The 57671-nt window shown below is 30.4% G+C and carries 45 protein-coding genes and 1 pseudogene; 8 read left to right on the top strand and 38 right to left on the bottom strand.

From position 1 onward, the window contains the following. Positions 1 to 225: 225 nt before the first annotated feature. The 24 genes and pseudogenes from ABF633_RS00230 to pgmB all read right to left on the bottom strand — a co-directional run bounded on the left by ABF633_RS00230 (position 226) and on the right by pgmB (position 31298). The gene (locus ABF633_RS00230; protein WP_415520851.1) at positions 226 to 1275 is read right to left on the bottom strand and encodes an NAD(P)-dependent alcohol dehydrogenase; all 1050 of its coding nucleotides are present in this window, start codon (positions 1273 to 1275) and stop codon (positions 226 to 228) included. Positions 1276 to 1334: 59 nt separating this feature from the next. Next, positions 1335 to 2351 carry a zinc-dependent alcohol dehydrogenase family protein gene (locus ABF633_RS00225; protein ID WP_415520849.1) on the bottom strand — a complete coding sequence of 339 codons (1017 nt, stop codon included), beginning with the start codon at positions 2349 to 2351 and terminating at the stop codon, positions 1335 to 1337. A gap of 150 nt (positions 2352 to 2501) precedes the next feature. Beyond that, positions 2502 to 3023 carry a PTS sugar transporter subunit IIA gene (locus ABF633_RS00220; RefSeq protein WP_415520848.1) on the bottom strand — a complete coding sequence of 174 codons (522 nt, stop codon included), beginning with the start codon at positions 3021 to 3023 and terminating at the stop codon, positions 2502 to 2504. Positions 3024 to 3261: 238 nt separating this feature from the next. Beyond that, positions 3262 to 4023 (bottom strand): MurR/RpiR family transcriptional regulator, encoded by a 762-nt coding sequence (locus tag ABF633_RS00215; RefSeq protein WP_415520846.1) that lies wholly within the window; start codon positions 4021 to 4023, stop codon positions 3262 to 3264. Between the two features lie 217 nt (positions 4024 to 4240). Further along, positions 4241 to 5566, bottom strand: a complete 1326-nt coding sequence (locus ABF633_RS00210) for a 6-phospho-alpha-glucosidase (protein WP_415520844.1) — start codon at positions 5564 to 5566, stop codon at positions 4241 to 4243. Positions 5567 to 5629: 63 nt separating this feature from the next. After that, a complete protein-coding gene (locus ABF633_RS00205) occupies positions 5630 to 7204 on the bottom strand; it encodes a PTS transporter subunit EIIC (protein WP_415520842.1) in 1575 nt (524 codons plus the stop codon). Between the two features lie 408 nt (positions 7205 to 7612). Then, a pseudogene (locus ABF633_RS00200) lies at positions 7613 to 7711 on the bottom strand (ATP-dependent 6-phosphofructokinase); the annotation flags it as partial. Between the two features lie 36 nt (positions 7712 to 7747). Then, positions 7748 to 8698: an ROK family protein gene (locus ABF633_RS00195; protein ID WP_415520840.1), complete on the bottom strand. Its 951-nt coding sequence runs from the start codon at positions 8696 to 8698 to the stop codon at positions 7748 to 7750. 96 nt (positions 8699 to 8794) lie between these two features. Further along, positions 8795 to 11488 (bottom strand): sigma 54-interacting transcriptional regulator, encoded by a 2694-nt coding sequence (locus tag ABF633_RS00190; protein WP_415520838.1) that lies wholly within the window; start codon positions 11486 to 11488, stop codon positions 8795 to 8797. A 169-nt stretch (positions 11489 to 11657) separates the two neighbouring features. Next, positions 11658 to 13337: a glycoside hydrolase family 13 protein gene (locus ABF633_RS00185; RefSeq protein ID WP_415520837.1), complete on the bottom strand. Its 1680-nt coding sequence runs from the start codon at positions 13335 to 13337 to the stop codon at positions 11658 to 11660. Positions 13338 to 13364: 27 nt separating this feature from the next. Further along, on the bottom strand, positions 13365 to 14195 hold the full coding sequence (locus tag ABF633_RS00180) for a PTS system mannose/fructose/sorbose family transporter subunit IID (protein ID WP_415520836.1): 831 nt from the start codon (positions 14193 to 14195) through the stop codon (positions 13365 to 13367). After that, positions 14188 to 14994, bottom strand: a complete 807-nt coding sequence (locus tag ABF633_RS00175) for a PTS mannose/fructose/sorbose/N-acetylgalactosamine transporter subunit IIC (protein ID WP_415520834.1) — start codon at positions 14992 to 14994, stop codon at positions 14188 to 14190. Before ABF633_RS00175 ends, ABF633_RS00180 begins: the two co-directional genes overlap by 8 nt. Positions 14995 to 15019: 25 nt before the next feature. Continuing rightward, positions 15020 to 15520, bottom strand: a complete 501-nt coding sequence (locus tag ABF633_RS00170) for a PTS sugar transporter subunit IIB (protein ID WP_415520832.1) — start codon at positions 15518 to 15520, stop codon at positions 15020 to 15022. A 19-nt stretch (positions 15521 to 15539) separates the two neighbouring features. Beyond that, entirely contained in the window at positions 15540 to 15959 is a 420-nt protein-coding gene (locus ABF633_RS00165; protein ID WP_415520830.1) for a PTS sugar transporter subunit IIA, read from the bottom strand. A gap of 519 nt (positions 15960 to 16478) precedes the next feature. Then, the gene (locus ABF633_RS00160) at positions 16479 to 18164 is read right to left on the bottom strand and encodes a glycoside hydrolase family 13 protein (protein ID WP_415520828.1); all 1686 of its coding nucleotides are present in this window, start codon (positions 18162 to 18164) and stop codon (positions 16479 to 16481) included. A gap of 396 nt (positions 18165 to 18560) precedes the next feature. Then, positions 18561 to 19511, bottom strand: coding sequence for an ROK family protein (locus ABF633_RS00155; RefSeq protein ID WP_415520826.1), 951 nt, complete (start codon positions 19509 to 19511; stop codon positions 18561 to 18563). Between the two features lie 304 nt (positions 19512 to 19815). Beyond that, positions 19816 to 21513, bottom strand: a complete 1698-nt coding sequence (locus ABF633_RS00150; protein ID WP_415520824.1) for a glycoside hydrolase family 13 protein — start codon at positions 21511 to 21513, stop codon at positions 19816 to 19818. Positions 21514 to 21665: 152 nt separating this feature from the next. After that, positions 21666 to 22490 (bottom strand): carbohydrate ABC transporter permease, encoded by an 825-nt coding sequence (locus ABF633_RS00145; RefSeq protein ID WP_415520822.1) that lies wholly within the window; start codon positions 22488 to 22490, stop codon positions 21666 to 21668. Then, positions 22487 to 23350 carry a carbohydrate ABC transporter permease gene (locus ABF633_RS00140; protein WP_415520820.1) on the bottom strand — a complete coding sequence of 288 codons (864 nt, stop codon included), beginning with the start codon at positions 23348 to 23350 and terminating at the stop codon, positions 22487 to 22489. Before ABF633_RS00140 ends, ABF633_RS00145 begins: the two co-directional genes overlap by 4 nt. Positions 23351 to 23636: 286 nt before the next feature. After that, positions 23637 to 24881, bottom strand: a complete 1245-nt coding sequence (locus tag ABF633_RS00135) for an ABC transporter substrate-binding protein (RefSeq protein ID WP_415520818.1) — start codon at positions 24879 to 24881, stop codon at positions 23637 to 23639. A 343-nt stretch (positions 24882 to 25224) separates the two neighbouring features. Then, the gene (locus tag ABF633_RS00130; protein ID WP_415520816.1) at positions 25225 to 26232 is read right to left on the bottom strand and encodes a LacI family DNA-binding transcriptional regulator; all 1008 of its coding nucleotides are present in this window, start codon (positions 26230 to 26232) and stop codon (positions 25225 to 25227) included. A 239-nt stretch (positions 26233 to 26471) separates the two neighbouring features. Further along, the gene (locus ABF633_RS00125; protein ID WP_415520814.1) at positions 26472 to 28211 is read right to left on the bottom strand and encodes a glycoside hydrolase family 13 protein; all 1740 of its coding nucleotides are present in this window, start codon (positions 28209 to 28211) and stop codon (positions 26472 to 26474) included. 54 nt (positions 28212 to 28265) lie between these two features. Continuing rightward, a complete protein-coding gene (locus tag ABF633_RS00120) occupies positions 28266 to 30560 on the bottom strand; it encodes a glycoside hydrolase family 65 protein (RefSeq protein WP_415520812.1) in 2295 nt (764 codons plus the stop codon). 87 nt (positions 30561 to 30647) lie between these two features. Next, entirely contained in the window at positions 30648 to 31298 is a 651-nt protein-coding gene (pgmB, locus tag ABF633_RS00115; protein WP_415520810.1) for a beta-phosphoglucomutase, read from the bottom strand. A gap of 710 nt (positions 31299 to 32008) precedes the next feature. Here pgmB and ABF633_RS00110 point away from each other — a divergent pair. From ABF633_RS00110 to ABF633_RS00100, 3 genes are all read left to right on the top strand, one after another. Then, positions 32009 to 33322, top strand: coding sequence for an ABC transporter substrate-binding protein (locus ABF633_RS00110; RefSeq protein WP_415520808.1), 1314 nt, complete (start codon positions 32009 to 32011; stop codon positions 33320 to 33322). Between the two features lie 282 nt (positions 33323 to 33604). Continuing rightward, positions 33605 to 34468: a carbohydrate ABC transporter permease gene (locus ABF633_RS00105; protein WP_415520806.1), complete on the top strand. Its 864-nt coding sequence runs from the start codon at positions 33605 to 33607 to the stop codon at positions 34466 to 34468. After that, positions 34468 to 35298, top strand: a complete 831-nt coding sequence (locus ABF633_RS00100) for a carbohydrate ABC transporter permease (RefSeq protein WP_415520804.1) — start codon at positions 34468 to 34470, stop codon at positions 35296 to 35298. Before ABF633_RS00105 ends, ABF633_RS00100 begins: the two co-directional genes overlap by 1 nt. 163 nt (positions 35299 to 35461) lie before the next feature. On the opposite strand, the gene ABF633_RS00095 is transcribed toward ABF633_RS00100, so the two are convergent. The 5 genes from ABF633_RS00095 to ABF633_RS00075 all read right to left on the bottom strand — a co-directional run bounded on the left by ABF633_RS00095 (position 35462) and on the right by ABF633_RS00075 (position 42328). Further along, complete coding sequence (locus tag ABF633_RS00095) at positions 35462 to 36268, bottom strand: molecular chaperone DnaJ (RefSeq protein WP_415520802.1); 807 nt, start codon at positions 36266 to 36268, stop codon at positions 35462 to 35464. A 601-nt stretch (positions 36269 to 36869) separates the two neighbouring features. After that, positions 36870 to 38303: a sensor histidine kinase gene (locus ABF633_RS00090; RefSeq protein ID WP_415520800.1), complete on the bottom strand. Its 1434-nt coding sequence runs from the start codon at positions 38301 to 38303 to the stop codon at positions 36870 to 36872. Continuing rightward, the gene (locus ABF633_RS00085) at positions 38290 to 38985 is read right to left on the bottom strand and encodes a response regulator transcription factor (protein ID WP_415520798.1); all 696 of its coding nucleotides are present in this window, start codon (positions 38983 to 38985) and stop codon (positions 38290 to 38292) included. Before ABF633_RS00085 ends, ABF633_RS00090 begins: the two co-directional genes overlap by 14 nt. 211 nt (positions 38986 to 39196) lie before the next feature. Continuing rightward, positions 39197 to 39955 (bottom strand): ABC transporter ATP-binding protein, encoded by a 759-nt coding sequence (locus tag ABF633_RS00080; protein ID WP_415520796.1) that lies wholly within the window; start codon positions 39953 to 39955, stop codon positions 39197 to 39199. A 45-nt stretch (positions 39956 to 40000) separates the two neighbouring features. After that, complete coding sequence (locus ABF633_RS00075; protein ID WP_415520794.1) at positions 40001 to 42328, bottom strand: ABC transporter permease; 2328 nt, start codon at positions 42326 to 42328, stop codon at positions 40001 to 40003. A 399-nt stretch (positions 42329 to 42727) separates the two neighbouring features. On the opposite strand from ABF633_RS00075, the gene ABF633_RS00070 reads away from it, so the two are divergent. The 3 genes from ABF633_RS00070 (at position 42728) to hepT (ending at position 44001) form a co-directional block, all read left to right on the top strand. Then, complete coding sequence (locus ABF633_RS00070; RefSeq protein ID WP_415520793.1) at positions 42728 to 43123, top strand: hypothetical protein; 396 nt, start codon at positions 42728 to 42730, stop codon at positions 43121 to 43123. Between the two features lie 67 nt (positions 43124 to 43190). After that, positions 43191 to 43601, top strand: a complete 411-nt coding sequence (gene mntA, locus ABF633_RS00065; protein ID WP_415520791.1) for a type VII toxin-antitoxin system MntA family adenylyltransferase antitoxin — start codon at positions 43191 to 43193, stop codon at positions 43599 to 43601. Next, a complete protein-coding gene (gene hepT, locus ABF633_RS00060; RefSeq protein ID WP_415520789.1) occupies positions 43591 to 44001 on the top strand; it encodes a type VII toxin-antitoxin system HepT family RNase toxin in 411 nt (136 codons plus the stop codon). Before mntA ends, hepT begins: the two co-directional genes overlap by 11 nt. 224 nt (positions 44002 to 44225) lie before the next feature. Here hepT and ABF633_RS00055 read toward each other — a convergent pair whose 3' ends face one another. The 5 genes from ABF633_RS00055 to rpiB form a co-directional block, all read right to left on the bottom strand. Continuing rightward, positions 44226 to 45467, bottom strand: coding sequence for an ATP-binding protein (locus tag ABF633_RS00055; protein ID WP_415520787.1), 1242 nt, complete (start codon positions 45465 to 45467; stop codon positions 44226 to 44228). A gap of 6 nt (positions 45468 to 45473) precedes the next feature. Further along, complete coding sequence (locus ABF633_RS00050; protein WP_415520785.1) at positions 45474 to 46172, bottom strand: response regulator transcription factor; 699 nt, start codon at positions 46170 to 46172, stop codon at positions 45474 to 45476. A 475-nt stretch (positions 46173 to 46647) separates the two neighbouring features. Next, complete coding sequence (locus ABF633_RS00045; protein ID WP_415520783.1) at positions 46648 to 49203, bottom strand: ABC transporter permease; 2556 nt, start codon at positions 49201 to 49203, stop codon at positions 46648 to 46650. A gap of 18 nt (positions 49204 to 49221) precedes the next feature. Beyond that, complete coding sequence (locus tag ABF633_RS00040) at positions 49222 to 49908, bottom strand: ABC transporter ATP-binding protein (RefSeq protein WP_415520781.1); 687 nt, start codon at positions 49906 to 49908, stop codon at positions 49222 to 49224. A 481-nt stretch (positions 49909 to 50389) separates the two neighbouring features. After that, the gene (gene rpiB, locus ABF633_RS00035; RefSeq protein WP_415520779.1) at positions 50390 to 50860 is read right to left on the bottom strand and encodes a ribose 5-phosphate isomerase B; all 471 of its coding nucleotides are present in this window, start codon (positions 50858 to 50860) and stop codon (positions 50390 to 50392) included. A 371-nt stretch (positions 50861 to 51231) separates the two neighbouring features. Here rpiB and ABF633_RS00030 point away from each other — a divergent pair, with 371 nt between their 5' ends. Then, positions 51232 to 51516 carry a glutaredoxin family protein gene (locus tag ABF633_RS00030; protein WP_415520777.1) on the top strand — a complete coding sequence of 95 codons (285 nt, stop codon included), beginning with the start codon at positions 51232 to 51234 and terminating at the stop codon, positions 51514 to 51516. 114 nt (positions 51517 to 51630) lie between these two features. Here ABF633_RS00030 and mscL read toward each other — a convergent pair whose 3' ends face one another. After that, entirely contained in the window at positions 51631 to 52062 is a 432-nt protein-coding gene (mscL, locus tag ABF633_RS00025) for a large conductance mechanosensitive channel protein MscL (RefSeq protein WP_415520775.1), read from the bottom strand. 255 nt (positions 52063 to 52317) lie between these two features. Beyond that, the gene (locus ABF633_RS00020) at positions 52318 to 52872 is read right to left on the bottom strand and encodes a rubrerythrin family protein (RefSeq protein WP_415520773.1); all 555 of its coding nucleotides are present in this window, start codon (positions 52870 to 52872) and stop codon (positions 52318 to 52320) included. Between the two features lie 548 nt (positions 52873 to 53420). Here ABF633_RS00020 and ABF633_RS00015 point away from each other — a divergent pair. Then, positions 53421 to 55160: an ATP-dependent metallopeptidase FtsH/Yme1/Tma family protein gene (locus tag ABF633_RS00015; RefSeq protein WP_415520771.1), complete on the top strand. Its 1740-nt coding sequence runs from the start codon at positions 53421 to 53423 to the stop codon at positions 55158 to 55160. 118 nt (positions 55161 to 55278) lie between these two features. Here the strand turns inward: ABF633_RS00015 and ABF633_RS00010 are convergent, their stop codons facing one another. Then, positions 55279 to 56259, bottom strand: coding sequence for a rhomboid family intramembrane serine protease (locus ABF633_RS00010; RefSeq protein ID WP_415520769.1), 981 nt, complete (start codon positions 56257 to 56259; stop codon positions 55279 to 55281). 157 nt (positions 56260 to 56416) lie between these two features. Beyond that, the gene (locus ABF633_RS00005) at positions 56417 to 57478 is read right to left on the bottom strand and encodes an HD-GYP domain-containing protein (RefSeq protein WP_415520767.1); all 1062 of its coding nucleotides are present in this window, start codon (positions 57476 to 57478) and stop codon (positions 56417 to 56419) included. Positions 57479 to 57671: the final 193 nt, after the last annotated feature.

Genomic DNA, 57671 nt, shown 5'->3' with positions numbered 1-57671 from the left:
ACTACCATCCGTAATACTCCCAGCTTCTATGAAAGTGAGAGATAAGGTCTGCTAAGTCCTTGGATAACGACTTCTAAAGTATTGGTATCTCTTAAAACCGATAGCAAAATATGCACTGGAACCTCTTTAAAAAGTTCTAGTGCATATTAATATTCTTTAATAAATACAAATTTATCATTTTATAAATTTATTTCTATAACACCTTTTTCTTTATTTCATCAACATTTACTTGCTTATACGAACAACTGCTTTTACAATGTTTGACTTATCTTGAATGCTCTTATCCATGGCATTTTGAATATCATTAAAATCAAATACATCTGTTACAATGCCTTTTAGATTAACTTTACCACTTGCTACTGCTTCAATCGCCATAGGGTAAATATGCCGATAACGAAATACTGTTTTAAATGTTAACTCCTTATCAAGTGCTAAACTGATAGGTAAATTCATCATACCTGTTTTACTATATCCTACCAACACAATTGTAGCACCTTTCTTAGCAATTTGTATTGCCTGGTGTGTAGTAATTTCTGTTCCGGCTGTTTCTACTACAAGATCACAACCTCTTTTTTCAGTTAATTCTTCCAATACCTTCACTGCATCTTGCTCAGCTCCATTAATAACACCATCAGCACCTAATTCTATAGCTTTATCCAAACGTTTTTGCATAATATCAACCACGTAAACTTTAGATACACCTTCTGCTTTTAATGCCATCAGCGAAACAAGTCCTATACATCCAGCTCCCATTACTACTGCAGTTTGTCCTGCATGTGCACCTCCCTGATTAGCTGCATGAAAGCCAACAGCTAGAGGTTCAATTAATGCTCCTTCTAGTGTGCTAACATTTTCTGGTAATTTAAAACAAAGCTCTGCTTCGTGGGCAACATATTCCTGGAATACACCATCTACTGGAGGTGTTGCAAAAAAAACTACATCTGGGCATAAATTATACCTACCAGTTTTACAAAATTCACAGTATCCACAGGTTTTTCCTGGCTCCAGTGCAACACGATCACCCACTTTTAAATTAATAACATTATTACCAACTTTTACTACAATTCCGCCTGGCTCATGTCCAAGTACAAATGGTGGTTCTACTACATAATCTCCAATTCTGCCAGTTTCATAATAGTGCATATCACTTCCACAAATACCAACGTACTCTAATTTTACCAGCACTTCATTTTCTTCAGGATTGGGAATCTTTCGTTCCACAAATCCCATTTTTCCAATACCATTCATTACTGCAACCTTCATTGTATCTTTCATAAAATATACCTCCAAATTTTTCTTATATATTTCTGAAGTAAGTATAATTTTTAAAAGAATTAAGGTACAATTAATACCTTTACACTTTCAATGCTTTTTTGCATTTCTAGAGCTTCCTCCATCTTATCTAGTTCAAACTTATTAGTAATTATTGGTTTCACATTAATCTTCCCACTAGTTATTAAATTTAAAGCAGACAAATGAGTATCCGGATTTATTAAAGAACCTTTTATTATTAGTTCTTTTTTAAATATTTCAAATGGACTTATTTCCACTTTTACATCGGGACTACTTACTCCAAACAAAAGTATTTTAGTTCCTTTTTTTGCAATATGAAATGCACTTTCTATTACATATTTGTTTCCTGTGCATTCAATAATTACATCTGGACCTTCTCCAAGATATTTATTTAAATTATTTTTAAAATCTTCTTCCATTGGATTTAATATATAGTCAGCTCCTAGTTCTAAAGACGTATCTCTTCTCTTTTCTATTGGTTCACTTACTCCAACTATACTTGCTCCTGATATTTTTGCTAATTGAAGCATAATTAACCCTATAGCTCCAGCTCCTAATACTAATACTTTATCTCCAGGCTTTATTTCAATGTTATTTATTCCATGTAAACAACAAGCTGTTGGCTCTACCATAGCTGCTTCCTCAAAGCTTATATTATTAAATACATAGGCTTGCTCTTTAGGAACTACACAATATTCACTAAAACCTCCATCTATATTTACACCTAGAGCTGTTAAATTCTCACATAATTGCTTCTTGCCATTTCTACAATAATCACATTCACCACAATATATATTGGGATCAATAACTACTTTATTGCCTATTTTTATATCTTCAACCTTACTACCTACTTTAACAACTTCTCCTGAATACTCATGACCTAATATTATAGGTGGTGTTACTGGCGCTGAGCCTTCTTCACCATTAAAAATATGAATATCTGTACCACAAACTCCGCAAGCCTTGACTTTAACTAGTATTTCATTTTCCGTCATTTCCCTACATTCTCTATCTTCTACTTTTATATTATTTTTACCATAAAATACTGCAGCTTTCATACTCATATTCCTCCAAATTTTTAAAAGTTATTTATTTTTAAATATATTTACTGACATTTAATATCTTAAATTTAAAACTTTAAAACAACGATTAATAATCTCCTTAGCTTTGCCTAATACCTTATAAACACCACCTATATATTAATTCTACTAGTTTATTTGTATAACATCTTTATCCTTAGCCTTCACCTGTCTAGTTTCGAAAGTAAACGTTCTCTCATTTAATTCCAAAAAAATTACTGGAACAACTATAGAAGGAACCCTTTTCTTTACCTCCTCAATATTTACTTCTAAAAGTAAATCTCCTGCTTTAACAACTGCTCCCTCTTCAGTACAAAGATTAAAACCTTCACCTTTTAATTCAACAGTATCTAATCCAAAATGAATTAAAATTTCAATACCAGAATTACTTTTAATTGAGATAGCATGTTTTGTTGGGAATATAGAAGTAATGCTTCCATCTACTGGTGAAAACACTTCCCCATTTTCAGGTTCTATAGCAAACCCATCTCCCATCATCCTCTGAGAAAAAACTTCATCACTTACATCATCTAAATTTATAATCTTTCCTGAAACCGGAACTAAGAATTCATTATTAACTACAGTTTTAGTAACGTTTACACTTTTATCCTCTTTTTTAATTCCCAATTTTTCTTTAAATAAATTAAACATATTCATTTCCTCCACACATAAATTTATCTTTTAAATCCTTTAATAACTGCATTTATTAACTTTTAACATCTTATAACAATTATAATGTACAATTTATATTTAATATTTTAAACCTTTTCACAATTTCAAAAAACACGTAACAAATAAAATAACATATTTCCTTACGGTGACGTATATCATTGCCATAATTTTTATAAAATCTTTACTTGAAAATAAATTTTGTTTATATTTTTAATAGCTACTCTTTATTCTCCTTAATTCTTTGCAGATATTTATTAAGTAGAATCTCAAATAATATTATAACATTTCCATAAAATAAATTAGGTAATTTATTACGATCATCCATCGCATGCATATCATGTATTTTAAAATTAATATCAGATAGCTTTCCTATAGTACTTTCAATATTTCCAATAAATGAAATCATTTTAATATGATTTTTTTTTGCGTACTCAGAAACATCTACTAAGTATTTTGTTTCTCCTGATTTAGAAACATTTATGAACAATTTGGCTTTTAGTGTATTCACAGCATAAAGTTCATGACAGTCTGAAATAATGCAATTAAATCCCATAATAAGTAATTTTCTAGTAATATATTCTGCAATAAATAATGAAAGTCCAAAACCATAAGTGTATATAACTTCATTTTTATTTTCTATTAGCATATTTATAAATTTATCAATACTATCATCATCAATTGACAATATTTCATCTACATTAACACCATAATAGTCGTTAAAAACTTTTCTATCATAATAACTACTTTTATTTCTTAATTTAAAATGTAAATTATAATACATATCCAAAAAACCTGAATACCCTAATTTTTTAGATAAATTCATAATAGTTGTAGTACTGGTATAATGCTCTTTTGCAATTCCCCTTACGCCAATTTCCTTTACATTATCTATATTATTTATAATGTAAATAAGTATTTTTTCTTCAATCTTACTTAAATGATACTTATCAATTATCTTTGAAATATCTAATTCAAACATAAATCCACCTCAAATACAATATTATTGAATAACTTTACTTGTTACGATAATATTTAATTATATACCAACAATATAAAATATAAAGTTATAGATCAATAATTTAATAATTGTATAATAAGGTTATCATTAATATCTTATTAAATACTATCTATCTGCTACAACTTTAAAATCATAACAGATAGATAGCATATTTATAATATAATTTATATACAAAATATTATTTTAATTCAGGCCAATATTCTTTGTTCACTTCAATTAATTCATCCAATATCTTCTTAGCTACTGCTGCACTAGGTACAGTTTTAGAAAGGGTTATTGCCTGCCATAATTTTTGATAGGATTTTTCTATCCAAGCTTCTACCACCAATTTTTCTACTGAAACCTGCTGTTCCATTAATCCCTTTTGGAATTGAGGTATTTTACCTATTGTAAGTGGTTCTGGACCATTACTTCCTACAAGGCAAGGTATTTCTACCATAGCTGTAGGATCAAAGTTTTCTATAGCTCCATTGTTTGGAACAATCAATAACATTCTTTCCTGTGTATTGAAAGCTATAGCTGTAGCAAGGTCAACTATGAATGATGCATGTTCTTCTATATGAAGTTCACAATCTTCTGTAGATTTATTGGCAATAACTTTTCTGCATTCACCAAATACAAATTTTTCTCTACCATCCATTACTTCATTTGCTCTTGTATATTCCTTATTTGAATGTTTAACAGCATAATCTTGGAATAGGTAGTATTTTAGATAAGTATTAGGTAATGTTTCTGGATCCACAGCATACACATCTTTAGCTTTAGCAAAAGTATCAGCCCAACTTGCCTCAACATGTTGAGTGTCTCCTTTGTCAACTACATATCCATATTTGGAAACATGTTCTTTTAATTTAGGCATTAAATCATTTCCAGCTTTGTCACGAACATCTGTCCACCAACCAAAATGATTAAGTCCAAAATATCTAATATTCATGTCTTTTCTTGAATTTAATCCAGCTATTTCAGCCATACGTGCTTCTATACCTATTGGCATATCACATATATTTAAAATCTTTGAATTAGGTCTAAGTCTTCTAGTGGCTTCTGCAACTATTGCTGCAGGATTAGAGTAATTCAACATCCATGCATTAGGTGAATATTTTTCCATATAGTCAAGTATTTCAATAACTCCACCAATGGATCTCATACCATAAGCTATTCCTCCTGGTCCACAAGTTTCCTGACCTAATACATCATATTTCAGAGGAATTTTTTCATCTAGTTCACGCATTGCGTATTTACCTACTCTTATGTGAGCCATTACAAAATCTATATCTGTAAAGGCTTCTTCTGGATCTGTTGTTGCATGAAACTCTATATCAGGTGCTTTCTCTTTTAATATAATTTCACATGCTCCAGCAACTATAGCCTGTCTTTCTGCATCATTATCATAAAATTTTAACTTTCTTATAGGAAATCTTTCTAAATTGTCTAGTAACATTAATACTATTCCAGGAGTAAATGTACTTCCACCACCAGCTATAGTTATTGAAAATTTCTTCATAATAATATTCCCTCTTTCAATTTTTTATTTATATAAATTTTTAATATAAAAATTTAAGCAAGTTTAATTATTGGCAAGATATTTATCAACTTCATTTCTTATACCGTTTACTTTAGGTCCATATACAACTTGAACATTATTACCATTCTCAATTACTCCAGATGCTCCTGTAGTTTTTAATGTAGCTTCATCTAATTTATCTAAATCTGTAATTTTTACTCTTAATCGGGTAAAACAGTTGTCAACGGTTTCGATATTATCTTTACCTCCCAAGGCTTCCACAATTGTACATGCCAAACCAATTTCTTCATTTCCATTAATTTGTTTTCCATCCTTAGACTTCTTATCTTTATAATCCTTTTTAGTAAATAATTTAACTTCATTATCTTCTCTACCAGGAGTTTTAAGCTTTAATTTTTCAATTAAAGTTTTAAAAACAAGGTAATATGTCCCTAATTGAACTAATCCCACTCCTATATATATAGGCCATCTAGTTCTGGAAATTCCCGCTGGTAGATTATATACAATAAAATTTATAATTCCATCACATCCAAAAGTTCTAACTCCAAATAGTACTGCAATTGCTTCAAATACACCATCCATTACAGAATGAACTAACCATAAAAGTGGTGATACAAATAAGAATGTAAATTCCAAAGGCTCCGTAATACCAACTAAAACGGATGTTGCTACTGCTGGTATTAAAACAGCTTTTAATGTATTTCTATTTTCTGGTTTAGCTGTTTTATAAAACGCTAATGCTGCTCCTGCTAAACCAAACATTTTAACCATACCAAACTGTAAATATTTTGCTGATGGATCAAAAACTTTTATTGATGGATCTGTTAATTGTGCTAAAAAAATATTATAAGCTCCTAAATATGTTTTCCCATTAACCGTTAATGCTCCACCAATATCAGAATAAAGGAATGGTGTATATATCAAATGATGTAATCCAGTTGGAATTAAAAATCTATTTAAGAATCCGTATAAAGCTATGCCAAAAAAACCTGATGAGTTTATTAAAGTTGTTAAAGCTTTAATGCCTAAAGCAACAATCGGCCAAACATAACTTAGTACTATTGCCAATATTAGCAGGATCGGAATTAATATCATAAATACTAATTTAGTATTGCCATATATAGCAATGGCTTCTGGAAACTCTTTGTTACAAAATTTATTATGGACAAATGCTATTGTTACCCCTAGAATCATTCCTAGGAAAACTCCCATATCTATTACCTGAAAACCTAATAAAACTGTTTGTCCAGTACCAGCTAAATCAGAAGCAACTTTATATTTTATTAGCCTTCCTGTTAAATTAAGCCATGCATTGTTAGCTCCTAGGAAAAATAAAAATGAGAATACTGCTATAAGTGCAGCTTCTGCTTTCTTTTCTTTAGCCATTCCCATAGCTATTCCTACACAGAAAATGAGACTTAAATTTGTTAGGAAAGTCCAAAGTCCACCACCAACGAATCCACCTACATTGATCAATGGACTTCCTTTTCCTACAATACTTGGGTTACTTATAATACCAACAATAGCTAGTAGTATACCAACAATAGGTAAGAATAATATTGGAGCAACTATGGATCTTGCAAAAATTTGCATTCCATTTACTATTTTGTCTTTCATACATTGGTTCCCCCTTATTAACATTTTAATAAATTTCAGTTAATTACTTCTTATTAAAATGTTTACATTTTTAATATTAACAAATATACTAATCTAGTTAAATACATTTCATACATAAAGAAACATATTAAGTTAAACGATAACATGTTTTTTTATTCTTATCTTTCATGAGTACTCCCTCCTTGTTTTAGCTTACTGATAGAATTTATTATCTATTAAATTAAATAGTTATGTAAACATATGTATGTATTCGTTTACTGAAATTGTTTACATTTATAATTTAACAGATCCATTATTATAATTAAATAGTTTTGGGGCATTAAAAAACCTGTTAATCTCATTCATAACAGGTTTTTTAACAATGCATAAATATGTTCTATATTTTAATGAAAGCTATCTTGAAAGTATCTATGATATCTCATATAGCCTTTCATCAAATCTCCTTGGCATTGCCAATGCTTCATCTATATCATCATCGGTTATTTTATTGTCTCTTATTCCTATAACTATTGTACGGAATTCATTAAACACAATAGAAAATATTTATTTACTTTCAATTACAGCCAATGCCACTGCACCCATTACCCCTGCATCTGTTCCAAGTCCAGCTGGTACAATCTTGCAGGATTCAGCCATGGCCTTAAAGCATCTTGTATTCACCACTTCTTTAACTTTGTCAAATACAATATCTCCACCCTTTGAAACTCCTCCACCAATGACAACCATTTCAGGATCAAAGGTAACAATAAGGTTTGCCACACATATCCCTAAATAATTAAGACTTTTGTCCAGTATTTCAGAAGCAACCTTGTCTCCTTTTTTTGCCTCTAAGAAAACTTCATAGGAGGTTACATCATCATAATTCTTTAAGGAAGTAGGTTCTTCTCCTAAAACTGCCTCCTTTCCTCTTTTACCGATGGCAGTTCCTGATGCCAGTGCCTCTGCACAGCCATAATTACCACAATTACATCTAGGCCCATCCTTTTCCAAAGTCATATGCCCAATTTCAAGGGCATTGCTGGTATTGCCTCTGTAAATCTGTCCATTGAGAACAGCACCACCGCCAATTCCAGTACTTACTGTAACAAAGACCATATTTTTAGTACCTTGTCCCGCCCCGAATATAAATTCTCCAACAGCTGCAGCGTTTCCATCATTATCTAAATAAGTAGAAACTCCGAACTTATCCTTTATAGGGTCCACTAATTTGAAATTTTTAAAGGGTAGATTTGGTGTTGTTATTATTATTCCATTTTCAGCATCCAGCGGTCCTGGTGAACCAATTCCAATAGCTTTAATATCCTCTGCACTTTTATTCCCATCCTTTAAAACCTTGTCAATAACCTTGATTACTCTTTCCAGTACTGCAGCTTCACCTTCAAAAGCATTAGTTGGAATGGTATATTGACTTAATACGTTTCCATCCACATCTGACAAAGCTCCACTAATTTTAGTTCCTCCTAAATCAATTCCTATAACATATTCTTTTGCCATCCATCATTCCTCCATCTACAGATAAGTATTTTAAATATTACGTAATTCAATATATGGTATATATAATAATTTAGCTTAACTATATTTCAACAGCTTTTATAAAATTATATTTTTAAATATATCATATAATAATGATAACTCGTATTGACTCAATTTAATATGATATCGTTTTTCTATTTCTTCAAAGATATCCTTTGAAACATCATAAAATTCTTTCTCTTTATCTGTACATTCAATTTTATTCTCATTTTCATGGTATTCCGATGTCATTAATCGTTCAATCATAAAAGCAATATGCATATATAGATTAAGTTTAATATAGCCAACTAAATGCATATCATAATACTGTTCATATCTATAAATAACATTTTCCACCTCATTAATCACAATATTTGGATTTAAAAAAGTCAGCCTACTGGCAATACCTTCCATAGAAAAGAATTTTATAAATTCTCTTTTCAAATCTTCAAATTTCTGTTCGTTTATTTCAGATTTTAATGCTTCCCATAGGCACCTTTCACCTTTTCCATCTAAAATATCATAGACATTTACCCAGGGTATAGTTGTAATATTAGGTAAATTTGAGGTTGTAATTATTAGTTTTGTATGTTTGAAATTATCTTTATTGTTTTCTTCAATTAAATTTTTTAAATTCTTATAATCCATTGTAATAATATCCATGGTTTCATAATTAATGAATCTATCAATAATTTCTTTTATTTTATCGGAAATTCCAAGCCCAGACATACAGGAAATAATAATATTATCTCCCTGTGCAATCCCTTCAAAATATTGAACACCTATTGTATAAATACTCTTTGCCTGTTCCGCTATGTATTTAAAAGATACATTCTGAAGCATTTTCATGCCAACATCCAAAGCAATTGCAGTTGTCACATTGTTCATGATAAGTAAATCGCCCGACAAATGATTTTTAATAGAAGAATACATTTGATTTAAAGAGCCCATATCCACTAACAAAATAACACCTTTGCTAGTATTCACTTTTTCAAGGTAAGCATTAACTTTTTCAATAGTTTCTGCCAAAGAGATCTCCATAGGCATATCAATAGATTCAAATATAAATGTACCACAGTTTTGATTTGCCACACACTGAATACTACTTGCCGTGGCATTGCCATGGGCTACAATCAAACCTTGAAGTTCAATAGTTTCCACAATATATTCTTGAAAAAAAAGAGTATTAATAATTTCCAAGCATTTACATGTCCCAGTTATTATTGTGCCAAGTGCCTCTTCTAGTTTCATAGCAACATAGTTAGCTTTTGGAGACACAAGTTTTAAGAAATTTATGATTTTACGGAAATCAACTTTAAGTATCATGTCATCTTGAAACATTAAAAGTACACAATACATAGGCTTAAACGCATCCTTTGAGCAATGAATTCCATAACGTTCCATAATTATTTGGCACTTTTCCAGATAGCTTTCTCTGAGAAATAAATTCTGTTCCAAAAATAATAGATCCAAATACTTTTTAACAGAACGGGTTAACTTTTTAAAGGCAATTACAAGTTCTAATTTAGCCGTTTCCATACTTTCATAAGAAATCTGAGAAATTTCTTGAAAAAACACAAGAAATTTTTCTTTTATATTTAAAATATCATCATCTTCAACTTGAGGTAATTCCTTACTATACAATATTTTAAGAGGGCTTAGCTTTCTGCTGGCTGCACTACTAAACTGTATGTTTGAAATATCAGGCATACCCTCTAGAGTAATACTCAAAAATGGCTGGTTTATTTGCTTTGTAAAAGCATTAGCACAACTAATTTGAATAATATTTTGAAGAGTTCCAATATTCCCCTTAGGTTTTGAAAAACATAATGCCTCTATAACATGTGTATCCACTACGATATTCTTTTGTATTTTTTTTGCCTCTTTATAATAGAACAAATTAAGCATCTGTAATCTCTCTACAAAGGGACGGTTGATGATACTCTCAATGTGAATATGAACAGCAATTCTACGTCTAAAGGTTTCCAATAATACCTCTTCAGTACGCTCTGTGGTAGCAAAAATAAATCGTACATCAGATTTTTTCCATTCATTGTCTCCCAATTGACGGTATTTCCCTGTGTCCATAAATAAAAATAGCTTTTCCTGGTTGGCATAAGATAATCTGTGAATTTCATCCAAAAACAGATATCCACCATCAGCCTCATTTAAAAGCCCTTCCTTGTCGCTGTTTGCCCCAGTAAAACTTCCTTTTTTGTAACCAAGCAATGTAGCAGACAGAAGCTCTGGATTATTTGCATAATCTGCGCAGTTTAATACTACAAAGGGTGCTTTGAATTGAATTACTTTTTGTTCCAAAGCATATTGATAAATCAACTTGGCAAGAAAACTTTTTCCAACACCACTTTCACCTGTAATAAGTATAGGTAATCCGTTGGGAGGATAATTAACTGCGGCCTTGCACTGTTCAACAACATTTTTCTGACTACCATGACAACCGATTAGAGCACTAAATGCATTCATTTCCTGTTGTCCTTCAATTTTTGTAATATTATCTTTACAATTGCCTTCAAGATTTGTATTATCTAATGTTATATCTTCATTTTCAATCCCATAGGCATTGGTAATACTCCAATATACAGGTCTTGAATTTGTTTTTTGCACCAAATTTTGCTCAAGTAAACGATTAAGATAATGGCTAACTACTTGACGGCTTAAATGCAATGCTTCTGATAATTCCACTGCGCTAATCTGCACCTTTTCCTCACACATCTTTTTCATCATATCATAAACTTTATCTTTTGCCTGCATCTCGGTATTCCCCTTCCATATATAATTATTTTACAATAAATATTTTCATTTGCCTATGGAATAAAAGGCACTTTTTTAGACAAGCAGATTTCTAAGTATCAATATTTTCGATACTTAGAAATCGTTATCCAAATAAATTCGTGCCTTATCCTTTAATTACTTATTTTTGCTATTTAACATTTCTAACAATAAACGCCTCATAAGGTCTTAAAGGCGTGTTCACCCGTATTTCCTGATAATTACTGATAACTTTCTCCCACTTTTCATAAAAATAAGGTTTAAGATCATCTATAGCCGTCTCTTCCTCTGAAAAATTAGCTGCAATAAGCCATTTTTCACCTTTAAATTCTCTTTCATATACGTATAGATTAGGATGTTCAGGAAGATAAAGCTTAAAACTACCCTCTGTAAGGATTTCCTCTTCATGACGCAGCTTAATCAGCTTTTGATAGTAGTAAAAAATAGAATTTTTATCTTCAAGTGCTTCCGCTACGTTAATTTCAGAATAACGTGGATTTACCTTAATCCAAGGTTTACCTGTTGTAAACCCTGCATTTTCAGAGTTATTCCATTGCACTGGAGTTCTGGCATTATCACGGCTTTTTTTCCATACTGCAGCCATAAAATCTTCTTCTGAAATAGATTTATTTTTCTGTACTAATTCTCTATATGCATTATGGATTTCTACATCATCATATTCTTCAAGCTTATAATGAGCATTTACCATGCCGATTTCTTCTCCTTGATAAATATACGGTGTTCCCTGCATACCATGAAGTATAGTGGCAAAGGCTTTTGCACATTCTTTACGATAATTTGTATCATTTCCCCAGCGTGAAATAATTCTAGGCTGATCATGATTTTCAAAATAAAGAGCATTCCATCCATGATCAAGTAGTTTTACTTGCCAATTAGATAAAACACGTTTTAAATCTTTAAAATCCAAATCTTTTACAGCCCATTTTCTATTTGGAGAATTTGGAATTCTATCAAGATTCATATGTTCAAAGGTAATAATCATATTTAATTCTTTTCTTTCTGGATCTACAAATAATCTGGCAATCTCTGAGTCAGATCCAGGTGCTTCTCCAACAGTCATACAGTCATATTTTGATAATACTTCTCTGTTCATTTCCTGCAGATATTCATGAAGTCTTGGCCCGTTAGCATGCATAAAGCCTGTAATATACTTTTGTCCTGGTTTATCTGGATAATCAGGAAAATCTGTATATTTAGATATGGAGGCAATTACATCCATACGCCATCCGTCTACCCCTTTATCCATCCAAAATTTCATTAAATCATAAACTTCCTTACGAACTTTTGGATTTTCCCAATTTAAATCCGGTTGCTTCTTTGTATAATAATGGAGATAATATTGATTTCTTTCCTTTGAATATTCCCATGCTGAACCACAGAAGCTGGAGCCCCAATTATTTGGTTCACTGCCATCTTCCTTAGGATCAAGCCAGAAATAATAATCGCTATATGGATTATCCTTTGATTTTTTACTCTCTTCAAACCAATAATGTTCGTCAGAAGTATGGTTTGCAACTAAATCCATTACTATTTTAATACCTCTATTATGCGCTTCCTCAATCAATTTTTCCATATCAGCATTAGTTCCAAATTTTTCATACATTTTTCTGTAGTCGCTGATATCATAACCGTTATCATCTTGAGGAGACTCATAAACAGGGCTGATCCATAGAACATCAATTCCCAGATTCTTTAAATAATCTAATTTTTCTATTATACCATTTAAGTCACCGTATCCATCCCCATTTGAATCTTTAAAACTTCTCGGATATATTTGATAAACAACTGCTTTTTTCCACCAATTACTCATATTAATTCTCCCTATTTTAAAATTAAATTATGCAATACCTAGTGCAGAGATTAAAATTCCTAATACGATAACGCCGATTAATAAAATATTTATGCTTACTTTCTTCTTTTGAAGTAGATAGAAGCATAGAAGCGTTATTCCTAAAGGTATAATACCTATAAATATTTGATCAAGCATTCCCTGCAGATTAAGTACGGACGCACCGCCCATTTTCAATTGAATAGTAGTCTTAAATGTTACCATCTGACTAGTCATACCACCTACCATGATTAAACCTACTATACTTGCAGCCTTAGTCAGTATATTGATTAATCCGCTGGAATACAGTTTTTCTATATATTTTGATCCTAGGCTGTAACCTAAAAATGTTGCATAATATTTTACAGCTATAGATGGAATATTAAATAGAAGTAAAAATACAATTGGTGCAAGAATGTTCCCAGACTGCCCCATACTAACAGCAACTCCGGCAGCAATAACTCTTATAACTCCCCAGAAAATAGAATCTCCAATACCCGCCATTGGTCCCATTAGACTTGATTTTACTGCATTAATAGATGTAGTATCAAAATCTTCACGCATACTGTTCTCTTTTTCCATGGAAGCTGTAATTCCCATTATAAATGTAGACACAGGAATAGTTGTATTAAAGTATGACATATTACGTAATAATGCCTCTTTTTTATCCTTTGGATCTTTATAAAATTTATTGATAAAAGGCATCAATGAATAACAGAAACCTGAAGCTCCTTGTTTTGCAGGACTTACAGAAGAATACAAGGTAAAGGATCTCCAAAAAGTCTTCCTAAGCAATTTTCTTTCTTCTACTGGAATATCTTTAATTAAATTATTACTCATCGAAAAAATCCTCCTCTTCACTATCAGTTACCTGAACATTTTGACTAACGCCAGCTTTAGCTAATTGACTTATGTTATAATCATTGGATGCAATAACGATTGCAAGTATTATGCCTAGAGCTGCAAGGGCAACAAGAGGTAATTTAAAATATGCAACCACTACAAAACCCAGAAAATAAAATACAGCTATCTTATTATTCCATAGAAGTTTTAATAACATTGCCATACCAACTGCAGGTAGTAAGTTTCCACAGATTGTCAAGCCATTTAATATAAAATGTGGTATTGCATTTAACAAAGCTTTAACTGCATCAGAACCTACAAGTATACCAAAGAATGCAACTAATGAATATAGAAACCAGTTAACAGTCCAAAGTCCATAGTGTAAAACTGTCATTTTTCCATCTTCACCTTTTGCTGCAAGTTTATCGAAAACTGGAGCAAAGAAGCCAACTAAAAAAATATATAAAAGATTCTTAACTTGAAGACCTAAAATACCAATTGGTATAGCTAATGTCAAGGCAATTTCAGATCCTCCTCCCAGCATAATTGCAAAAGCTACGCCTACCGCAGTAGCAATACCCGGCTCAGCTGCCGATGCACCTCCGATATTAACTACTCCCATAAACACTGCTTCAAGTGCTGCTCCTATTAGAACACCTGTGTGCAAATCTCCAAGCATCAGTCCCACTAAAGGACCTATAACAATAGGTCTGTTAAGCATAGTGAAACCTGCCAGTTCAGCACCCCCCACACATACAAAAACAGCAAGTGCTACTAAAATCGCCTGTACTATCATTTTTTATTCCCCCTTCTTATCAATATTATAATTTCATCTTTTGAATAATTTCCTTCATTGGTTTTCTTTCATCTGAAGGAACCACTTGAAGACTTGTATTAGGCTCAATTTCTATAAGCTTTTTTAAGGAATCGATTTCATTCTTTGTAAGCATAACCGTTGGACTTATTGTTGTCTTTTCAGATGCATCAATTCCATCAAATCTTCCCACATTACCTATATTCATATATTCTATACCTTCAGTATTCTCACGAATTTTCAAAGCATCTTTAATATTTCTTGTTAACACTAAAATCCTCATTTTTGTTGCTTTAGGATTATTAAGTACTCCAATAGCCTCATCAACAGATTTTACCAATAATTTAATATTAGCTGGTACTGCCATTTTTAATGTCATCTTCTGCATTTCATCCTTTGCAGCTGCATCATTTGCCACAACAATACCCTTAACTCCAAGGTCCTTTGACCATGCCATTGCAATTTGTCCATGAATTAATCTATCATCTACTCTTAATGCTACTATCATTTTTCATACCTCCATTTATTTAATCTTCTAAAAAATCTTCGTCACTTTTATCGTTTACATTGATTTCCACTAAATTCATCTGATTTCGGCTTTCTTCAATAATCTCATTTAGTCTCTCTTTAGTTACTGCTTTTGTTTCCATTATTACTGTTAATATAACAGGAAGATTAAAACCAGAAACAATAAATACATCTAATCTTGATGCATATGCTACAATTTTTTGATTAACGCTGCCACCTAAAATATCAGTAAAAACAAATACCTCTTCTTCCGGCTTAATGCTCTGGAAAAATTTTTCGATACTCTCAGTTACATCCTCACCCCCATCTACATAAGCATTAATGCATGTAATATCTGCCATTCTACCTACTAAAAGTTCAATCGTACTTTTAGTACCACTAGCTAAAGTTCCATGAGTTGCAATTAATATCTTTTTCACTTTTCTGTACTCCTTTCCATTTATATTAATTTTAATAATTTTTAACTTACACTTTAATATAGAGCAAATCTCGTGCCAAAATTTTTAGACATTAAAAATTCCTCTAAATATGGCGACTTCTGTTGTACTATTATGTATTTTGTATATTAAATTTAGACACTTTAAAAAGTAAAAACTATATCTGTCTAAAAAATTATTCTTAAAGAAAATTTTTTGGACACTATTGCATGTGTGTCTAATCATCTAATAAATTTGTGTTACAATGTAAACATAGTAATTTATTATTTTTCAATATATTTAATATCTTCATGATTTTTTTAATCAAAACATAGAAAAAACCTCTGAAATCACTATAGAGTGAATCAGAAGGCTTTAATGAAAATGAAAATTCAAATTTTAAAAATTTTTCATTATAAATAGAAAAAATTAGTTATTAATTTCTAAAACAACAATATCGAACAAAATCGTAATTTTAAAGCAGTACTTTTTCTAAAGTATGCTGCAATTTAGCTTACATATTTATTTATCTAACAAATATACTCTAGCTTCATAAGTCCTCAATTCAAAAGACTCTATGCTGCTGCTTTCATCTATATCATAATTTCCTATAACTAATTCTTTAGAACTATATTGTAATTCTCCTGGCATATTAAATACGGGATTTTTTTCTGTAAAATTGCATATTACCAAAAGCTTTCTATCTTCTAAAGTCCTTGTATAGGCATATATTTCCTCATTATCTTCAAAAATTAAATCGTAAGTACCATAGACTACGATATCATTTTTCTTACGTATATCAATTAGCTTTTTGTAATAATTAAAAATAGAATCTGAATCCCTTAATTGATTTTCCACATTAATTTCTTCATAATTTGGATTTACTTTTATCCATGGAGCTCCTGTGGTGAAACCTGCACTTTCACTGCTATTCCACTGCATAGGTGTACGAGCATTGTCTCTGCTTCTGGCATAAATCCCCTGCATCATTTCCTCTGGATTTTTTCCCTTGATATTTACAAATTCATTGTAGGCATTTATAGTTTCAATGTCCTTATACTCTTCTATAGAATCAAAGGCTACATTAGTCATACCGATTTCTTCTCCCTGATAGATATAGGGAGTTCCCTGCATCATATGAAGACAGGTTCCAAGCATCTTAGCTGACTGTTTCCAGTACTTTTTATCATCTCCAAAACGAGAAACTACTCTAGCTTGATCATGATTATTCCAATATAAGCTATTCCATCCCCCATTTTCTAGTCCTTTTTGCCATTTTGTCATGACTCTTTTTAAATCAACTAATTTAACTGGTAAATTACTCCATTTACCCTCTGGTCTATCTCCTAATCTCATATGTTCAAATTGAAATACCATACTTAGCTCACGTCTATCTTCTCCCACATATTCCATGGCCTTTTTAGGAGTTACATCTGGTGTTTCACCTACAGTAATTATGTCATATTTTGACAGTACTTTTTCATTCATTTCCTTCAAAAATTCATGAACTCTTGGCCCATTAAGAGAAAGAGGTCTGAAATTTCCATATAGACTTCCTTCTTTCTTCTCACCATCTGGGAATTTCTGATCTTTTGATATAAAGTTTATAACATCCATTCTAAATCCATCAATACCTTTATCAAGCCACCATTTCATCATATCATATACTTCATTACGAACCTTTTCATTTTCCCAGTTTAAATCAGGCTGCTTTTTAGAGAATAAGTGAAGATAATACATATCTGTGCTTTCATCATATTTCCAAGCTGAACCACTAAAACAAGAGCCCCAATTATTTGGAAGCTGTCCATTTACTCCTTTTTTCCATATATAGTAGTCTCTATATTCATTATCTACAGACTTTCTACTTTCCATAAACCAGGTATGTTCATCAGATGTATGATTTACTACCAAATCCATCATGATTTTTAAACCCTTTTCATGAACTTTCTCAAGTAAATTGTCAAAATCCTCCATAGTTCCAAACTCAGTCATAATATCTCTATAGTCACTGATATCATATCCATTATCGTCATTTGGAGATTTATAAATAGGACATAGCCAAATAACGTCTATTCCAAGTTCCTTTAAGTAATCTAATTTCTCAATAATTCCTCCTAGGTCACCAATTCCATCTCCATTGCTATCTTTAAAACTTCTTGGATATATTTGATATACAATGCTTTCTTTCCACCATACTCTCTTCATATTAAATTACACTCCCCATATATGCTTAATTTATATAAAATTATCCCCTTAATACCTTTTGCTTTTTATCCTATAACTAGCCCATGAATGATATTCATTGATATTCCTATATTGTATAGATCTGTAAATAAATTTCTCAAAAAAACTTCTTAGATTTCTAATAGTATAGCAACTATCAATTCATCTAAGAAATCTTTCTATATTACATAATTTACATATACTAACTATAAACAGAGTTCTTAGTATCAGTATTTATAATACTTAGAAATCGTTATCTAGGGACATAGCCACTCTTTACTCCCACTTGAAGAAGTTGGAGTATTAGAGTGGATAGTCATCGGATAAATTATTACAGCAATTTATTTCAGAATAAATCATATTGCAATATTTAAATTACTATTTACTCTCAATTACAGCCAATGCCACTGCACCCATTACCCCTGCATCTGTTCCAAGTCCAGCTGGTACAATCTTGCAGGATTCAGCCATGGCCTTAAAGCATCTTGTATTCACCACTTCTTTAACTTTGTCAAATACAATATCTCCACCCTTTGAAACTCCTCCACCAATGACAACCATTTCAGGATCAAAGGTAACAATAAGGTTTGCCACACATATCCCTAAATAATTAAGACTTTTGTCCAGTATTTCAGAAGCAACCTTGTCTCCTTTTTTTGCCTCTAAGAAAACTTCATAGGAGGTTACATCATCATAATTCTTTAAGGAAGTAGGTTCTTCTCCTAAAACTGCCTCCTTTCCTCTTTTACCGATGGCAGTTCCTGATGCCAGTGCCTCTGCACAGCCATAATTACCACAATTACATCTAGGCCCATCCTTTTCCAAAGTCATATGCCCAATTTCAAGGGCATTGCTGGTATTGCCTCTGTAAATCTGTCCATTGAGAACAGCACCACCGCCAATTCCAGTACTTACTGTAACAAAGACCATATTTTTTGTACCTTGTCCTGCTCCAAATACGAATTCTCCAACAGCTGCAACGTTTCCATCATTATCTAAATAAGTAGAAACTCCAAACTTATCCTTTATAGGATCTACTAATTTGAAATTTTTAAAAGGCAGATTTGGCGTTGTTATTATTATTCCATTTTTGGCATCTAACGGTCCAGGTGAACCAATTCCAATGGCTTTAATGTCTTCAGCAGTTTTATTTCCATCATTTAAGACTTTGTCAATAACCTTGATTACTCTTTCCAGTACTGCAGTCTCTCCTTCAAAAGCATTAGTTGGAAGGGTATATTGACTTAATACGTTTCCATCCACGTCTGATAATGCTCCACTAATTTTAGTTCCCCCTAAATCAATTCCTATAACATGTTTTTTACTCATATAATATTCACTCCATATACACAATATTTTTTAATTATCTTCAATAAAATAACTTTTTATTTTATTGAAAACATTTTAATTCTATATAAATTACTATACATTATAATTTTAAAAATTTAAAATAGAATTAACTAAATTTAATAAAATTTAGTTAATTCTCAAAATAAAATACAAATCCTATTTAATTATTTATAATATGTTACAAATAATTATAAACAAATCTTACTTAATGGAATTTATATTCCACTTGTATAAGTTTAGATGGATTATCCTGGAGGGTTCCATTTTTATCTAATGGAAAAAATCACATCCCTGAGGTGAAAAAATTGGTACTTTTGTATACTCTTGCTTCATAAGGTCTTAATTTAATACTATCTAAATTATCATCCTCTACCTGATAATTGCTTATTAACAATTGAACTTCCTTATCTCCAATTTTCTCTGGAGACTTAAATTCTACTTTTTCTCCATAAAAATTCAATATAACTAACAATTTTTCGCCATTATAGATTCTAGTATATGCAAATATATTCTCGTTTTCTTTATCTATGAGTTCTAAGTCACCATACACTATTATTTCATTTTCTTTTCGAAGTTTGATTAACTTCTGATAATAGTAGAACACTGAATTTTTATCTTCTAATGCCTGCTCTACATTTATTTCTTTGTAATTTGGATTTACAGCAATCCAAGGAGTTCCCTTCGTAAATCCTGCATTTTCAGAAGAATTCCATTGCATAGGAGTTCTGGCATTATCTCTGCCCTTTGCATATATTGCTTTCATCAATACGTTTTTATCTATTCCCTGTTCCGATTTTTCCTTAAACATATTGATAATTTCGATGTCTCTATAATCTTCTATGTTTTTAAATTCTACATTTGTCATCCCTATTTCTTCACCCTGATATACATAGGGAGTTCCCTGCCATGTATGGAGAAATGTAGCCAGCATTTTAGCAGATTCCACTCTATACTCTTTATCATTACCAAAACGGGATACCATTCTTGGCTGATCGTGATTATTTAAGAATAGTGAATTCCAACCTTTATCTTTTAAACCCGTATACCATTTATACATTATATCTTTAAAGGTTGTTAGTTTCCAAGGAACTATATCCCATTTTCCTCCCTTGCCTGAATCTATATCCATCATTTCAAACTGAAATACCATATTTAATTCATTTCTATCATTATCAACATAAAGTTTACCTATTTCAGGGGTAACTCCAGGAGTTTCACCTACGGTCATAATGTCATACTTACTTAATACCTCTTTATTCATTTCTTGTAAATATTCATGCACTCTAGGTCCATTACCGGTAAAAGGAAAACCATCTCCATATAGAGCTCCTTCTGCCTTCTCGCCATCTGGCAAACCTGGCACCTTTGAAATCAGATTTATAACATCCATTCTGAAGCCATCTATACCTTGATCTAACCAGAATTTCATCATATCATAAACTTCATTACGGACTTTTTTATTTTCCCAGTTTAAGTCTGGCTGCTTTGTGGAGAATAAGTGAAGATAATATTGTTCTGTGGTTTCATCATATTTCCAGGCGGATCCACTAAAAAATGACCCCCAGTTATTTGGTGGATTGCCCTCCTTGCCATCTCTCCATATATAATAATCTCTATATTCATTGTCTTTAGATTTTCTACTCTCTGCAAACCAATTATGTTCATCTGAGGTGTGATTTACTACTAGGTCCATTATTACTTTAAGGTCCCTTGAATGCATTTCTGTAAGTAATTCATCAAAATCTTCTTTTGTGCCAAATTCATTCATTATATTTCTATAATCACTTATATCATATCCATTATCATCATTTGGTGATTTATAGATAGGACATAACCATATAATATTAATACCTAAATTCTTTAGATAATCCAGCTTTTCAATAATACCTCTTAAATCTCCTATTCCATCTCCATTGGAATCCTTAAAGCTCCTTGGATATATTTGATAAACTACGCCCTCTTTCCACCATGTTTTATTCATTTTATTATTTCCCCCTCTTAATATAATTTCTATCTTCTAATGCCTTCTCTACATTTATGATTGCAATTTATCTTTTCCCTTTAAATATATTGATTTATAAAACATATTGAAGATTTCAATATCCTTCTACTCCCTTGTATTTTTAAACTCTGTTATTTTACAGCTCCTGTAGTGATACCGTCTCTGATCCATCTTTGTGCAAATATATACACTATAAGTAGTGGTAATAATGCCAATAGATATGAAGCAAATGCCAAGTTATAGTTAGTAGCAAATTGTGATTTAAATACGTATTGAACTAAAGGTAATGTTGCCATACTAGGCTTACTTAAAAGTATAAGCGGCATTAAGAAGTCATTCCATGTCCATAAGCAAGTGGTTATGGCAACGGTGGCATTTATAGGCTTTAACAATGGAAATATAACATATCTAAATATCTGAAAGGTAGTGGCTCCATCTATTATTGCAGCTTCTTCAAGAGCTGCAGGTATAGATTTAATATAGCCTGTATAGAGAAAAATATTAAAAGGTAATCCAAATACAGCATATATGAGTATAATACCGATTATATTATCCATATGAAGACTACTTGCCTGCTTAACAAGTGGAAGCATTATTATTGGGAATGGCACAAACATAGCACTTACGAAGTAATAATAGATACCACTAAAAAATTTCTTATTTCTATTTCTGGCTATGGCATATGCAACTAGAGAATTAGAAAGTATTGTTAAAATCAATACACAAACTGTTATTATAAGACTATTTTTAAATGCTCCAAAGAAATTTGTCATTTCAATAGCCTTTGAAAAATTCTCAAAGTGAAACTTTTCAGGAAATGATAAAGGGTTTGGAATCATCTGTTCAGGTGATTTTATGGCTATTAGAACTGTAATACATAATGGTAGTATTATAGTTATAAAGGCAACAACTGTTAATATTATAGTTGAAATCCAATTTGTATCTTTTCTCCTCATAATACTTTCTCCTCTCTTTTTTCAAGCACTCTAAGCTGAAACAATGATATGGCTACAATTACAATAAAATAAATAACGGCGTTAGCGGACTGATAAGCAAAGCTTCCCTGGTTAAAGCCACCATTATATATTACATAAGATATAGATTGAGTAGCACCACCAGGACCTCCCCCTGTCATTGCAACTACTTGATCAAATACCATAAGAAAATTCTTCATACACAAAACCATATTTATAGTAAAAAATGGAGCTATGAGAGGGAAGATTATATCCTTAAATCTATGCCAGTTATTGGCTCCATCAATTTCAGCAGCTTCATATACTTCATTATCGATAGTTTGAAGTCCAGATATATATATTATTGTATTGAATGCAATAGCTTGCCAAGCAGCAACAAATACAATTCCGAGCCATGCAAGATTTTCATCGCCTAATATGTTTTTACTAAGAGCTGCCATGTGTAAGGATTGTCCTATATTGGGTATTATGTGTGCAAATATAAAATTGAATATAAATGCCACTATTAAGGCTCCTAATATATTTGGTATAAAATATACTGCCTTCAAAGTATTTTTAAACTTAATCTTTGAATTTAATCCTACTGCTATTAAAAGGCTTAATATATTTACTATGATAGTAGTTAAAATTGCAAACTTAAAAGTGAAAGCATACGCATTAAAAACATTACTATCATGAAATACTGAAATGTAATTCTTAAGCCCTACAAAACTCCAGCTTCCAAATCCCTTATAATTAGTAAAACTATAGAATATACCTTTTAAAAGTGCCATTGTATGAAATATAAAAAATAATACAACTGCTGGTATAGTCATCATATAAAAAGCTTTTTTACTTTTCATTTTTTCACCTTCCTATTATTAAAATTTACATATAATTATTTTTACAGTAGTATATTTAAAAAATTATAATAGTCTATAAGTTGATTTTGTACTATTTTTATCCGATGACTACCATCCGTAATACTCCCATCTTCTATCAAAGTGGGAGATAACGGCTGCTACGTCCCTGGATAACGATTTACCCTAAAGGACAACGATTTCTAAGTATCGAAAATACCGATACTAAGAACTCTGTTAGTAAGTTTTAGATGGAGAAAAAAACTCCATCTGAAACAAAGAACTCTGTTTATCTATTATTAGCTTTGTCATATTCTGTATCTAGTTTTTTTAGAAATTGTGTTTTATTCTTTTGACCATACAGGCCTTGGACTAAACTTGCTCCATCAAAAGCTAATGGGTAATAATGGTCAGGAAATCCTACAATTTTTCCATCAGTGAGGCTCTTTTGGATATCTGCAACACTTGAATCCTGCTGTTCTACACCTTTAACAGCTGAAAAGGCAAACTGATCTTTTATATATCTGCTGACATTTTCCTTTTCAACCATGTATGCTATAAACTTTTTTGCTTCAGCCTGATGTGGAGACTGCTTGGATATAGCAAATGCTACATCAACACCTGAGGTTACATTATTTTTATTTTGGTCATTACTAGCAGGGAATGGAAACATTCCTAAATTAATTTTTGGATTTCCTTTTTTAATCTCACTAATAGCCCAGTTTCCCTGTATATACATAAAAGCTTTTCCCTGTGCAAAATCTGAATTACCATCATCATAAGATACACCTAAAATATCGTCCTCACCATTGCTTCCTATTTGAAGCATTTTATCTACTATATCACCATGAGTAGCTGTAAATGTAGTTTTCCCTTCTTCTCTATCTTTCAAGAAATTATTTGGTTGTAAATTACTAGCCAAAGTATTCCATATATTCATTCCTGTCCACGAATCTTTTAATGTTAAATAAAATGGTGTTCCTCCACTAGCCTTAATCTTTTTACATACCTCCATAAGCTCATACCAAGTTTTCGGTATTTTTAACCCAAGCTTTGCAAACAAATCTTTATTATATATAACACCACTTGCATTTGTAGCATAAGGTATAGCATAAACTTTATTATCAGGCTTTTCTTCTAATTGTTTTAACATATCTAGATAGGATTTATCTATTTGTTTTGTAAAACTTTCATTAGTTAAGTCAGAAAGCATATCTGCATCTGCAAGTTGACCATAATTAACAGCATCTCCACCTAAACCCATCACATCAGGTACATCATTTTTTGTAAGCCTTGTCTTTAAAACTGTTGCTGGATCTGCAGGAGAAGAGAGTGTAACATTAATATTAGGATTTTGTTTATTAAAATCATTAATCATTGATTGAAGAATATTTTTATTCTCTGGTTTAGTTGAAAATACTTCTAATTGTACCTTTCCATTATATTCAGAACTTGTACCACACCCTGCTAATAATGTTGAGCTCATTATCAGAGTAATACCTATAGTTAGTATCAATCTCAATTTCTTATTCATTTTTACCCCCCCATATTTAGGCATATTCAAAATAAGTAACTAGTCAGTATGATAGTTTATTTTCACATGTCTTATGTAAATAATAAATTTTCTTTAAATAGAAGATTTATTATTCTAATTTTGTAAATTACACTTCAGTTTAATAAATGATGAGTAAATTTATACATTCTAAATTATATTAATCGTTTACGTAAAACATACAATTTATTATACCTAGTTGATATTAAATTATATATATTTCAAAGTATTAATTTTTATTGTCATGCTCTATTGCATGATTAAATACAATATTAAATATATTTTATAAAATATATTTAATCGTTTACGTATAAAATCAAATTTACTACATGCTTTTTACAGTGTCTCTTTCAACTATTTTAAAAGGCATAGTTATGCTTTTAACATCAACATTTGAGCCTATTTTCTCAATGATCATTTTCACAGATTTTTGCCCCATTTCATATAAAGGTTGTGCTAATGTGGTTAGAGCTGGATAGCACATCTCTGCCGCTTGTGTATTATCATAACCTATGATAGAAATATCATCTGGTACTTTTAATCCTCTTTTATGGGCTACTGCAAGAGCTCCCACTGCAATATCATCACAGGCAGCAAAAATTGCTGTAAATTTTTCCTTCTCCTTCAGAAGTTCTTCCATACTTGTAATGCCATCCTTGAAGCTAAAACCATTGTGCTTTATAAGGTTTTCCCTTACTTCAAGCTTATTATCCTTTAAAGCCTTAATAAATCCTTCTAAACGTGGAAGTCCAGCTATAGGATCTGATTCTTCGCCTCCCAGCATAGCTATTTTTTTATGGCCATTCTTAATTAAGTATTCTACAGCTGCATAGGAAGCTTTATAGTCATCTACTTTAATGTATGGCACAGAATAACCATTGTATAATGTGGAAATAAGCACAACTGGAATATTAACTCCTATTATTTTTTCTATTAAACTCTTTTCAGGAGGCAAGCTACAGACAATTATTCCATCCATCTGTCTTTCTATCATTACTTTTATATATTCCTCAGTTCTTTTACCATTATCTCCTGCATTGCATATTACTACGCTGTAACCATTAATATGTGCAACATCTTCTATTCCGCTTAAAATTTCTATATAAAAATTAGTACTTACTTTAGGAAGCAATACGCCAATAGTATGAGTGCTTTTCATCTTTAAATTTCTAGCAATATCATTTCTTTGATAACCGATTTCATCAATCACCTGCATAACTTTTTTTCGAGTTTCTTCAGAATAACCTTCCAAATCGTTTAATATTCTGGAAACTGTAGCTACAGATACATTTGATTTTTTGGCTACATCTTTGATTGTTGGTTTGTTAATCATCTGTTTCACCCCCCTTAAGTAAACGTTTAACATAGTTTTATAATACTCCTTTTTTTTATTAATGTCTATACTTATTACATATTTATTTAAATCTATCAATAAAAACTAAAAGTTATACAAAATAAAGAAAAAATTTAATATCAGTAAAATATACCTATATAATTCATCTAAACTCAGTAAAAGTACAAGCCCAAACTAAATTTAGATGAATTAATAAACTTATTGCTTTTCATAATGTCTTATATCTTTTTTAATATAATTCCACTTTTTTCTGAAATAATTAAATCTATCTTTCCATCCACAGTTTCATACTTGCCTCCACTTAGGATATCTAATACGCCTTCGCCCTCTACATTTAAACTTAATGTTTCCGCTCTGTTTCCCTTATTTATATATATATCTAGAACTTCTTCTTCATAATCTCTTCTGAATCCATAAATATTTTCATTTGTGTATATAGTGTAAAATTCTCCTAGAGTTAAAGATAGATTATCCTTTCTTATTTGAATAAGCTTTTTATAATACTGTAGTAATTCCTTATCCTGTTTTTCTTCATCCCAAAGCATACCTCTTCTGCAATCAGGATCTTGTCCACCAGTCATGCCAACTTCATCCCCATAATAAATCATAGGAGCCCCAGGCAAGGTGAACTGCATGAAGACTGCAAGTTTTAATTTTGATTTATCACCTTTTGCTTTATTAATAAACCTAGGTGTGTCATGACTATCAATTAGATTCCAAAGCACATTATAGGCTGGCAGCTTATATAATTCTCTTAAAAATCCCATACTGTATTCAAATTCCTCAGGAGAAAATTTATCTTCAATTATAAAATCAGAGACTGCCTTTTGTAATTCATAATTCATAACAGAATCAAACTGATCTCCTTGAAGCCAGGAACTGGAATCATACCAAACCTCACCTATAATAAGTGCATCCTTTTTTACTGCTTTTACTGCATTTCTAAATTCTCTCCAAAAACTATGATCAATTTCATCTGCTACATCCAGTCTCCAACCATCTATATCTGCTTCCTTTATCCAATAGGTTGCAATACTTATGAGATAATCTTTAACCTGTGGATTTTTTGTCATAAGCTTTGGCATTAATCCTACATATCCAAAGGTTGCATAATCAGGATCTTCTCGTACTTCTACAGGAAATCTTTTTATATCAAACCAATCTTTATATTCGGATTTCTCGCCCTTTTTCAATATGTCCTTGAAGGCATAAAACTCCACTCCACAATGATTAAAAACAGCATCTAAAATAATTCTTATTCCCTTTTCATGTGCCTTACTAACAAGTTTTTTTAAAGTTTCCATAGTTCCAAACTGAGGATCAACTTTGAAATAATCAAAAGTATTATATTTATGATTGGAACCAGCTTGAAAAATAGGTGTGAGATATATAGTGTTTATACCTAATTCCTGAAGATAATCTAATTTATTTATAATTCCCTCTAAATCTCCACCAAGCATACTTTCTCTATCTACTTTACTGTACCAATCTTGAATATTTCTAGGATCATTTGACTTATCACCATTATTGAATCTTTCGGGAAATATTTGATATACGATGGCTTTTCTAGCCCATTCCGGCACAATAAAAATATCCTTTTCTGCTCTAGCAGGCTTTACAAATGTACTGTTATCCCCTTCTGGCTTTTCATTAAAAAATTTATAATTGCTATAGTATAATTTTTCACCCTTGTCTATTAATTCAAATAGATAAAAAAAACTGAGCATATCTACATCAATAATAGTCTCATAATAATCAAACATACCATCCTTGGCAATTTTTTTCATAGGTTTATAATATCTCTTTTTAACTTCATTAAATTTATATTTGTCCATGTAAATTAAATTTACTTTTTCTACGTCATCCTGTTTTGTTCTCAGCTTAACCAAGAACTTGTTCTTGGTTAGTGCATAGCAGTAATCCGAATCAATCTTGTGGTATATTGCTTCTCTTAACATAAAATTTCCCCCAAATATAGAAATTTATTTTTAGTGTTTAATTAAAAATTATGTTTATAAAGAAATCTTATCTCCTTCCTTTATAATATAATCCTTATCCTTTACTAATAAATCTATTTCTTTACCTTCATTAGTTATAACTATATTTTCATTGGTAATATTTATATTTAATAAGGAATCCCTAAAGGTAATTTTAAAAGAAAATGCTTTCCACTGCTGAGGTATAAATGGATTTACAGTAAGTTTTCCATTGATTACTTTCACGCCCCCAAAGCCTTCAACTATTGACAGCCAGGTTCCAGCCATACTTGTTATATGACATCCATCCTCAGTATCATTATTATAATTATCAAGATCTAATCTTGAAGTTCTGAGGTACAGCTCATAAGCTTTGTCCTTTTTACCAAGCTTTGACGCAAGAATTGCATGAATACATGGAGATAATGAAGATTCATGTACAGTTCTTGGTTCATAAAAGTCAAAATTTCTCTCTATAGTGGCTAAATCGTATTTATGTTGTAAGAAATACAAGCCTTGAAGTACATCGGCCTGCTTTATAAAGCAGGATCTGAGAATTCTATCCCAGGACCACTTTTGATTTAAAGGCAAATTTTCCTTATCTAAATCCTTTACTAATATTTGTTCTTTGTCCATGTATCCTTCTTGCTGCAGAAATACTCCAAGCTTTTCTTCAACCGAATAGTACATATTCTTAATTATATCCTGCCATTTTTCAATTTCCTCTTGTTCTATTCCCAATTTAGTGACTAATTCTGCATATCTATTAGGTTTATTATTTTTCAAATAATCAATGACTTCTATTGTGTACTCCATAGTCCAGCTTGCAATTCTATTGGTATACCAATTATTATTCACATTGTTTTCATATTCATTAGGGCCGGTAACCCCTAACATTACATATTTATTTTTAGCTTCTGAAAAATTAACTCTTTCTTCCCAGAATCTTGATATTTCTACCAGTACATCTAAACCATACTCACTTAAATAAGCTTTATCTCCAGTATAATTTACATAATTATATATGGCATAGGCAATTGCTCCATTTCTGTGTATTTCCTCAAAGGTTATTTCCCATTCATTATGGCATTCTTCACCATTCATTGTTACCATAGGATATAGTGCTCCTTTTTTATATCCAAGATTTCTTGCATTTTCCTTAGCTTTATCTAATTGTTTATATCTATAGATCAACAGATTTTTAGCAATTCTTTCATCCGCTGTAGCCAGATAAAATGGTATACAATAGGCTTCTGTATCCCAATAAGTACTTCCTCCATATTTTTCTCCTGTAAAGCCCTTTGGTCCAATATTTAATCTATCATCTGCACCAGTATAGGTCTGATTTAATTGAAAAATATTAAATCTTATTGCCTGCTGTGCAGCTATATCCCCTTCTATGATAATATCACTTTGCTTCCATTTTTCTTCCCAGGCAGCAGCTTGTTCATTAATTAATTTATCAAAGCCTTTATCATATGCCTTTTCTAAAAGTTCTTTTCCAACAGCAGTTAACTCTTCTACTTTAAAGTCTCTTGAGGTAACATTGGATACATATTTTATAATAGTTATTTCTTCATCTTTCTTTACATTTAATGCAGCTACGTTACCTACAAATTTTTCTTTTTCAACTGTCTCTGCTTCATATTTCAATTTAACATTATCTTTGAAAATATCATATTTCATGGAAGAACAAAGATAAAAATCAAGTTTTTTTGTCTTTATAGTAAGTGCTGCCTCTCCTGATACAGCTTTCTTTGATACTTCATCCCAAAATTTCTCATCATAATTTGAATCTTTATTCTCAATATCTCCATCTAAATAAGGAGAAATACTTATTGTTCCACTGAAATTAACGGGAGTAATAGTATAGCTTATAGCACCAATTTCCTTATTCACAATACTTACAAATCTTTTGCTCTCAACCTTTACTTCTTTACCATTTTGAGGTCTAGCAGTGAAACTTCTATAAAGATATCCTTCTTTCATATTTAAAATTCTTTTGAAATCTCTTACTTCACATTTTGAAATATCCAGTATATCACCATCAATTTTGATTTCCATACCAATCCAGTTAGTGGAATTTAAAACCTTTGCAAAATATTCTGGATATCCATTTTTCCACCATCCAACTCTCGTTTTATCTGGATAATATATTCCTGCCATATAACTTCCCTGAAGAGATTTCCCGCTGTAGCTCTCTTCAAAATTTCCCCTTTGTCCCATATATCCATTACCTATACTGAATATACTTTCAGCTATTTCATTTGATTCTCTATTAAAACCTTCTTCTATAATATTCCATGGCTCTACTTTAAAAAACCTTTCCAATTACAATTCCCCCCAACGCAATAGCTCAATTTTTAATTATATTTATAGAGATAAAACAGATTAGTTATTATTTTTATTTGATATTTCTTACAGTAAATTTAATTTTTCAATAGTCATTTGTTTTAGTGACTTAATTACAAAATTTGCCTTATTCAATATTTTAGCATCTCCAATGCCAATAGAATACATACCAGCATTAATTGCAGCCTCTATACCTGCCTGTGCATCTTCAAAGACCACGCAATTTTTAGGTTCTATATTTACTTCTCTCGCTCCTAATAAAAAAACCTCTGGATCTGGTTTAGCCTTGCTAACCTTATTTCCATCAATTACTGCATCAAAATACTTTATTAATTTAAGATTGTTTAATATAGTCATGGAATTTTTACTTACTGAACCTAAGGCTGTTTTAATTCCACTGTCTCTTACAATTTCTAAAAATTCTTTGGCACCTGGAAGTATTTCATCTTCTTTCATCTTTGAAATATACTCTATATACCAGTTATTTTTCTTTTCTGCCAATTTTAATTTTTCTTCTTCGGTAAAATTCTTATTTCCAATTTCCAAGAGTATTTCTAAGGATTTCATTCTGCTTACACCTTTTAATCTTTCGTTTTGTTCTTCTGTAAATTCAAAACCCAATTTATCTGCTAGTCGCCTCCAAGCCAAATAATGGTATTTAGCTGTATCAACAATAACCCCATCCAAATCAAATATGCAAGCTTTTATTTTACTCATTTTTATCCCCCTTATTTAAGACATCTTCAAAATATCATCCACTTGCTATTAACTTTCACATGCCTAAATTTCTAATTTCCAATTAAATATTATCGCAATTATACTCAAAGTATTTTTATGCCCCTTTAATATGGAATATGCTCTTTCTGAAGGCATATCAAAACCCTGATAAAAAGTTATGCCCCTAAAGAAAACCTTTACATATAGAGGAATACTGTTAAAGCCGGCTACTGCAATACCTTTTATATTGTTTTCCTTTAGATATCTTGATTTTATATAAACTTAATTTACATGTCAACCTAAAGATAATAGTATTACAACATAAATTAATTTATAATGTAATACTTATTATCTTTTATTCATAAAATAATAATAACATTATGTAATTACATCACAAAGCATATATAACAAAAATATTATAAACATAAATAATAAAAAAATATATTGACAGCTACAAATTTTGTAAGTATAATCAAAATAGTGCAAACGATTACAATCAGTTCAATAATATACATTACTATGTCATAAAAACTCATTTAAGAAAAATTACTTTAAAATAGATAAATATATCTTAAATATAATAATAGGAATATATTTGTATCTATAAATATTCCATAATAATTAAGTTTAGGTAAACGATTTCGTATAAGCATTACGTAAACGATTTCGTTCTAATAAATAAATATAAAAAAATAGCAGGGGGAATTTTTATGAATAAAATCAAAAAATTATTGGCTCTTACTTGTGCATTAACTCTAACGGCTGGATTATTTGCTGCTTGTGGAAGTGATAGCAGCAGTAGTTCTTCTGGCGGCAAAAATGTAACCGTTGATATTTTCCAATTTAAGGTTGAGGCTAAGGATGCCCTTGACAAAGCTGCAAAAGCTTATACCGATAAACATAAGAATGTTACTATTAACATTCAAACCGTTGGCGGCGGTCAAGATTATTCTGCTGCATTAAAATCAAAATTTGCCTCAGGTCAAGAGCCAGCAATTTACAATATTGGTGGACCACAAGAACTATCTGATTGGAAGGGCAAGCTTGAAGATCTATCAAGTCAGCCTTGGGTTTCACAAGCCTATGACGGAACTCTAGATTCAGCAAAAGTTGATGGTAAAGTCTATGGTATGCCCTTTGACTTAGAAGGTTATGGTTTTATCTATAACAAGAACATATTCAAAAAAGCAGGTATTGACCCTGATACAATAAAAACTTTTACCGATTTACAAAAAGCTGTAGATACCCTTAATTCAAAGAAAAGTTCCCTTGGAATTCAATCTGTATTTGCATTACCAGGTAAGGAAACTTGGGTAACTGGTATGCATACTTCCAATGTGGCTCTTGGAAACGAATTTAAAGATGCTGTTGCAGCTTTCAATGCTAAAACTGTTGATTTTAAATACGGTGATGGTTTTAAAAAGCTTTTAGACATACAAATACAAAATGGATATAAACCTGATGGAACAAATAAATCCATAAACAGTGTAGATTACTCAACAGAAGTTGAACAGTTATTCTCTCTAGGTAAAGTTGCAATAATTCAACAAGGTAACTGGATAAGTGGAACAGTTGCAGGTATTGATGAAGATCTTGCTAAAAATATAGGTATACTACCAATGACAATAGATGGTACTAAAGATGGTACAATCCCTGTAGGCGTACCTGAATATTGGGCTGTTAACAGTAATAAAGATGCTGATACTAAAAAAGATGCTGAGGATTTCTTAAATTGGTTATATACTTCTGATGAAGGTAAAAAAATGATTATACAGGACTTCAAATTTATTCCTCCATTCAAAGGTTATGATGCAAGTGATTTACAACCTACAGATCCATTAGCAAAAGATATATTGAAATATTCAAAAGCTGGAAATACCACCCCATGGGTATTCTCTGGTTATCCAACTGGTTGGTATGATAAACTTCTAGCTGCAGATATACAAAAATATATTGCCGGTGATTTAACCTGGGATAAAGTAATATCAAATGCAAAAAGCAGTTGGGCTGATATAAGAAAATAAGCAGATGAAATTCATTATGTAAAAAAATCATCTATTAAAAATATAGCAGATTATTAAAATAAATTAACAGATAAATACCTAAATAACTTCATAATTTATACTAATACGAAAATTTTTATTTAATTATTGTTGTATAGGTATTTATCTTATTTAGATTCTTCTACAAATTTAAATCAAAAATTAAAATATCAATTTTGGTTATATGGAATTTTATATTATTGCTTTTAGGTTAAAACATCTATGTTTTGTTAAATTTATATTACTCATTGGAGGTGTAAATATATGAAAAAAAGAAATTTGTCATTTTGGTATTTTGTTGGCCCTATTCTCTTTGCTTATATCGTAATCCAGCTTATACCATTATTAGTCGGAATATACTATTCCTTTACAAATTGGAACGGTATTAATTCCAGTGTTAAACTTATAGGTTTGAAAAATTATATATCTGTATTTAAAGATCCAGGTTTCGGCCATGCCTTCCTATTTACAGCAAAATTCACAATATTAGCACTTATCATATTAAATGTAATAGCTTTTGGACTGGCTCTTTTAGTAACAAGAGAATCAAAAATTTCTAATATGCTGAGAACTATATTTTTTATGCCAAACCTAATTGGTGGTCTTATACTTGGTTTTATATGGCAGTTTATATTTACTCAGGTTTTTGCCAGTATAGGTAAGCTTTTAGGAATACAATGGCTTCAAGGTTGGCTGTCTGACGGCAAAACTGGTTTATACGGATTGGTTATATTAACTGCATGGCAGATGTCAGGTTATCTCATGATTATATATGTTGCATCACTGCAAAATATCCCACCAGAACTAGTAGAAGCAGCTCAAATTGACGGTGCAAATGCATGGCAGAGAATTAAGAATATAATAATTCCTTTAGTAAGACCAGCCTTTACTGTAAGTATATTTTTAACCTTGTCAAATTCTTTCAAGCTTTATGATCAAAATTTATCATTAACAGCAGGTGGTCCTTCCAATTCAACTGAAATGCTTGCAATGAACATATATAACACTGCATTCTCTTTGAATCAAATGGGCTTAGCACAAGCCAAAGCAGTTATTTTTCTTTTAATAGTTGGAGCAATATCATTAATCCAGGTATATTTCTCCAAGAAAGGTGAGGTGGAAGCATAATGGAAAATGTTAAAAAAAAGAGTGCTCTAAAATTTATCGGAATATTCTTCAGTTGTTTACTGGCTTTATTATTTCTATCTCCTTTTTATATAATAATAGTAAACTCCTTTAAAACAAAAAGAGAATTATTTCAAAGTGTATTATCACTTCCAAGTACATTTACCATAAGTAACTATAAACAAGCTTTCAGTCAATTAGATTTTCTTAACTCTATATTTCATTCATTATTGATAACAATTGTAAGTGTTTTACTAATTATAGTATTTGCATCTATGGCAGCCTGGATGCTGGAGAGAACTAAGAGTAAACTAAGCAATGTCATATTTATGATGTTTATAGCATCTATGATTATACCTTTCCAGGCAGTAATGCTTCCATTAATAAGATTATCTGGTAAATTACACTTATTGAATATGGGCGGCATAATGTTTATGTATCTTGGCTTTGGTGCATCTTTATCCATATTCTTATACCATGGGTTTTTAAAGAGCATTCCAAAAGAGCTGGATGAAGCTGCTACTATAGATGGTTGTAACAAATTTCAAGTTTTCTGGTATATTATATTTCCACTATTGAAACCAATTTCCATTACAGTTGCAATACTCAATACTGTATGGATATGGAATGACTATCTGCTTCCTTCTCTTGTTATAAACAAACCCGACACCCTTACAATACCACTTAAGACATTCTTCTTCTTTGGTCAATATACAAAGCAGTGGAATCTGGCTCTAGCAGCTTTAGTTTTAGTAATAATACCAGTAATAGTTTTCTATTTCGTTGCACAAAAACATATCATCAAATCCGTAGCTTCCGGAAGTATAAAATAAATTGTTCTATTATATATTCTATACTTTTTAGTGCAAATACAAGTATTTAATATATAATATGCTAAAAAACAGCAGTTTCTTACTGCTGTTTTTAACTTTAAATAAAATTATTTTTAAAATTAAGCTTTAGACAATTTTAATTTACTACTTGCTTTTAGTTATATTAAATAAACTCAGCCAACATAGCCTTTAAAAATACTTTTTTCTTTTCTAAGTCTTTTATTTGCTTAGTTGTCTCTTCATTTTTTATTTTAATCCACTCTTTATCGTTTAGCTTTTCCTTCATATTAACAGGAAATTCAGAATTCAATTTATTAATATCTTGTATAACTTTTTCTATATTATTCCTGGTTTCTACTATTTTATTGCTAATATTATCTAATACATTTTCATCCTCTAAGTGTAAATCTTCTTCAATATTTTCTGTGTTTTCATTTAAACCTCTTAATTCCTTTATATCCCCATCTTTATAGGCTGTATTAACCTTTGCCCATAGAGTCTTATTATCCTCAGATAAATCTAAGTTTATATCTGGATGAAGTTTCTTTACAAGATTTCTATATAATAATTTAAACTCTCTAGCTTCTTCCTCTGATAAAGTGGGGCTATTTAAATATAATTTAGCTTCATTAATTTCTTCATTCATCTTATCAATTTGCTTTTTCCAATTTTTCAATTCTATTTCAATTCTATTTTTAACTTCTTCATCAGTAATAGTTTCTCCACTCATAAGAGCTGCCTGTCGCATTTTTATTTCATGTCTCATAGCTCTCATTTGAATTTTTAAAGCAAAGCAGTCATATTCAACAATCCCTACTTTAAATTTATACTCAGATTGAAGTCTTGGAATTTCAGTAACAGTTACATATTCTCTTTCTTCGATCAATCTACCCAACTCATCTTTTAAAAGATTATACTTGCTTAGCAATTCCTTAACTTTAGGATGAAGCTCAATTCCATCATATTTCATAATTTATACCCCCCATACATATTTTATATACCCTTTACTATGAATTATATCAAGACTAATAGCAGTAGCTTCAATAACCCCCTATTATAATAAAATGAAGGACTAATTAATGATAACATCATAGTTTGCACTATTTAGAGAATATAATTTTATTGTTTGAATTCAGCTTCAATTCACTCTAACTCTACTAATACACCCTGAGTACATCACTAATTACTAGAAGTCTTAATTAAATAATATTATAGTTTCCTTAGATTATACACTAAACTTTTATAAGAATCTATAGTAAAAAGATTTTTTTTACAGCTTTTTTTTGAATTTTTAAAAAATTAAAAGTACTTCCTATATATATTTGTCTTATATGTTTATTTGAAACCCATAATTAACCTTATTATAAAATTTTTACAATCCATATTGTTAAACTATTAAATAAAATTTAATTTTGTGATTAAAATAATATAATAATTTATCTTTTTTTTATATTTTAATAATTGCATTTTTGAAGCAAAATTGCAATATGTAATTTTATACAATAAAAAAATAACAAATCAAAGATGCAAAATTATACCAGCATACTAACTTGTTATTTTTTGAATATACTTTAACTCAATGGAATTGAAAAATAAAATATACTTCCACCAGATTTTATAGTTTTACAATATATTTCTCCAAGATGTTTTTCCACTATGTACTTACAAGTAGAAAGACCAAGTCCAGAACCCGGTATTCTATAGTTCCTTGATTTATCTCCTCTGTAAAATTTATTGAAAATATATGAAATGTCCTCCTGCATTATTCCAATACCATTATCCTCTATGTATATAAATAAATATCTATTTTTTATTTCTGCTTTAAATTTTATTTTTAAATTTTCCTTAGAATATTTTATTGAATTGCTGATCAGATTGAAAATCACTTGATTAATTCTTACTTCATCTATACTTACTATCCCCTCTGGGATATACTTGTCCCAACAAAATTCAGCATTGACTCTTAAGAGTTCCATATTTATTTCACCTATTAACTTTTCTAAAAATGGCTTAATAGATACTTCTTTTTTGTTTATAGACAATACCTCTAGATTTTCCTTTGAATGTTCAAGTAAATCATCAATAAGTTTGTTTAAGGTATCTACCTTTCTGAGAATAGTATCTGTGTAGTCATATCTGTCCTCTTCCTTTTCAGCCATACCATCTCTTATAGCCTCCACATATATTCTAATAGCCGACAGTGGAGTTTTTAGATCATGAGATATGGCTGCTATAATTTCCTTTTGGGATTTTTTAAGTTTTTCTTCTCTCTCCCTATGACTTTTAATTTCATCTCTCATAAGTTCGAAGGCATAGGAAAGTTCTCCTATTTCTGTATCACTATTAAAGGTTATGTAATTATCAAATCTTCCTTTTATTATATCTTTTGAACTGTTAGTTATTTTCAGGATAGGCTTTAGAACATATTTAACAACATATATTTTAAATATGATAAACATGACTATTGAAAAAATTATTAAGATAAGCTGCGGATATATAATTTCCATTTTTCTTTGGTATGTAGTTTTTTCCTGTAGATCTTTAATATTTATGAAAGCGATAAAAAAGCCTTTATTTTCATTATCAATAACTATAGGAAAACTACTTTTTATAAATCCCTTATATTCTAAGGATGTACTTCTGTCAAATTGGAGAAAACTCTGAAGATTAACCTGTCCATGAATTCCTAAAGCATAAGAAGAATATAAAACTTTACCTCTGCTGTCTATTACTGCATATGGATATTTCCAAGGCTCAAAACTGTAAGTTCCCACTTTGAATTTTTCATTTATCTCATTGAGTTTATCTGCACAAAGTAATCTTGTTTTATTATAGTAGAGAGTTTCATCTTCATCTCTGTAAAATGCAAAGGTTGAAACTATCCCTAAGAATTCTACTGAAATTAAAGCTAAAATAAAAACAGTTAATAAAGTTACCAGCTTCCTCTTATTTTTTAACTTTCCATAATCTTCTTTAGCTTTCATATCTAATTTATTTTGATTCAAGCTTATAACCTACTCCCCAAACAGTTTTTATATAACCTATTCCCCGTACTCCCAGCTTTTCTCTTAACCTATTTATATAAACTACCACAGAATTGATTTCACCATATTCATTAAAGCCCCAAATTTTTTCATATATCTGTTCTTTAGAAAAAACTTGATTGGGATTACTGCATAAAAATTTCAGTATTTCAAACTCCTTTGAGGTTAAATTTAAAACTTCTCCTTTAACTACAGCGGAGTAGGCGGATATATTAATTTCAAGTTCACCTATTCTAATGACATTTTTTTCTTCTTTCTTAGTTTCCGGCAGATAATTTACATATCGCCTAATATGAGCTTTAACCCTTGCTATCAATTCCATTGCACTAAAAGGTTTAGTTATATAGTCATCTGCTCCAAGTCCCAAACTCAAAACCTTGTCCAAATCACCATTTTTAGCAGAAAGCATAATTACGGGAACCTGTGATTCTGATCTTATTATTCTACATACCTCCATACCATCAAGTTTTGGAAGCATTATATCAAGAAGTACCAGTTGAGGCTTAAATCTTTCAAACTTATTTAAAGCTTCCCTTCCATCATGAGCCTCGGAAATTTCAAAGCCTTCATTACTCAAATATTTTCCTACCATCTTTGATAGATCAACTTCGTCTTCTACTATTAAAATTTTTTCGTTTGCCAAAGCTCTACCCCCACTGCATTTCTTAAGAATTATTTTATATAAACTTCTATACTCTTTGCTCCTAGGATAACCATAAAAAGCAAACACTTCTTTACTACTGATATTAAAGTATACCTATCAGATAAATCCCATATTTTCATAATATTATAAGCTAATTAAATTATACTCTAATTCCATATAGTAATCCATACTTGAAAGCTTGGTTCTGCTTTTACCAGCCCTTTTCTCTTAAGAAATCAACGATTTCTCTTTCTCTTTCCTGATGACTTTCTTTATCATATCCCGGTAATTTCATCTCCCCATCTATTCTGCCATCCTTTATATAAAGAAGTCTATTTGCTCTCACTGCTGCCTTTAAATCATGGGTTACCATTACAATAGATTGTCCTTCCACACTTAATTCTGTTAAAATATTGAGAACCTCTTGCCCTTGAGTAGAATTCAAGGCTCCTGTGGGTTCATCTGCAAATATTACATTTGGTTTGTTAATAAGGGCCCTGCAAATGGCAATTCTCTGCTTCTGTCCACCAGAAAGCTGTGATGGATATTTTGACCTGTGCTCACTCATAGAAAATCTACTTAAAAGTTCATTAATAGTTTCTGTTAATTCTTTTTTATCCCTTTTCATTTTATAGGTTGGTGCTGCTATATTTTCATAGGCATTTAGATCTGGTATAAGATTTATTCCCTGAAAAACAAAGGAAATCTTTTCTCTTCTCAGCTTTTCCATTTCCCTCTTATTTATCTTTGACAATTCAGTATCCAGAAGTATCGCTTCCCCCGTACTACCCTTATCCATACCACTTAAAAGATACATAAGAGTAGATTTACCAGAACCCGAACTGCCCATTATTACAGTAAAATCCCCTTTGTATATTTTTAAGTCAAGATTTTTTATTACATTATAATTTTCTCCCTCTGAAACAAAGGTTTTACATAGACCTTTAGCCTCAATAATTACTTCTTTCATAATATTTCCCCCTGTAGTTATTATTTTTAGTTTTTTGCAGAATTCTTAGTCTTCATTAAGCTCTTGAACTTTAAATTTTCTGATAGACAGTGAAGATAATATAGTACTTATAAAATATATTCCCATGGAAAATAATAGACTTATCAATAAACGATGTACTTCTACATTATCAGGATAATTATATATACCAAACATACTGAATATCAGGTTCATGGTTATTGGAAATGTTATGCTGAAGACTGGTATACATACTATAGCCGCCAATACTCCTAAAATCATCACATACATTCCATTTGTTATCATTAAATCCCTGCTGCTGTATCCAATAGCCTTATATATACAGTAATCTCTTTTATTATTTAAATTCATAAGCGTAATAATGGAGAATACGTTTATAGCACCTATCAATATAAGCATGCACATAAATGGTATCTGCGCTGCTCTTTGTGGTTCCATTACGCCTTGAAGCACATTTTTGAAATAATCTTTACTTTCATATACATCAATAGCTTTACCAAACTTATCTACAGCCTGCTCTTTAAAAGCTCCATAATCACTTTCCGCTTTTAAATTAAAGCTTATATTTGTACTTTCATAGTCCTTATCTGCAGACTCCACAGTTTTTTCTAAAACTCTGGCATTCATGCCCAGTCTCATCATAGTTTGATAGGAACCCACTATTAATAGACTCTTCTTCTGTCCCTTTATATAAATATCAATATAATCACCTATAGCTTTATGGGTTTTTTCTAATAATTTTTTACTGACAGCTATTTCATTATCATACTTAGGATTTCTTCCTTCTATAACAGCTTCTCTTATATCCTTATCATATTGTTCATATACACTTAAAACCATTGAACCTTCTTCATCTATTTCTTCTTTTGAAACCTCTGCTGAAGAGTAGTCCAGGCTTTCTTTAACTAAATTTTTAATATACTCACTATTTTTCATCCAAGTATAAATGTCCTTTTCCTTATCCTTGTCAGTTATGGTAATTCTGTACTTAGCATCATCCAATCCAAACCAAAAGCTGCTTTTTTCACTCAATACAGAGAGATCATTATAATTAGTTATTGAATAAGCTACCACATAGGAACAAATAAATAGTATTAAAAAAAGAATTGCAGAAAACTTTTTGTAGTTCAAAATCTTTCTGAAGCCTTGGCTGATTGGTGAGAAATTATTTTCTATGAAGCTGAGTGAAATACCTTTTTTATTGTTAACAGGCATTCCAATGCTTAGTGCTTCAACTGGAGAAATCCTTTTAGTTTTTCTAATGACTCCATAAATGCTGATGAGCATTAGTACTGCCACTAAGGCGATAGTTAAAGCCGCAGGCATGATATAGCTTACTTTAACATCCACTCCATACACTTTAAAGCCGGTGTTTAAAATATATTTCATCATAAAAATTGACAATAAGGAACCTGTAGCAGCTGAGGCTATGATTACAGTGCTGTATGCCTTAAGATATATATTTACTATAGTAGAAGAACTATAACCTAATGCCTTATATACCCCTATGGTTTTATATTCCTTTATGATGCTGTCAAAAATGGAAGCTCTTATTACTACAGCTGATACTAACAATATTATAAATGCAAAAGCTGCCACAAAAGCACCCATAATCTGCTGTCCTATCTCAGCACTTATTTTTGCCGTATCCAAATCTGTAATTGATGCCGACAACTGTTTATCACTGTTATTTTTATAATTTTTGATGATTTCTTTTGCAGAAGCCTGGACATTACTATAAACCGTCACCATTTTTTTATCAGCGCCTGCTATATCTTGTAATTGTTTATCATTTACATAATATCTATAAATACCCATACCTATGGAAACACTGTAGGGATCTGAATATATTCCTTTAATCTTCATTTTTATATCACCCTTTGGATTTTCAACGGTAATATAATCCCCAGTGGAAAGCTTATAGGTTTCTGCAATAATTGAACTTATAAAACATTCTCCTTGTTCTAAATTGCCTCCGCCTTTTATAAATTTAGGAGAGCCAAAGTCACCTTCCTTGTAGTTAAGAAAATAATTAACAGCAGCTCCCATATATTTATTATTTACTTTTATTTTTCCGCTGGCCATGACAATATTATCTATTATATTAACCTCTGAAACTCTGCTGTCCTTTTGAAAGACCTTTTTAGCCTCTAAAACATCCTTATCCATGGTTTCATTTTTATCTACTGTCATGAATAGTAAGGGGGCTTTGGTTCCCACTATGAGCTTATTCATTGGTTCACTTACACTTGTTATGATCCCTATGGCTGAAGCCAACATAAAGGAACTAATCATAACTACCAAACCAATTAAAAGCATCTGAATTTTTCTCTTTTTGATTTTACTTATCCACATTAATCTCACCTCACAGTTAATACATTACCTTATAAAGATTAAAGGTAAATATTCAAAAAATAAAAATTTGATAAAAATTTATTTTTATCAAAAATAAAATTTACAATACTCTAACTGAGTTAAACTTTAATAAAACACTTAATTTAAATCCAATTAAGCAGTAATTTTAAGGAAATTCAAAATACTTTGCTAAATAAAAGTATGTATTGAAATACTAAATTTCAATGCAGATATAGACAAAATAGTGATGCACTAAATTATAACTTTATGATAGAATATTACTACAAGTACAGATAAACGCTAAAGTTTATAATTTTAATACTAATCCATAAATGTTTATTATATAAAATTTTTCTTAACAAAACTTTTATATATAAGAGAGGAAGGTGTAAATTAAAAATGAGAAATTTTTTAGATAGACTTCGCTACTATTTTAGAGATTGCTACGGTATTGATAAACTTTCCACCTGCATTCTTGTTTTATCTGTAATCTTAAGCTTTATAAGCTTTAACAGATATGTAGAACTTGTGGCCTTTGCTTTACTGGTGTACGTTATCTTTAGAACTATTTCACGAAATAAATATAAACGCTATCAGGAACTGGCTGCCTTTAATAGTTTTATCTTTAAAATGCAGCAGAAATTTTATTCAATTAAAGCTTCCTTCAATCAGCGTAAAGATTATAAAGTACTTAAATGTCCAAATTGTTCTCAAAAATTAAGATTACCTAGAAACAAAGGAAAAGTAACTATTACCTGCAGCAAATGCGGAACTAAGTTTAAGGCTAAATCATAATAACAATTGTATTATATATTTTATAGTTATTTGGTAAATAATTATAAATATTGAGGAAGTGATACTGTTGAACTTAGATAAAAACACTATAGAAAATATAAAAAATTTTCTTTTAAATAATTTAGAACCTTATGCAATCTATTTGTTTGGTTCTAGTGCAAAGGGCATATTTAGAGAAGATAGTGATATAGATATAGCATTTTTAAGCAATAAAAATACTACTGACTATGAATTATTTATGCTTGCTCAGGAATTAGCTGATATAGTGAAAAGAGATGTGGATTTAATAAACTTAGAAAATGCCTCAACTGTATTTAAGGTTCAAATAATTTATAATGGTGAAAAAATATATTGTTCTGATGATACCAGAGTAGCTTATTTTGAAATGTATGCTTTTAAGGATTATGCTACCCTAAACGAAGAAAGGGAAGTGATTTTAAAAAGTATAAAAAAGAGAGGTTATATATATGAGCAATGACGTAATACTTAATAAAATAGCTGTAATAGAAAGATGTATAAAAAGAATAAATGAAGAATATGACAGCAACCCTGAAAGCCTAAAAAATTATACTAAACAGGATTCTATAATTTTAAATATTCAAAGAGCCTGTGAAGCCTCTATAGACATGGCAATGCATATTGTTTCAGATAAAAAACTGGGGATTCCTCAAAACAGCAGAGATGCCTTTGAAGTACTTTATAGCAACAGATTCATTGATAAAAATATGCTTAAAAACTTAAAGGCAATGGTTGGTTTTAGAAATATAGCAGTTCATGATTATCAAACTGTAAATCTAGACATAGTAAAGGGAATAATTGAAAATCATTTAAAGGATTTAAAGAATTTTGCTGAACTAGTATCAAATAAAATACTATAGATAACTTTTAAAGTCTGTAAGCTTAATAGTTTACAGACTTTATTTTAATACTTTCTAAAGTTTTATTTTCCTAAATAATACTGAAATAAGCACTGTAGGATTTCCTATATCTATTGAAAACAAAGAATCCAAAGTTTTACCAAATAATTCTCTTAACTTTCCTGATAAAAACAGGTGTATATAAATCTGCTGTAAATGTAGACTAACGTAAACTATTGCTATTTCTAGTATTTAAGAAATGTAATAATAAATTTAGTTCCTTCATTAACTTTACTCTGAGCTTCAATAATACCACTATGTGCCTCTATTATTGACTTTGAAAGAGCCAATCCTATTCCCACAGACTCACTGTTATTTGAGGTTCTTGCCTTATAAAATCTCTTAAATATATTTGGTAAATCTTCTTCACTTATGCCTTCCCCATTATCTTCAATAGTAATTCTTCTATATACAGGATTTTCATTAAGGGAAATATTTATTTTACCATCTTGTTTACTATGTTCTATTGAATTTTTTATAATATTTATTAGAGCCTCTTGAAGCCATTCACTATCATGCTCAAATATCACCTGTGTATTTTGTTTAAAATTTATTTTCACATTAGCTTCTGATGCTTTACCTTCCAATGCTTCCACAGAGTCCTCTATGGTTTCATTTAGACTTTGATTTTCTTTATCAAATTCTATAGCCTTGGCATCAAGTCTTGCCAGCTTCAATATACTTTTTATAAGCCAATTCATTCTGTAAAGTTGATTTTTACTATTTACTAAAAATGTGTTACTTTGTTCTTTAGATAGCTTCTTAGTCAATAGAATATCATTATATACAATCATAGAAGAAAGTGGTGTTTTCAATTGATGGGATATATCGGATAATAAATCCACTAAAAATTGTTTCTCTTTTCTAAGATCATCTAAGTTATTTCTTATTACACCTCTCATAGAATTAAAAGAAACAGCAAGCTTTGATAAATCTCCTTCCCTATCCTCACTGATTGATATGTCATATTCTCCATCTAATACTCTTTTGGCTCCAAAGGTAAGTTTTCTTATGTACTTGTAAAAATATGCATACTGTAAGTAATTAAGTATAAAAAGTATAACTGCCATAATAATAAATATAGTAATAATAGTGCAGGTATTCTTTACAACAGCTTTATTTATATATGGAAAGAGCTGATTTTCCAATGTAGTTGTTAAACCATATTGTTTTAATATTTCCTTTCCCTTTTCTCCTTCTTCATTGGTTACCTCTTTTGTAATAAGAGGTGCTATTTCACTTTCCAGCTGTGGACTTTTTTCTGATATCCTTACAGCAATAGCTCCTAGGCTCTTTATGTAGTCTTTCTTTAAATTGTCATGATATAATTTTAAAGTAAAAATAGTTGTTATCATAAATAATATATTCAAGGACAAAAGAATTGCTGAACTTATTTTAAGCTCAGGATTACTAAAATATCTCTTCATAGTTATCTACTGCTCCTTAACAACAGTTTTATTCCACAGATACCCCATACCTCTTTGAGTGATTATGTAATCTGGAGTCTTAATATTATCTTCTATCTTTTCTCTTATTCTCTTAATATAAACAGAAAGAGTATTTTCATCAAAAAATGCCTCTTCACCTTCAATTAATTCCTGTAATATTTCTTTTCTTTTTATTATAATTTGGGGTTTATTCATAAATATCAATAAAAGCTTATACTCCTGTGCTGTAAGAATAATTTCTTTTCCACACTTTCTTATGGAAGCTATAGAAGTATCCACAATTATATCCCCACTTTTCAAGTTACTACTAATAGATGCATTTTTATAATTTCTCCTTATCAAAGCTTTAATCCTTGACAAAAACTCCTTTACGCCAAAGGGCTTCGTTATATAGTCATCTCCACCTATTTCAAGACCAAGCACTATATTAACCTCCTCATCAAGAGCCGTTAAGAACAGTACTGGGACATCACTTTTTTCCCTTATATATTTACATAAATCATATCCATTTCCGTCAGGCAGATTAATATCCAGAATAATCAAATGAAATTGTTCTTTTGCAAATATCTCCTTGGCTCCTTCTACTGTGGAGGTTCTAGAAACCTCATAGCCAGCATCCTTTAATGTAAATTCTATTCCAATAGCAAGAGGTTCATCATCTTCTACTAACAATAATTTATGCATGTCTTACCCCCGTTAGTTTTATATTGTGTAAGCTAAGTTTAAAGAATATAGCTAATAACTATATTCTTTAAACTTAAAGTAACTCACTTACTCATCCAAATTAACCACTGTGCTTAATTTAGTCCACATCATAAATACTTTTTTACATCCTTTAAAAGGTAGAGAGTTACAGCGGCTAGTCATCGGATAACAATATTCCTTATCTTTACCTTAATTATATTATATCCAACATTTTTATAAACTTCATTATCTATTTAAGACAATCACATAAAATTACTCATTGTCTCATAATATTTTATTTAATCCTCAACTTGCTATTTTCTTATATATGTTTTAAATTCAACTCATTTTTATATGGTAAATTAAATAAATTAGAAAAATTTCAATTATAATAATAGATATGAAAACTATAAGACATTTAATGAACTTTGACATAACATTGCCCCTACACTATTGAAAATTTTAAGACCAACCATCAATAATCTTCTCTCACGGCTTCAATGAGATTTTCTCTATTAATTCTAGCTAGCGGCGCCAGTACAGAAAGATATCCTATTAAAAGTGAAAACACCGCTGCTATAATCATTGCCTGCCATGGAACTGGCCATACCATATCTTTTATTCCTCTCATTCCATTGTAAATCATATAGGATAATCCGCAAGCTATTATTGATCCATATATGGTTCCAACAATACCATATAAAAGTCCTTCTATGACAATCATCTTTTTAAGGGACTTTTGAGTCAGACCTATGGCTTTTAAAGAAGCAAATTCCTTTCTCCTCAGTATTATATTTGTTGTTAAAGTATTAATTATGTTTACACTTCCAATAAGGGATACAACTATAATAAATCCATACACCAGTATTTGGATCATAAGTATTGCAGATTTTGAATTTCTATTATAGTCTAAATAGTTAATTAAAGTTAAAGAAGGCTCTGACTTTATAATATTCTCAAGCTGTAGCTTTGCACTTTCCTCATCCTTTATATTTTTAAGAGATATATTTAAACTTGTTGGATTAATCTCTTTTATTCCATTAAGTCTCTCTGCCACCTCTTCAGTAGTTATAAGCTTAGGTCCTGACTGAATTCCATTAAAGTCAAAAGGATCTTCACTTAAAATTGCCATTATCCTTAACTTTTTTGTTTCTCCCGGCTTCTCTTCATTCTTTACCCTTAGATCAGATGCCCTACCATTATTTGTTACTATATTACTAGTTTCTCCTACATACTGCAGTTCTATCTCGTCTCCTACTTTTAAATTTGCAACAGGACCCACATAGGTCTTATTAGTTTTATCATTCATAAATTCATTTTTGTTTATTAGTATAACTCCATTTTCATTGTTTATCTTATCCATATCTATGCTGCCTGACTGAATATATTTTTTTGATACCTCCAGTGCAGCAGCATCATATATATTAACAACTGCATTCATAACGACCTTTTCTTTTCCATCAATATTTCTAGCTGTTCCATATATTTTTCCACCCTCTGTAACTCTATCTTTATCCATAGGGCTGACAAAATTATATGAATTATATCCTTTAAATACCTTATCTACAGAATTTAACTTTTTAATATTATCTATTACATTATTATTTATTCCTGAATCTGCAGAACTATTCTGAACTAAAAAGTGTATATTTTTTGATTCATTTAAAGTCTGTGATATATTTAAAGTCATATCCATAAAAGACTTGAAGGTAATAAAGAGAACTACACTTATAACTATGGAAAAAACAGTTACCCTATATCTTTTTCTATTTCTCTTAATATTTTTAGCTGCAAGCATTCCCTCAAACTTAAATAGTCTTCTTATAATAAAGCTCCTTCTCTTCTTTATTCCTTCTTTTATTATAGAAGTTCTGCTGTTTATAGCTACTAAGGGAGAAATTCTTCCTGCAAAGAAAGCTGGTATTAGGGCAGAAACATAGACAGATACAAGTCCCACAAGAATACTTATCATAATAACAATAGGCGATATGGTAAGCTTCATAAGTACTACTGTTTCTCCTCCTATAATTTTAAAAATAAACCCTATGGAGGATATAGCAACAATTCCAAGCAAAATTCCAAGAGGTATACCTATAATAGATAAAATAGTCGCCTCTCTCAGCACAATTTTTCTTATTTGCTTTGGTGTCATTCCAATTGCCCTTAATAAACCAAATTGTTTAATTCTTTCCACGACGCTTATCTGAAAGGAATTATATATAACTGCAATAGTTGCAATAACTACAATACCTATTATCACTGCTACTGCCTTATACATTTGTGACAATCCAGATTTCCCGTCACCACCCCCCTGCATATCAATAAGAAAAGAATTCCTGGTTACAGAAGGAATTTCAACTTTCTGTCCCTTATCATTAATTTTAAATATTTTTTTGTCTGTTAAAGCTGAGAATTCCTTTACTGCATTCCTTAAATTTGTCTTTGGACTTATTTCTGCAAGGAGTACAGCCTTTGTTCTATCAATGTTATCACTCATCATAAATACTCTTCCATTTTTTCCACTTTGTGTATCAATACTATCCTGTAGAATACCTGAAAGAACATATTCTCTATTGGCAAGCTTTATATTATCTCCAACTTTAATATTACTTCCAAGATAGGGAAGTACCCAATTTTCAAGAGCAACCTCATCTTTTGCCTTTGGAAACCTTCCCTCTTTTATCTTTACAGGTAAAAGCTCTAAAGCCTTATCATAAACAATTATAGGAGATAATTTTAAGCCTTTTCCCATATCTATCGGTTCATCCTGCTGATACATTCCACTCCTTGAAACTTTCGGGTTGTTTGTAATCTTTGAAATTATGTCTTCCTCAGGAGCTGAAAAAGATACATGCCAGGAACCATATCTGTTTTTTATATCTTCGATTTGAGCCTGTTGCATACCCACAATAAAAAAACCTATAGTTGATATTAATGCAATAGATAGAATTATCCCAATAATAGTCAGCAAGGTTCTTTTTTTATTTGCTTTGAGATATCTGCCTGTAAGCTGCTTATAATTATTTAACATATCTTTTCTCCCTCCCTTCTAATTATTTTTAAGATATTTATCAGAAACTATTTTTCCATCTTCAATAGTAATTACTCTATCAGCTAAAGGTGCTATATTTATGTCATGGGTAATAAGTATCAGTGTCTGATTATATTTTTTAGCTGTAAACTTCAATAACTCAATTACTTCCCTTGAACTCTTACTATCAAGATTTCCCGTAGGTTCATCTGCAAAAACTATAGAAGGCTTATTTAATAGTGCTCTTCCTATGGATACTCTCTGCTGCTGCCCCCCTGATAATTCTGAAGGAAGATGATTTTTTCTATCCTTAAGTCCCAGTATATCAATAATTTCTCCTAGATATTTCTTATCAACTTTGTCATTGTCCATTAGTGCTGGGAGAGCTATGTTTTCCTCCACATCCAAAACAGGTATTAAATTAAAAAATTGAAATACAAAGCCTATTTTTCTCCTTCTGAATATGGCTAAACGCTCTTCTTTATACTCATAAATACTCTCTCCATCAATAATAACCTTTCCAGAAGTTGGTCTATCAAGTCCCCCTAACATGTGTAAAAGTGTACTCTTACCAGAACCAGAAGCACCTACTATTACTACAAATTCTCCTTTATTTACAGTTAAATTTACATCTTTAAGTGCTTCTACTTTGTTATCTCCCTTTCCATAGGTTTTATTTAGATTTTCAACCTTTAAAATTTCCATTTATCCATCCCCTTTTTTCTTCCATATTATTTAGCAAATAATAAATCTTTATAGCTGTCTTAATTATTGAATATTAATGTCAATTTAATTTATAGATAATAATTTACTTGATACTTTATTAACTGCTATTAATCGCTATATCTAAATTATATATATCTAATATACCTAATTCCATGTCTGCAAGCTTACAAGTTGAATATGTTATCTTACAAATTTGTAATAAAAATTTAACTCACAAAAGCACCAGTATCTCTACTGGTGCTTTTTCCATATAAATATTAAATATCTGAAGGGGGTAATCTTCATGACTTTATAATATCAATGCTATGTTACAGTTTCTTTTCCATATTGTAACTAATATTTATACTAAATAATAATATTTTATGAATAGAATTATAATCTAAATTAATTCAATATGAATATAAAAATAACTTCCTATGCAATTACACAGAAAGTTATTTTTATATGTACCACAGCTAACTTATATCTCAGAAAGCTTTTTCAAATGTCTTTCACTGATTTCATTTACCTTCTGTACACGTTTTTCATATTTTTCAATTCCAGAAAAGAATTCAGTTTTCATCCATACATCTACAATATCAAGAGCTATTGCAGAACCTATTATTTTTCCGCCAATACATAATACATTACTATCAGTATGTTGACGTGCTAATTTTGCACAGAAAGGATCTTGGCAAACCACAGCAGTTACTCCATATATTCTGTTTGCAATTAATGCACTGCCATAACCAACTCCATCTACAAATATTCCGCGATCAACTTCTCCTTTTCCAACAGCTAAAGCTGCAGGATAAACAAAATCCGGTAAATCACAGGAATCCTTACTATGTGTTCCAAAATCTATTACCTCATGTCCCTGACTTTCTAAAATTGCCTTTATTTCTTCTTTTAACTCAAACCCAGCATGATCGTTTGCCATTGCAATTTTCATCTCTATGTACCTCCATTGATTATATTTTTAAATTTTAATTTTTACGTGTTTTATATAATTTAGTTAATGAATATTTCACTTATAGTAATATTATATCACCTAAAATTTAGCTATACAATATTAAGACCTTTGAACTTACAACTGACTATCTCTCTATATACTCAACTATTAAGGCCCTATTAACAATACAATAGTTATTATACAATAATTATTATTGATAATTTTACAGTAATATGTTAATATAGTACAAAGCAATAAAATTACTAAGTATAAAATATTGCAACTATGAAAAACTAAAATTATTAAAATCTTTTAGAACATTATTATGAAAATATTAATGCACAAATGAATTAAATTAGGTGGTGGTAATAATGAAACCTGTAACTATGTTTGTAACTAGCTGGTGTCCATATTGTAAACAAGCACTTTCTTTTATGGACAGCTTAAAAAGAGAAAATCCAAAATATCAGGATATTGAAATTAAAATAATTGATGAAGAACTTCATCCAGAAATATCTAAGCAATATGACTATTATTACGTTCCTACATACTATGTTGGAAATTTTAAAGTTCATGAAGGTGTCCCTACTAAGGAGATTGTGAAGCAGGTATTCGACAGAGCTTGTGCTTCTAATGAGAAGACCTCAATTCTATAGTTAATATTAACTGCTTGTATTCACTATAGAAGATATTGTTCTTAAATAGTCTAGAATTAATTTAAACGGAAGAATAGAAAAAATGAGTCTAACCTTTGGATAGACTCATTTTTTCTATTCTTCTAACACTGATGTACAATGAGGACATCTGGTTGCTTTAATAGGTATATTTGTAAAACAATGAGGACATTTCTTTTCTGTTTCAATCTTTTCCTCTTTCTTTTTAAATCTATCAAGCTGTTTTATTACAATAAAAATTGAAAATGCAATTATTAAAAATTGTATTATATTATTCAAAAATACTCCATAATTTATAGTAGGTGCTCCTGCTTTCACAGCATCAGACAAGGAACCATACTGATTTCCACTTAAATTAATGTATAACTCACTAAAATTAACTCTTCCTAAAATAAGTCCAAGAGGTGGCATAATAATATCATTTACCAAGGAATTAACTATCTTCCCAAAGGCCCCACCTATTATTACAGCTACAGCTAGATCAATTACATTGCCCTTTAATGCAAATTTTTTAAAATCCTTCCACATACCAACACTTCCTTTGTTTGATTTTTAGACACTATTCTACTATATATGTTACAATAAATCATATTTATTATCAATGAATCTTACTCAGTGGGATTTTGTATTCCCACTGAGTTTAAATGATAAACCGACCTTATTAAAAGTTATAATATAATCTATTTAAACTGATTTTTTCCCTTACAGAAAAAGAGACTGCTTTTAACACATATTAATGCATTAAAAGCAGCCTCTTGAAATACTATAACAAAATATGTTATTTTAAAAACTTTTAAAAATATCCTTTTTAGCGCCGCAGACTGGACATTTTTCAACATTATCACCAATTTCTGTATAACCACAAATTGGACATACGTAAATTTTTTCAGATCCTATATCTGTTTGTGCCTTAGCTTTATCCTGTGCATCTTTAAATAATTCAGCATGAATTTTTTCTGCTTCTAATGCAAAATGGAAAGATCTTTGGGCATCTTTTTCATCTTGAAATTTTGCAGTTTCAAGATATACAGGATACATTTGATCAACTTCATGAAGTTCTCCATTTATTGCTCCCTGGAGATTTTCAACTATGTTTGTATTACCAAATACAGCTCCAGCGGCAACAGAACTGTCCCCTACCTGCTCTTTAAGTACAGTAAAATGATTTTTAGCATGAACAAATTCTGCGTAAGCTACTCCTCTAAAAAGTCTTCCTATGTTAGAATATCCATCTTTTTCTGCCTGATCACCCCATATAAGATATCTCATATGAGCCATACTTTCTCCACCGTAAGCAGAACGTAAAAAATCAGCAGTCATTGCATTGTTTAATGCCATAATAAAACACACCCTCTCATTATTTAGACATAAACAGAGTTCTTTGTTTCAGGTGGAATTTTTTTTCTCCAGCTGAAACTTAGAAATCGTTATCCAGGGACATAGCAGCCGTTATCTCCCGCTTTGATAGAAGATGGGAGTATTACGGATGGTAGTCATCGGATAAAAAATAAATAATAAGTCAAAAATTCTGATAATCCTTTAAATCATATAATAATAATTTCGATATAGCTAATATATGTTTATCTCCTACATCTACGATATCATATAAAATAAAAGACATACTGACCAATTATTTTTTGAATATGTCCTATCTCTATAATATTATTAAACTTAAGCTTTAATAATATACCTAATTATACCATAATAACACTTAAAGTTTCCAGTTTTAATCATTAAATTAATGTTAATTAATAATAGTTATCTTATATTTTTACACTTTTATAATACATTAAGTAAAATTTCCATTAGACTTTAACAAAAAACGTTGTATAATATATTATGTAAACTAAAAACGGAATTTAAATTGCTCCCTAGGAGGTATGTTAATGCATAAACTTAAGAATAAATATTTACTAATACCTATGGCCACAGCAGCCATATCATTGGTATTGCTTATTATTTTTAACTTTACTAGTGGAAATGTTAAAGATACATCTTACCTAGATTTTGAAAAAGATGTAGCAAGTCATAAGGTTTTAAAGGTATCTCTCACTAATTCGCCTGAAATAGATGTAAAATTAAAAGATGGAACTATATATAAAACAGATAATCCCAGAACAGATACTTTCAAAGCCGATTTATTAAATAAAGGTGTGGAAGTTTCAGAACAATCTTTTTCATACAATAGAGATATAGCTCCTACAGCCTTATTGTCACTTTCTATAGTTACCATAATTGTCATGCTTATAAAATCAAGTAATGTTACTTCTAAAAGTTTATTTTCTGTAGATGCTCTTTCCACCGATGTAGTAGAAGATATAGGTTTTAATTTTAAGAATGTAGCCGGCAATGAAGAAGCTAAAGAAAGTGTAAAAGATATTGTGGATTTTTTAAAAAGTCCAGAAAAATATAATTCCTACGGTGCAAGAATGCCAAAAGGTGTAATACTATATGGAGAACCTGGTACCGGTAAAACGCTTCTTGCTAAAGCCGTAGCTGGAGAAGCTGGAGTCCCTTTTTATGCTATGTCAGGTTCAGATTTTATTCAGGTATATGTAGGGGTTGGTGCCAGCAGAGTAAGACAGCTGTTTAAAAAGGCAAGGTCTCATGGTAAGGCTGTAATATTTATAGATGAAATTGATGCTATAGGTAAAAAGAGAGAATCCGGTAAAAATGGTGGTTCTGATGAAAGAGATCAAACCCTCAATGCCCTGTTAACGGAAATGTCAGGATTCAATGAAAAAGAAGGTATAATAGTTATGGCCGCTACCAACAGGCTAGATATGCTGGATTCGGCTCTATTAAGGCCTGGAAGATTCGATAGACATATAGAAATAGTATTACCAGATTTAAATGCCAGAAAGGAAATATTAAAACTTCATTTAAAAAATAAACCTATAGGTAAAATTGACATAGATGATTTAGCTCGTAAAACCTCTTATTTTTCTGGTGCTAAATTGGAGAATCTTGTTAATGAAGCTGCTATTCTTGCCTGTAAAGCAAATAGCAAATTTATAGAAAATGTACATTTTGATAAAGCCTATTCTATTGTAATAGCTGGCTATGAAAAAATTAATCGCTCCAATATTAGTGAAAAAGATAGATCAATAACTGCTTTCCACGAGGCCGGACATGCTTTAGTATCATTAAAAATGCTTCCAAAAGAAAAGGTTTCTAAGGTTACCATAATACCAAGCACTAAGGGAGCTGGCGGATATACTTTAAGCATACCAGAAGACAAGCTTTATCAAAATAAAGATTATATAATGAAAAAAATTATGGTACTTCTTGCAGGTAGAACTGCTGAAGATATAATTTTCGGTAAGGATTTTATAACAACAGGCGCATACAGTGATTTTAGAGAAAGTACAAGATTGGTAACAAATATGGTAACACAGTATGGTATGGGACAAACTCTCGGACTTTTGAATCTATCCGAATTGTCAAATATCAACTATAATCCAAGCAATGACATAGTTAAAGAATGTAAAAATATTATCAATTCTCTATATGAGGAAACTAAAAATGTTTTACTTTCAAATAAAGATATCTTAGACAAGCTGGCATCAGAACTTTTAGATAAAGAAACTCTCAACGAAGTTGATTTACTTAATATAGTAAAGTAATAAATTCACATCAGGAATGTAGTTTAAGGGTGATTAAAAACTACACTCCTGAGGTAATAACAAATCTTTCATAGAGTGAACTTCCACCAAGCTATCTCAAGGGTATAGTTACCAAATTTTACACCCCTGAGGTAGATCTTTTTGGAAACATGAACCAGGATATTATTATTCCTGCTATAAGTCCACCAACATGAGCGGATATGTCTATATTTGGTATTGTAAAAGATATAAATAAATTTATAGCAATAACAAAAATGATATTTTTGAGAAGTCCCGTACCTATTCTATGCTTTAATTTATGTCCTATAACCAGAACTCCTCCTAATACTCCAAATATTGCTCCAGATGCACCTACTGATACTCCGCTGCTAAATACATAGCTAAATAAGGATGCTATTATTCCAGATACTATATATATACTTATGTATTTTTTCTTCCCATAGACGCTTTCTGCTAACCCTCCTATACTATAGAGTGCATACATATTTGAAACTATGTGTAAGATTCCACTATGTAAAAACATGCAGGTAAATAGTCTGTAATATTGTCCATTATTTATTAACAAATTATCTTTAGCACCCAAAAATTCCAGAACGTTTACATCTATGTCAAATATATTTCTTGACAGAAGGGCAGAAATTATGTAAATCACCACATTGATAACTATTATACCGTAGGTTACCAGTGATTTTTTATAGTTATTTTTGTTATTTTTGAAAAAATTTAATATATTTATAATCTCCATAATTTCACTGGCAATTTCATTTGAGCTGTATAAAATTTCATTACTTGAAGAATTAATAATTAAGATATTACCAGAATTTTTACTGAGTATCTCTGGAATATCTATGTTATTTTTTACAACAAGAACCTTTACTATATTAACATAATCATTTTCTGTTTTTATGCTGCTATTTATAGCATTATCTATATTGTTTAGATCCTTCGTACAAAAAAATACAAATAATTTTTTAGGAACAGTTTGTGTTCTTATAGCTCCCCAAAATTCTTCTTTACCACTGCCACTGTTTATTTCCGTAATTCTATAATCGTAATAATTACATAACTGCTGAATTATGCTTTTTATATACTTATCCATAGCACTCTCCTCTAGCTATTGCATATAATAATTAAACCGCAAAAGTTTGTAAGTTAATTTTCACTATACAATTTATAGTGATTTCAATGTGAAATTTTCAGTATATATCTTTTATTAAATATGCTTTTGTCAGATAATCTTATGAGGAATATTTAAATTATACTATACTTTCTACAACTAAATTTAGACTTTTTACTAAATCAATTTCATAAAACTGCACAGGTTTTTTCGTATTTATATCATATAATACTCTAATAATTGGTTTATCAGGAAATCCTGGATTTTGTTTTATCACATATCCTTCTATGCCATTAGATAGTTTTACACAGCATCCCAGTGGATATACAGAAAATGTATTTTTAAAGCCCTTTACAATTTTATCATCAAATAAGCTTCCACTTCCAGCTAAAATAAGTTCATAGGCATCATTAGGAGCAAATTTTTTTCTATAACATCTATCAGTCATAATAGAATCATAAACATCACATATACAGGCAATTTTACTAAGTTTAGATATTTGGTAACCCTTTAACCCATAAGGATACCCTGTACCATCAACCCTTTCATGATGTTCTGTAATGACTTTAATTACATTACTTGAAATTTTAAAATTCCTTTCTAAAATTTCCTTGCCATAGATAGGATGTTTTTTTATTTCATCATACTCTTCACCAGTTAAAGAACCCGTCTTATTTATTATTGATATGGGAACTCTTGTCTTTCCGATGTCATGAAGTATAGCTCCCATGCCAAGCTCCTTTAATTCATTTTCATTAAGATTCATTTTTTCCCCTAAAAATGTTGACATTATACCAGTGTCTATGCTATGTGCATAAGTATAGTTATCATAGGTTTGAATGTTATATAAATATTTATTAACATCACCCATTTCTATTATATAGTCAATTAAATCTTCAATTATTTTTAAAGAATCTATTGACTCTTTTTTATTAGTATTTCCAGATATATTCTTTATTATTTTAGACATGTTTTTCATAGTTAAACTTTTTAGTTCCAATAATTGTTTATCTTCTTCTTCCACATCATCTAATCTATTGTCCTCAACATATATGTATATAATTCCTACTTCTTTTAACTTTTCTATATATAATGCATTTAATTTTACACCTGCTCTTAAAAGTATATTTCCCTCGCTAGTATATATATTTCTACCAAGAATATCATTTTCTTTAACTCTATCCATAAATTCTAATCTCATAAAGCACCTCATATTATACTAAAAAGTTCCTATATAAACAGAATTCTTGGCATCAGGTGGAGTTTTTATTGCATCTGATGCTTAGAAGTCGTTATCCATGGACGTAGCCACTCTTTACTCCCACTTGAAGAAAAGCAAAGAACCAAAATCTTAGATTTTGTGTGAATCGCTTTCGCTGTGTGCGATGGGAGTA

This window comes from Clostridium sp. (assembly GCF_047718555.1).
GTDB lineage: Bacteria > Bacillota > Clostridia > Clostridiales > Clostridiaceae > Clostridium_I.
Note: the sequence above shows the minus strand (reverse complement) of the source record. Positions and strands in the feature narration are given on the sequence as shown.

What these genes read in the sequence shown, in the direction of transcription:
- ABF633_RS00230 (WP_415520851.1), bottom strand. Translation starts at nt 1,275, where the DNA reads ATGAAAGATACAATGAAGGTTGCAGTAATGAATGGTATTGGAAAAATG.
- ABF633_RS00225 (WP_415520849.1), bottom strand. Translation starts at nt 2,351, where the DNA reads ATGAAAGCTGCAGTATTTTATGGTAAAAATAATATAAAAGTAGAAGAT.
- ABF633_RS00220 (WP_415520848.1), bottom strand. Translation starts at nt 3,023, where the DNA reads ATGTTTAATTTATTTAAAGAAAAATTGGGAATTAAAAAAGAGGATAAA.
- ABF633_RS00215 (WP_415520846.1), bottom strand. Translation starts at nt 4,023, where the DNA reads ATGTTTGAATTAGATATTTCAAAGATAATTGATAAGTATCATTTAAGT.
- ABF633_RS00210 (WP_415520844.1), bottom strand. Translation starts at nt 5,566, where the DNA reads ATGAAGAAATTTTCAATAACTATAGCTGGTGGTGGAAGTACATTTACT.
- ABF633_RS00205 (WP_415520842.1), bottom strand. Translation starts at nt 7,204, where the DNA reads ATGAAAGACAAAATAGTAAATGGAATGCAAATTTTTGCAAGATCCATA.
- ABF633_RS00195 (WP_415520840.1), bottom strand. Translation starts at nt 8,698, where the DNA reads ATGGCAAAAGAATATGTTATAGGAATTGATTTAGGAGGAACTAAAATT.
- ABF633_RS00190 (WP_415520838.1), bottom strand. Translation starts at nt 11,488, where the DNA reads ATGCAGGCAAAAGATAAAGTTTATGATATGATGAAAAAGATGTGTGAG.
- ABF633_RS00185 (WP_415520837.1), bottom strand. Translation starts at nt 13,337, where the DNA reads ATGAGTAATTGGTGGAAAAAAGCAGTTGTTTATCAAATATATCCGAGA.
- ABF633_RS00180 (WP_415520836.1), bottom strand. Translation starts at nt 14,195, where the DNA reads ATGAGTAATAATTTAATTAAAGATATTCCAGTAGAAGAAAGAAAATTG.
- ABF633_RS00175 (WP_415520834.1), bottom strand. Translation starts at nt 14,994, where the DNA reads ATGATAGTACAGGCGATTTTAGTAGCACTTGCTGTTTTTGTATGTGTG.
- ABF633_RS00170 (WP_415520832.1), bottom strand. Translation starts at nt 15,520, where the DNA reads ATGATAGTAGCATTAAGAGTAGATGATAGATTAATTCATGGACAAATT.
- ABF633_RS00160 (WP_415520828.1), bottom strand. Translation starts at nt 18,164, where the DNA reads ATGAAGAGAGTATGGTGGAAAGAAAGCATTGTATATCAAATATATCCA.
- ABF633_RS00155 (WP_415520826.1), bottom strand. Translation starts at nt 19,511, where the DNA reads ATGAGTAAAAAACATGTTATAGGAATTGATTTAGGGGGAACTAAAATT.
- ABF633_RS00150 (WP_415520824.1), bottom strand. Translation starts at nt 21,513, where the DNA reads ATGAATAAAACATGGTGGAAAGAGGGCGTAGTTTATCAAATATATCCA.
- ABF633_RS00145 (WP_415520822.1), bottom strand. Translation starts at nt 22,490, where the DNA reads ATGAGGAGAAAAGATACAAATTGGATTTCAACTATAATATTAACAGTT.
- ABF633_RS00140 (WP_415520820.1), bottom strand. Translation starts at nt 23,350, where the DNA reads ATGAAAAGTAAAAAAGCTTTTTATATGATGACTATACCAGCAGTTGTA.
- ABF633_RS00135 (WP_415520818.1), bottom strand. Translation starts at nt 24,881, where the DNA reads ATGAATAAGAAATTGAGATTGATACTAACTATAGGTATTACTCTGATA.
- ABF633_RS00130 (WP_415520816.1), bottom strand. Translation starts at nt 26,232, where the DNA reads ATGATTAACAAACCAACAATCAAAGATGTAGCCAAAAAATCAAATGTA.
- ABF633_RS00125 (WP_415520814.1), bottom strand. Translation starts at nt 28,211, where the DNA reads ATGTTAAGAGAAGCAATATACCACAAGATTGATTCGGATTACTGCTAT.
- pgmB (WP_415520810.1), bottom strand. Translation starts at nt 31,298, where the DNA reads ATGAGTAAAATAAAAGCTTGCATATTTGATTTGGATGGGGTTATTGTT.
- ABF633_RS00110 (WP_415520808.1), top strand. Translation starts at nt 32,009, where the DNA reads ATGAATAAAATCAAAAAATTATTGGCTCTTACTTGTGCATTAACTCTA.
- ABF633_RS00105 (WP_415520806.1), top strand. Translation starts at nt 33,605, where the DNA reads ATGAAAAAAAGAAATTTGTCATTTTGGTATTTTGTTGGCCCTATTCTC.
- ABF633_RS00100 (WP_415520804.1), top strand. Translation starts at nt 34,468, where the DNA reads ATGGAAAATGTTAAAAAAAAGAGTGCTCTAAAATTTATCGGAATATTC.
- ABF633_RS00095 (WP_415520802.1), bottom strand. Translation starts at nt 36,268, where the DNA reads ATGAAATATGATGGAATTGAGCTTCATCCTAAAGTTAAGGAATTGCTA.
- ABF633_RS00080 (WP_415520796.1), bottom strand. Translation starts at nt 39,955, where the DNA reads ATGAAAGAAGTAATTATTGAGGCTAAAGGTCTATGTAAAACCTTTGTT.
- ABF633_RS00075 (WP_415520794.1), bottom strand. Translation starts at nt 42,328, where the DNA reads ATGTGGATAAGTAAAATCAAAAAGAGAAAAATTCAGATGCTTTTAATT.
- ABF633_RS00070 (WP_415520793.1), top strand. Translation starts at nt 42,728, where the DNA reads ATGAGAAATTTTTTAGATAGACTTCGCTACTATTTTAGAGATTGCTAC.
- hepT (WP_415520789.1), top strand. Translation starts at nt 43,591, where the DNA reads ATGAGCAATGACGTAATACTTAATAAAATAGCTGTAATAGAAAGATGT.
- ABF633_RS00055 (WP_415520787.1), bottom strand. Translation starts at nt 45,467, where the DNA reads ATGAAGAGATATTTTAGTAATCCTGAGCTTAAAATAAGTTCAGCAATT.
- ABF633_RS00050 (WP_415520785.1), bottom strand. Translation starts at nt 46,172, where the DNA reads ATGCATAAATTATTGTTAGTAGAAGATGATGAACCTCTTGCTATTGGA.
- ABF633_RS00045 (WP_415520783.1), bottom strand. Translation starts at nt 49,203, where the DNA reads ATGTTAAATAATTATAAGCAGCTTACAGGCAGATATCTCAAAGCAAAT.
- ABF633_RS00040 (WP_415520781.1), bottom strand. Translation starts at nt 49,908, where the DNA reads ATGGAAATTTTAAAGGTTGAAAATCTAAATAAAACCTATGGAAAGGGA.
- rpiB (WP_415520779.1), bottom strand. Translation starts at nt 50,860, where the DNA reads ATGAAAATTGCAATGGCAAACGATCATGCTGGGTTTGAGTTAAAAGAA.
- ABF633_RS00030 (WP_415520777.1), top strand. Translation starts at nt 51,232, where the DNA reads ATGAAACCTGTAACTATGTTTGTAACTAGCTGGTGTCCATATTGTAAA.
- mscL (WP_415520775.1), bottom strand. Translation starts at nt 52,062, where the DNA reads ATGTGGAAGGATTTTAAAAAATTTGCATTAAAGGGCAATGTAATTGAT.
- ABF633_RS00020 (WP_415520773.1), bottom strand. Translation starts at nt 52,872, where the DNA reads ATGGCATTAAACAATGCAATGACTGCTGATTTTTTACGTTCTGCTTAC.
- ABF633_RS00015 (WP_415520771.1), top strand. Translation starts at nt 53,421, where the DNA reads ATGCATAAACTTAAGAATAAATATTTACTAATACCTATGGCCACAGCA.
- ABF633_RS00010 (WP_415520769.1), bottom strand. Translation starts at nt 56,259, where the DNA reads ATGGATAAGTATATAAAAAGCATAATTCAGCAGTTATGTAATTATTAC.
- ABF633_RS00005 (WP_415520767.1), bottom strand. Translation starts at nt 57,478, where the DNA reads ATGAGATTAGAATTTATGGATAGAGTTAAAGAAAATGATATTCTTGGT.